Genomic DNA, 57671 nt, shown 5'->3' with positions numbered 1-57671 from the left:
CTGCAACTATCAATGGCGTTATGGCTAATGCAAGGAGGGCAAGGCGAACGTTGATGGTAAACAAAATTATTGCCACAATAAGAACCAACAATAGTTGGCTAATGAGGTTAAGCGTGAGCGTCACCACATTAGCGAATTCTTGAGTGTCTGAAGTCACACGACTGACGATACTGCCTGTCGGAAACTCATCGTAGAAAGAAAGGTCTCGGGTCATTACTGCGTCGAAAGCATCCTCGCGGAGGTTCAAGACGACAGAGCCAACAGTACGGGCGGTGAACCACTGGCGGAAAAAGTTAAAAGTCCAGGCCAGTACGCCCGCAACCAGGAAGGCTCCCACTATCAAAATTACTTTACTAAGATCCGGCCTCCCTCCCAGCGATGAGTCAATGAGACTATCAATTCCGCGACCAATCAGAACAGGAAGAGAAGCACTCATTCCAGCGTCCAGTACAACCATAAGGGCCACGAAAATCATGATCCCCCAAAAGGGTCTAAAGTAGCTCAGTATCCGTCTTACCAGTTGCCCATCGCTGTAGGTACGGTCGTACTTTTCCGCATCGACGCCCTTCATGATGAAACCCATTACTTGCTCCCCCTATTCCCGACTCGCAAAAATGCGTTGATAGATGTCGGAAGTACTAAGGAGTTGCCCATGATTACCTTGTGCCACGATTTTTCCTTGATGCATTACCAAGATAGTATCGGCTTTACGGATTTGGGATAGTCGATGAGTGATAATGAAGGTCGTGCGACCTTGTAAGACACGATTGATTGCTATTTGTATCTCGTCCTCCGTTGCACTGTCTATTGCGCTAGTAGAGTCGTCTAAGACAAGAATGCGTGGGTTGGTAAGTAATGCACGGGCGATAGCTAGGCGTTGACGTTGGCCACCTGAGAGAGTAGCTCCACGCTCCCCAATAATCGTGTCATAACCATCCTGAAAGTTCGAGATGAACTCGTGTGCCTGCGCCGATCGAGCAGCTTGCTTGATTTGCTCGATAGTAACCTCCTGGCCGAGCCCGAAACCAATGTTTTCGGCGATAGACCTGGAGAATAGGAATATATCCTGCTCGATTACCGATATTTGTGAGCGTAAAGATTCCAGGTTCCAATCGCGGACGTCGCGTTTATCAATCTGGAGGCTACCGTCGCTGACATCATAAATACGGTTAACAAGTCGCGTTAATGTGCTCTTTCCTGATCCAGTTTGACCGACAATAGCTACAGTCTCACCGGGCTCGATTCGGAACGACAAATTGCTTAATATTTCGCCACCACCTTTGTCGCCAAACCCGAAATTTACATTATTGAACTCCACCTCACCACGAATAGGACCTGTATGGCCACCAGAGTTCTCGTCTAGTTCAGTTTCCTCATCGATTAGCGTTAGGATGCGCTTTGCTCCAGCAACACCAAGCTGGACTAAGGAAAAAGTGAAAATTGAGATGAAGATCGGAAAGCGCAATACGCCCATGAGGCCCATGTAAGCAACAAGTTCTCCGACAGATAAGCTTCCCTGATAAAGTAGCCACAGGCCGTGGGCGAAACCCAGCGAGAATGCAATCCAGAATAATAGGATGGGAAGATAACGCGCTTGTACCTGTCCCTGCTTGACAAAGTGATCTTTATAGAGACTTGCATTCCGGTTAAACTTCTGTCTCTCAAGAGCTTCTTGGGCGGTAGCTTTTACAACTTCAATGCCCACAATAGTTTCGTTAAGTCCAGCGTTCATCATCCCGAATTGATATCTCATAGCTCCTGAAACAGGACCTAGCTGTCTAATGTAGGAACGCAATGCAAAGATAAATGTGACAAAGAAGATAATTGGTGCGATAAGTAGTTCGAGGTTGAGAAATCCAATAAAGATTAATGGTGTGACGATCCCAATCATCGACTCGGCGATTAGACCTATGCCTGGATTGATCATGGGATTCAGTTGGCGTACATCGTTTGCAGCGCGTGCCATTATGTCACCAACACGTTGCCTGTTATGGAAAGTTTGGCTTTTTCCAAGCAGGCTAGTGTAGAGTTCTTCGCGAGCGTCTCTTTCCAGCCGCTGGGCAAGGAATTGTGTTGCAAAGGCGCCCGCTAGGTCAACTATCCCACGTAACAGGACTATGCCTAGAATGAATAGAGAGATTGAGAGTAATCTGCGTACGTTTAGGTCGTTTCCGATCACTTGGTCAAAGGCTACCCCCGCAAGACGTGGGATGGCGCTGTTAAAGATATTGAGCAAAACCACACTGACGAGGAAGCCCAACAAAAAAGACTTATAACGTAATAGGTGCGAGATAACCCATCGCACAGGACTTGATCGGTCATAGGTGTACTCACCGTCGACTCTAAACTCCCGGTTGGGTTGAGTATTACGTACAGTAATGGGGATGGACAAGATATCTCCTCAAGGACCCGGGGTACTGGATAGAGTTTACCCGAAGGACTACCAAGATAGTGTGGTTCCTACATAAATCGTTGCTCTTGCAACGTATGTTGCGGTCTAAAACTTTGGTTACCATTTACAGAAATTGCCAGAAATAACAGCTCGTTTTTGGATCACTCAGCGCTTCGTCGCTGAAATATACCGGGAAATCCTGTTCGCTAAGGTGTGGCAGGTTTAGTGCAGTGCTTACTTAACGACGATGAATAGAGCCAAGAATAAGTAAGCGGTAGGCATTGCTACTATGACGCTATCGATCCGATCAAGAACTCCACCATGGCCAGGAAGTAGAACACCGGCATCTTTTACTCCTACCCACCGCTTAAACAGGGATTCTATAAGATCACCTATTTGGGCACCAGTTGCAGCTAAGAGTCCTAGTGCTATGCCATCACCCCACCCGATATCAGGGCCACTCACCTTATGTAATAGGGCAAGAATACAAACTACTCCGATAGTAGCTAGTACAAGTCCTCCAAGGGCGCCTTCTATGGTCTTTTTCGGGCTGATTCTTGGGATTAACTTTCGCCGCCCAAAGAGGGCACCGAAAAAGAGGCCTCCTGTATCAGCGCCAATTACGGCCAGTATTGGAATCGCTAGTGACCATAAGCCCAAAATATTGTCCGGATAGTAGCGGAGGGTGATGACGAAGGAAAATAACCAGGGAATGTATACATAACCAAGAACAGTCGCGACGACATTACTAAGGGAATATTTTTTTGGATTGATGAGCTTGAGAATAATGACGTAAATGACGAATAAGATTAGGAGCAAAATGCGCCAACTTAGGCCTTCGATTGGTGAATGACCGCCTAAAATTTGTGCTGGGAGTGACGCTGGAACTGTTAGGGCAGTAACTAACCAAAGGCTACGAAGTTGTATTGAGATACCACGGAGTTTGAGTAAACGGCTGTACTCGTATAGCCCTACACAGGAAAGCAATAGGTAAATAGGTGCAAGTAGAGGGAATCCAACCCAAATCGCTAGGAGGGCAATTAAGAACGCAGCTAATCCGAATAGTATCCGGTCTCGCCCAAAGGCATTGGGTGATATTCGGTCAGGTGGAGTAGCTGCGGGAACTCGCATCTATACGGCTGTTTCTCCCCTATAAACAGATGAGGTGGTGGAGGATCAGACCTCCATGATGTCGTTTTCTTTTCGGTTCAGGTGTTCGTCAATGTCACTCGTGAACTGGTTGGTTAGTTTCTGGATTTCAGTTTCGCCTAGACGTACGTCATCTTCAGTGAGGAGATTCTCTGCATGTAGTTCCTTTAGTTCAACGTTTGAGTCCCGTCGTATGTTACGGATGGCAACCTTCGCCTCTTCAGCCATATTTTTTGCCGTTCTAACTAATTCACGTCTGCGATCATCGTTAAGGGCAGGGACGGTAATGTAGATTGCCTCACCTTGATTACTTGGGTTGAATCCCAGATCACTCTCCTGTACAGCTTTTTCGATGTCCTGAATGACACTCTTGTCAAATGGTGTGATCAGCAAAGTTCGGGGGTCGGGGCTGGACACGGTGGCCAGTTGGTTGAGGGGGGTGTTAGTTCCATAATAGCTAACCCCTATTCGACTGAGGACATCGGGATTTGCTCGGCCGGTACGGATCGTGGCGATGTTAGAATCAAATGCGTCAAGAGACTTTTGCATTCGTTCGTTAGTTTCGGTTAGAACGCTTTCCATTTCTATCCTCCCCGTTGGTTGATTAACTAACGGTGGGTTAGTACGTTGGTTTCTTAGTGTACCCCTTCAAACGTCCTTTGGTCTTTGAAAGGCATTCGTTTGCTAACTCTGATTACTAATCCGAGTTCCAATTTGGTCACCTGCAAGGAGTCGTTCGAGATTACCCTCGACAAAAATATCAAAGACGGTAATAGGCAGATCACGACCCATACATAAACTAATAGCTGTCGCGTCCATTACTCGAAGATCTTGATTCAGAACTTCTAGGTAGGTTAGTTGTTTGTAAAGAATGGCATCAGGATTTTGATGTGGGTCTTCACTGTAGACCCCATCAACTTTATTCTTAGCCATCAATACCATGTCAGCATCGATTTCCAGTGCACGAAGTGTTGCTGCTGTGTCAGTTGTGAAGAACGGGTTGCCAGTTCCACCTGCAAAGATAACAATTCGATCCTTTTCAAGGTGCCTCAGGGCACGACGGCGGATATAAGGTTCAGCGAGCTCTTGCATGCTAATTGCTGACTGAACCCGGGTTTGAATAAAGTTCTGTTCTAGTGTGTCCTGAAGAGCTACTGCGTTCATGACTGTAGCAAGCATACCAACGTAATCAGCGGTTGCTGGATCCATGCTGCCACCATGTTGAGCCCCTCGCCAGAAGTTGCCTCCGCCCACGACAACCGCTAACTGGACACCCGATCCATGTGCAGTTGCAATTTCCTTAGAGATGACTTGTGTGGCTTCAAGATCAAGGCCGAAGCCTTTTTCTCCGGCAAGAAACTCACCTGAAATCTTGAGTAAAACTCGTTTTAAGGTCATTCTCCTATTGAAATTCGGCAGAAACTACCGATCTGAATGTTCTCCCCTAGGGTAGCAACTGCTTCTTTGACCAACTGTTCGACAGTTTTCTTGTCATCTTTAACGTAGGGCTGCTCCAGGAAAACAATTTCTTCGTAAAATTTCCCGAGCCTACCTTCAACTATTTTATCGATTACACTTTCCGGCTTTCCCTCTTCTAGTGCCTGGTTGCGGAGCGTTTCACGCTCAGAATTTTCGGTGTCTTGTGGTATATCTTCACGTTGTAAATAACTTGGGTTTGCCATCGCAACGTGAATGGCAAGGTTTTTGGCAAGTTCTTGAAAAACCTCGTTTCGAGAAACGAAATCTGTTTCGCTATTAAGTTCAACCAAGGTAGCAATCTTGCCATTGTGATGCACGTAGCTACCGACAAATCCCTCAGAGGCAGTCCGGCCAGCTTTCTTTGACGCCCCAGCTATTCCCCGCTCCCGGAGCAATTGGGCTGCCCGATCTACATCCCCATCAGTCTCCTCAAGGGCATTTTTTACGTCTAAGATTCCTGCTCCGGTAATAGCCCGAAGCTGTTTGATATCTTGCATAGATACAGCCATTGTTCTTCCTTTCTTAATAATGAGGTCGCGATTCAGGCCTCTTTAGCAGATTCTTCCTCGACAGTGTCATCGGTTTGTTCTACGCTTAAGGTCGAGTCAACTTCGTCATCCTTTTCAGCGTCAGGAGTTACTTCTGACGCTATTCCTAGCTCAGATTGCTCTTCGCTCGAAACATCAGGTGTAGTTGTATCTGTTGTGCTCTCTTCTTGTGCCAGTTGGGCAGCTGCTTGGATAGTTAATTCGGGAGAAGAAAGAGGGGTGGGTAAAGTTGGGCGGTCCTCAGTGTTCAGTTGGTCTGATGGGAGTTCCACAGGAACGTCAACTCCGCCACGTATTTCGACAATGAGGTCAGCCAGTCTTGCAGTTACTAGCTGGATCGATCTAATTGCATCATCGTTACCAGGAATAATGTGGTCCAGCACATCTGGGTCTGAGTCGGTGTCAGCAAGTGCAACGACAGGAATCCCCAGTTTGTTTGCTTCTCTTACCGCTATCTTTTCCTTAGTCGGGTCAACCACAAACAGCACGTCAGGTAGGCGATTCATATCCCGTATGCCACCAAGATATCTGCGTAAGCGGCGTAACTCTTTGCCTAGTTCGATTTGTTCCTTTTTACTATATTTGAGTGCTGACTCGTCTTCGAACATAGCCTCAAGATCTTTTAAGCGGTCAACGCGAGTTCCGATAGTTTTGAAATTAGTTAGTAATCCTCCCAACCAGCGTTCATTAACATATGGCATTCCGCAGCGCCGGGCTTCAGCAAGGAGGATCTCCTGTGCTTGCTTCTTTGTGCCGACAAAAAGTATGGTTCCGCCCCTACCAGCAGTATCCCGGAGGTAGTCAAGGGCTTTTTCGCTCTCAACCAGTGTTTTTTGTAGATCGATAATGAAAATACCGTTACGCTCAGCGAAAATATAACGTTTCATCTTCGGATTCCAGCGCTTTGTTTCGTGACCGAAGTGGACGCCGGCCTCCAACAGTTGTTTCATTCCAAGGTATGACATAAAACTTCCTCCAAGGCGGGACGTTGGGAATCTAGTGGGGTATCGGACAGGAGTTGAACGAAAGCATTAACGGTTGTCGTAAAGACTTGCCGATTAAGTTCTTCAATCCTAGCCCCGGTGTTGGTTTAAAAGCATGGACATCCCGCTGCCATACTTCTCCAAGCACCAGGATAATAGCAGACGGAAGCCGTTTGTGGGAAGCCCGGGATATATTCGCCTTAAGCTAGTTGCTTCCCAAGAGATAAAATTGTGCTGGAAAGATCAAATTTTTCCTGATTAGGCAATTAAATATGCTGTTCTAACAAATCAGCGTCCTCATTGTCGATTTGGATCCCTGGCTGCTTAACGTATTTTTAAAGGGTCCCCAAAGCGTCTTGGGCTTCCCTATACTCGGGATCGATCTCTAGGGCTTTTTCGAAAGCCCTTTTAGCTGCAGCGCTGTCATCACTTTCGCCACGAGAACTGTAAATTATTCCGAGGTAATAATAAGCTTCAGCACTGGCGGGCGGAAGTAAGGCACCCTGTTGGGCGCGTTTAATAGCTTCCGCAAAGTTTCCTTGCGCCAAATAAGCCCGGGCGAGATACGTATAGAGTGGTGGTGTTAAGACTGAACTGTCCATAGCTACAGCTGCTTCTAAGTGGTGTACAGAGGTATTGATACTTCCACATTCAAAAGTGACAATCCCTAGTTGGGAGATTGCTGAAAGGGAGTTGGGTGCAAGGGCAACTGCCTGAGCAAGTTCGTATTGCGCCTCACGACAATTACGTGGTTGGATTCGATAATAGACGTTACCTAGTGTGTTACGAGCTGTAGCGTTAGTGGGGTCGAAAACAATAGCCCGCCGTAGAGTGGATACGGCTAAGTCAAGATTATTCTTATCACGATATGTGCGTGCCAAGTTAACGAGCACTCGAGATTGCTCCGACTTTTTTAGTCCGGAGTTTGGGTTAGTAGCTCTTTCAGCTGCCTCCAACAAGGTGCTGTGGGCAATGGCGAGGTTACCTAGCTGATATAGCACCACGCCTTTAGTGTTGAGAACTTGAGCGCTCTTCGGTGCAAAACCCTCAGCTTTCTCGATTACGGTTAGGGCGTCTCTGAGACGATTTGGGAATCTTATTGAGTCAGCTACAAATTGGTTAACATATACCAGTGACAACTGGACATAGGCAGAAACGATATCTGGATTTCCCTCTATGGCCTGCCTAAAATCTTCAGCTGCCAATTGGTAATTACCCTGACAAGCAAGTGATCGGCCCCGACCGATTAACCCTTCAGGCAGGCTCTGATCTAACTTTAAGGCTTCTTGAAAGAAATACTGTGCTACCTGACAGTCGCCCTGTTGTAAGTAAAGATTACCATCGCTCACCAATGTCTCTAAATTGGTAGTGGTCTCTTGGGCACAGACAAACGGAATCCAAAATATTGCTATTAAGGTGAGCGTTAGATATCGAATTGCAGTGTTCAAAGTATCCTCCGGCGGCGCGGTGGATCGTTGACCCTAAGGTCAACGGCCATAAGCTCTGTACGAGCAAGCCTATCATTACCAGTAACTGTGAGAGGGACGTGTGTTTTTGTTTTAGTTATTTAGCAGTTCCCTCATATTTATCGGTTTGAGGCGGCCAGGAGTTTGCAATCACTAGGGGTGCATAGTGGGTTCTGGCCTGATATAACGGTTCTATGACAACTTTCGAAGGAAACTATCAGGGTAAGGGGTTACGTCTGGCCCTAATAGTGAGCCGCTTCAATGATTTCATAACTCGGCGGCTTCTAAAGGGGGCACAAGATACCTTGCGTCTTCACGGCGTAGCCACCGACGATATAGACATAGCCTGGGTACCTGGCGCGGTAGAGATTCCTCTTGTGGCCCGTTCTTTAGCGCAGAGCGATCGTTATCAGGCGATAATCACGTTAGGAGCGGTTATTCGTGGCGCTACTGATCATTACGAACACGTTTGTGGGATTGTGTCTAGTGGGGTTTCCCGAGCCAGTATTGATACTGGCGTCCCGGTGATTTTTGGGGTAATTACTACCGATACGATTGAACAGGCGGTTGAACGGGCTGGAACAAAAGCTGGGAACAAGGGTGCTGAGGCAGCTATGAGTGCGTTAGAGATGGCTACCTTGCTCGATAAGATTCGGAGTTAAAGAAAAATAAACAAGTATTATGCTTGTCTTATCCTGATATAATCCGTCGTCAAGTGAGTAGAGATGACAACCAGACTTACACAGCGAGGGAAATAGTGTTGGAGTTCTTTCCAGCTACTCCCGCAGAGTTGGTCCCCAAATCCTTAGGCGCAACCAATAGCTACCGAATCGTTGGTGACCAGGATGGCAGGCTTGTTATTTTTGATGCTAATGGTCATGAGGCCCATAGCTTGGCGCCCGTTCTTTCCTCTGGAAATCCCAATAATAAGCTGTGCTGTGATCTTTGTCATCGAACTGGTGGGAGGGATTTTCTGCAATTCTTACGCTCTGAAGTTCCTGGCTCAGGTGGCAGGCGCTTCCGGTACCTTTCAGCTTGCAAAGATATAGTGGGGTGTGAGGGCCGTCGTACCGACGATGGGCCAGTATTGGCATTGTTGGGTCGGGCGGAAACAGGCTAAAGTCGGCATAGCATTTTAGTCGTCTGAAGATCTATGTCTCTTTGGAATTGTGCAGAGGGTTTTTATTAGATATTTCCGTAATCGGCATGCCTAAATAAACTCCAGTCTTAATGGAATCGTGAAAGAATAAGTTACGATAATGGCTTTAAAAATGGCCTAGCAAACACCTTATCGTTAACAATTCTTGTTCTGTTCGGACAAAATTTTTGGGCTTAAATATACCGTAAGTGTTTGAATCTAGTCAGCATCATAAAATAGTCTGAGGGTAGTGTAACTCGTCGTTTGAGGAGTGAGGTAGACTCAACAACATGACTCGTAACCGTTGGGCTTCCCGTCGAGTTGAAGCAATGCCAGTTAATATGTTCGAGACGATGGAGCGTGCTAAAAAAGAGGCGCAACGTCGCGGGAATGAAGTAATCGACCTGTCGATTGGTTCGTCAGATCTGATTCCGCCCTTAGGTGCTTTGGAAGCTCTTAGGGTAGCTACGACTGATCCTTCAGCCAATGGTTACTGTCTCCATGCCGGCACTAGTGAGTTGAGGGAAGCTGCTAGCGCTTGGTATGCGGGTCGTTACGGATTCCAGGTTGATCCAGAATACAACGTTTTGACTCTTATTGGGTCCCAGGAAGGCCTTGCGAACTTGTTACTAGCTACTACAGATCCTGGTGATACCATTTTGCTTCCTGATCCAGGTTACCCATCGTATTTCGGAGCCGCCGCGGTGGCGGGTCTACGAGTCTCTCTGCTTCCTCTCGAGGCCCATAATAGATTTTTGCCTGACCTATCTGCCATACCCTCTGATATAGCGATTCGGTCACGAGCCATGGTGCTTAATTACCCAAATAATCCTACCGCTGCTGTTGCGGAAGAGGGATTCTTGCGTGAAGCTATAGCCTTTTGCTGTGATAACGAGATTTTGTTGATCCATGATTTTCCGTACATCGATATGGTGTACGGCGACTATGAGGCACCCTCGATTTTAGCTCTGCCAGGAGGATTAGAGGTCGGTGTCGAACTATTCTCGTGCAGTAAGAGTTTCCACATGGGCGGTTTTCGCATCGGTTGGGCAATAGGCAACGTTGACGTCATATCGGCTCTAGCGCGGGTTAAGGGTTCAATCGATTTTAATCAGTACTTGGGAATTCAGAGAGCAGCTGTTGTGGCTCTCAAACAGCCTCGAAAGAAATTGAGGCACGATGCATCGATTTTCCAAGATAGGCGTGACGCTTTGGTAACACACTTGAATCATCTAGGGTGGGATTTGCCCCTTCCAAGAGCAACAATGTATGTTTGGTCACGAATTCCTGATGGATATGACGACTCGTTCTCATTTACAGTACAGCTTGCTGAAGAGACCGGGGTGTGCCTTGCTCCGGGTAGAGGATTCGGAGAGCAGGGAGAAGGATTCGTGAGATTTGCCCTTGTACGTGAACCGAAAACACTCATTCGTGCTGTAGAAAAAATTAAAACCTTCACTGCTTAACCCAGACCTTGCAAGCATAGAGTTTTATTAACTGCATATCTTTTTGTTTTTCCACTAGGTTTTTTGAAATCTCTGAGAAACCGTCATATTGACCTAAATCATGTTGTAGGGGGTGACCAGGATGCGAAAGGGTTTATGTGACTCGCCATCATTTTTTTATCTGGCCATTCTGTTGCGAGGAAGCTTGCTTAATTTTATGAATATCTTACTGACACGCTGATTATGCCTGCTGAGAAGGGGCGAATTGCTACCCCTTGAGGCTATTTTAGCCTAAAGTGAAACAGTGAGCCTTCAAATTGGCCTTACTGGTAACATCGGGTCGGGTAAAACCACTGTTGCAGATCTCTTAGAAACGCACGGTGCTGCGGTGATCCAGGCTGATAAGCTAGCACGATTAGCTACCCAAGATTCGTCTGTTTTGATCCAGATAGAGCAGCAGCTCGGTCCTGGCCTAGTGGCTTTAGGTAAACTAAATCGCAGGCGTACAGCAGAGAAAATATTTCAAAACGAACCAGCACGGAAACTCCTTAATTCTATCATTCACCCTTGGGTTCGGAGGGTGCGGACGTTGATGATTAATGAACTGCTTGAGGGTCCAGAACCACCGGAACTGATAATCCACGACATTCCACTACTTTTTGAAACTGGAGTAGAGGTTGAATTCGACGCGGTGATTGTTGTTGCTGCTCCCCTTGGATTGCGAGCCACTCGTGTACAAGCTAGCGGGAGATTAGAAAGAGCTGAGGTGCAGATTCGTGATGCGACTCAAATGCCTCTGCAGGAAAAGGTTAAAAGAGCTGATTACGTAGTTAAAAATTGCGGTAGTTACGAAGATCTGGTTACCAAGGTTAACTGGTTGTGGCAGGAACTTATAACTTTAGCTCGCGATAAGTAAACCTAAGTAGTCAGGAGTCGTAGGACTATTAAGTTAGTCCAAGGGACTACCAACTAATCTCGTTCTTGCCAAAAGTAAGAATGATATTTTCTTTGACCTGACTAAATGTAACGTTGGTTCCAATGTGATTGCTTAGAAAATCCAGATAATCCCCGATTGTTTTCGTGGCTATCGTTACAGCATCAAAATCCAAGTTATCGGCACCGCCCAATCCTGACAGTAGTTTTAATTGATTAGGTACTTCACCAGAGATAAGTTCTAACATTGCACCCGTATCGATTACATTGATGCTTTGGACGTTGTTTGGGACTTCTGCTATCAGGTTTACAAATTCGGGTCGAATAGAGGAGTTGTGTTTTGCAAAAGCTTCTATCACAGCGTCCAAATTATTAGGATTAGTAGAAATCACCGCGAAATCTCCTGCGATTGCGAAACTAATTGTTGCACCAGGAAACGCTGTCATGCTGGTGACTTGGATGTTACCCACTTCGCGATTAGTTGTAATGGGATTACCATCCCCGCCAGAAGGATCAGCGAAAGTTGCGACCGCATTTGCCAGGGAAACGAAAGTGCTCTTTAGGCCTATTTGGGCTGCTTTTTGGCTGGAAGTTTCAACTAAATAGACGGTTTCCCCTAATAGGTCCAGATCAGTTGCTTCCGGTTCAATGACTTCTTCAGTAGGTAAGGTAACGGTTGCTATTTGAGGCCCAGCCCATTCTAGAAGGTCTGTCCTCAAGTCTAAACCTAGTAGCATAAACAGCATAGCGTCCAGATCGACACCAATATCTGGGGTGTTAGCAGCTAGATTGTGTAGCCAATTCCACCAGCCCGTAAGATTAACGTGCCTGAGAGACACCCCAATAGCAGTTTCAGGTATATAGGGTATTGCTTCACGAGGAACCGGCGTTGGATCAGATAGTAAACGCAAAAGTTCAGTGTCACCAGCGGTAGGGTTCAGGGCTTGTGCTCCGACAGTATGTAGGCCGTCGGGGGTAATTCTAAGGACGCTGGCAAATACGCCGCTCGTGTTAATTACTCCTGTGATACGTTTTACTAGGTGATCCATTCCGAAACCTGAACCAAACCGTGTTCCTAGCTTAGCCACAGCTGGTAGATTAATATATCCATAAAAATGACCATTTCCTAAACGACCTAAGGTGTTTTTGTAACTATCAGTGGTCATAAGGGACGGCTCTTCGTTGCCAGCTAACCTTCGGAGTGCCCCACGTATATTTTCCGGATTTGTGCCTATCAAAATTATGTCATCTACCTGGGCATAAACAACCGTATCAGGGAAGGAATTTGTTTCCACCTTGGTCTTGTAAAAAACAAAATTACCCTCAATTAGCCTCGTAGTGCCTTGGGTAGAAGATGCTTCCGCTATTTGTTGTTTTAATATTTCTGTGCCGGTTGGACTAGTCCGACTTAAGAAGGTTATTGCTGGAAGTGGATTAAATGAGCTAGCAGACAAGCCGATCCATGTTTCTTGGCCTATCAGGTCTAGTAACGTCAGATCAGAATAGTCCTGCGGGATGAGGTTATTGGGATTAATAGGTAAGGCTTTGGTCGCGTCAGGAAATAGAACTTTTAATGCTGAAAGGACGTCCTGACTTTGAAACTCGTCAATGAAGACTTTAAGTTTTGAGTTGTGGTCTTGAAGATTTTCAGCACCGAGCACAAAAAATGAATCCGATGAAAGTAGATGACTCAGTTTTTGTGCAGTCCCTAAACAAAGTGGCGAAAGTAACGTGATTAGGCTAAGGAGTTTCCAGAACACTTTAATCTCCATCTATATGGGTAGATTGTCAGAGCCGATCTCATGGAAGTAGTCGTTTGAACAAGACGTTGAACAACACCAAAATAAAATTTGGCACAGGTGACGCTTCAAATCCGTAGATTTTTAACCGACTAATTCCTTTACTCGGGCAGCGATACTTTCTGGTGCAAGGCCTTGACTCGGGATTTGGTCCCAGGTACCACCGTGGCCTGTAGAATTCACTCCCATGTGAGCGTAGCGCGGACTATACCCCCGCTCCAAAAGCCAGGTTCCGAAGCGGATCCCGAGTCCCGTGCGGACACTTAGGCCTTCAACGACGAGGACAAAAGGAGACGAGCCTAACTTAGCCAAGGTCGGCTCATCAATCGAATTTAGTGTTGGTTTATTAATCAGGCCAACATCAATGCCCTCTGCACGTAAGGTCTCGACAGCATCCAAAGAGCGGTAAAGCATTTCCCCAAAACTAACTACCCAGCCAGCACTACCTTCACGAACTACTTCATCTACGCCGGGTTGAAAAGTGTAGCCACCCTTTTCGTCGAATAGATGACTACCATTTTCTTCCTCAATATAGGGAACCTCAGAACGTGTACTGAATATGAAGCGGAGCCCTTCGTCCCACAACACCTTCTTCACTATTGCTCGGAGTTGGTGAGGATCGGCAGGGAAATAGAGTGGCGTGGGTGACTGGTCTGAAAATCCGTTATCAGCGAAGAAAAGATTAACCCCAAAGTGACAAGTATTGTCAGCGATAAGATCGATACCTGCGTGCGAAAAATGGCTTAGGACGTTCGCCTCATTAAGGCGAGCCATGGTGATCTCGGAAACTATCATTTCCAGGAAAGCCGAGAACGTGGAGAACACACCTACTTGACCTTTTTCAGAGCCAAAGCCAGCCGCCGCAGAAAAGTTAGTCCGTTCCATAATGCCACTGCTGATATAAACCTCTGGATGCCTCTGATGAATAGTATTAAGTCCCGTTGAGCCTTCCAAATCGCTGTCAATAACCCGTATTTTAGCCAAACGTTCGTCTAAGGAAAGGTCATCAAGTAAATCAGACAAGACTACGCCGAAGGTTTTACGATTAGATCCCACTTCTTCGCTACTCCCACGATAGATTCGCGAGGGGGGATCGTGTTTCGGTACTGACTTAAGATACTCTACTGCTTCGGTATGACCACGAACCTCAAGGTGCTCGATCGCAGCTGAGGTACCAATCACATCGTGCCCAGCAGTACTACCCTCGATTTCAGGAAGTCCGGGCGCCATCGGTCTAACATTCACTAGAGCTACTGGGCCTTCAGTTACCAGAGCTCTACAGAAGCGCTTGTAGAGAGAGTCGAGGTCCTCGCCTGGTCCACTATCAACCGTCAGGCCGTGACCTTCTAAAGTGGAGGTTACGTCAAAGCCAGGTAAATACTCTTTTGGGTGGCCCGCAATCGTGACGTTATTGTCATCGATCATTAGTTTTACTTTGAGGCCTTGAGCTACAGCCATTCGGGCTGCCTCAGCGTCGTTTCCCTCCATTTGTGATCCATCACTACCGAACATGAGTACAGAAGCATCCGGGTTGGCAATTGCAACACCATTGACATGGGGCCACATGTGGCCGAGCCTACCCGAAGCGAATAACACACCGAGGTCACGCTCGATTTCAGGGTGGCCGTGTAGCCCATGACCCTCTTCACGATAGTGTAATAGTTCTGAGAATGGAAGTGTTCCTTGGAAGGCAGCCATTGCATACTGAAGAGCAACTCGGTGACCTGCTTCGTCGAACAGGATCGGGTAAACACCACCACCTCGAATGAAGCCGTCAGCCAATAGCGCCTCAGGTACGATATCGTAGGCGCCCCCAGTATGACCAGATAGCCCGCGGGCCCCGGCTACCGCAGTAAAGAACACTATTACGTCGCGCACTAACCCGATATTTGTTTCCCACTGCAACTTTTCTTCCTCATTCAAACTCGAATTGCCAGTTGATAGTGTCAGGGGGCGGTAGGCGCTAGTATCGATAGGGAAAGCCATATGTGGACTCCTTCGGGCTTGGTTTCAGAATATCAATCGAGATATGCCGAACAGCCGACATTCTACCGCGTTTCTTGGTCATCCGCAGATGGTTCGGATCCAGGGATGTCCTGTCTGGACCCCTAAATTTCATTTCCGAGGTCAGGGAAAACGTCTTTCTTTGGTTTTACGCGCTTGTAGCAAGGCGTTCCTTTACCAATCCTGTTGCACCTGATCTTAGTTTTACTGCCGTTAATCGTTAGAATCCATGGTTTGGATGACTTAGTTCGCCGAGGGATTGGTTAGTCTCGCCGGGTGTTGGGTAATCTGTGTAGGTATACTGCCCTCAATATCATTGCCTTTTGGAGGTAAGAATGGCGATTAAATCTCTATCTACACCGCTGGTTCACCGTCTCGTGCCGATCCAGAACGGGCTCATACGTACCACGGTACAAGTGATTGCAGGAGTAGTTTTTCTAGCCCTCTTAGCCCAGGTCCGTTTCGATATTGGGCCTGTGCCTATAACTGGTCAAACTCTTGGAATCCTGCTCATTGGGGCTAGTTATGGCTTTTCCCTAGGCACCCTTACGGCTACTGCCTACCTTATCGTTGGTGGTCTTGGCCTTGGGGTGTTCTCAGGCGGCGCAGCGGGCTGGGCTACTTTCGCCGGAGCTACAGGCGGCTATCTCATTGGTTTCCCCATTGCAGCTGCGGTCATTGGATACCTCATGCAGCGTGGTTGGCATCGCTTCTTCTTCTTAACCGCTTTAGCTATGTTTATCGGAAACCTACTGATATACGTACCGGGTCTTTTATGGCTTAATCGATTTGCACCAGATGGTAGCTGGCCCACAACCCTGGCTTGGGGTTTAACCCCGTTCATTGCTGGTGATCTCATCAAACTAATTGCTGCTGCTGGCCTTTTTCCGGACGTTTGGCGTTTAGTTGGGCAGCCCAGGAAGTCTTAAACCGATTGGACAGGATGGTCCCATCACGTCCCGATAAGCACGGTAGTTAAGGGGAATAATGGATTCTTCTGACTCGATTAGGGAGAAGTCCCAGGTACAATTTGGTAAAACAGCAACTGATTATGTAACGAGCGTACATCATGCTAAAAGTGATGATCTAGAGGCTATGGTGCGTCTAGCTTCCGAACAATTCGAAGGCGGCCTGCACAAAAAACGGGTATTAGATGTTGCCACCGGGGGAGGACATACTGCCCTGGCTTTTTCTAGGGCAGGAGCCAATGTTGTTGCTTCTGACATCACCCCAGAGATGCTGGACGCCGCAAGTTCTTTCATCTCTAAAGAAGTAACCGCTAAAATTGATTTCCAGTTGGCAGCCGCTGAGAACCTCCCTTTCAAACAAGATAGCTTTGACGTAATTACGTGTCGTATCGCCCCCCACCACTTTGCTGATCCCAAGGCCTTTGTAAGTGAGGCTGCTAGGGTGTTAGCCCCCGGAGGCATACTCGTTGTTGTAGATATTGTGAGTCCTGAGGATTCCGAACTTAATCGCATTTTGAACTATATTGAAAAGAAGCGCGACCCCAGTCACGTAAAGGCCTATACCGTAAGGCGTTGGGTGAACTGGTTTGCGGAAGCCTGTTTAGAAGTTACACATATCGAGCGGTTTTTTCGAGAGAAGGGTTACCGAGATTGGGTAGAACGTTCGCAAACAGACAGTACCGTCACCGACAGATTAGAACGATACATTCTGGATCTTCCACAGAACGCTCGTGACTACCTAAGAGTAACGCAAGACGGAGATCGACTAGCAACATTAGCGAATCAGGCAGGACTATTTATTAGTACTAGTTACTCAAAGTGATTACGATTTGAAAAAAGCGAATCAGAATCAGTAACTGCTTAGTGCAATGGGTAAGGTGATGTAATCATTAAAATCAAAAAAGAACCCCCCCTTAATCAGTCGAGGGGGGGGTTGTGGTTACCCGCCTATATTGAGGGAACCTTAGGCTCTAACTCAATCGAGAGGCGTGCTGTAGTTACCCTCGGCGGGTACCTCCACTGGTCTGTTGACATTTATGAATTAGGACCACCTCCTTTCCGTGGTAATTACAGTTTATGTGATAGTTAAAATTAATTCTAGTCTTCTATGATACTGCCTCGGTTGCACCAAACATAAATTGGCTTAGAGTGGCGGTTCAATTGTTCTATTCGATTTAAAGGAGAACCGACTATTTCTCAAAATCAACCTATAATTTCCCTGTGAAGAGTACCTGGATATACATGCTAGGCGCCATTGGACTGATAGCTGCTGGGGTGGTGGCTTTGAGCCTAGGACACATGCTTGGAAGGGGAAACGAACTGTACGGTACCGAGGTGCAGAACCCCCCTGATCTGAATACACTCTTACTCCGGCACGTTGATCGAGGCACAGTAACTCTGGCAGACTTCGAGGCTTCGTTGTTGTTAGTATTTTTTGGTTACACCCAGTGTCCAGACATATGCCCATTAACCCTCGCGAAGTTGGTTAAGGCCTACGACGACTTCGGTAAGACTGAGGATATACAGGTGGTCATGATTACTATTGACCCGGCTCACGACACGCCTGAGGTTATCCAAAGATACGTCTCTAGTTTCCATCCTGAATTTATTGGATTGGGAGGTTCCAATACCGAGATAGCTCGAGCAGCTAGAACTTTCTTTATTGGGTATCAGAAGACCGTAAGCGACCAATTTAACCATACTGACGCAATCGCGATACTGGATTCCAGGAGGCGATTACGATACTTCTACAACCAGGAACACGTTACGCGATTGGTTGAGGATCTGCCTAAGCTGTTGTTACGCAGAGACTTCTAATTTAAATAAGGTTCTGACCAAAACCCTTAGATACAAGGAAAGCTTGGCTACGGTTAGCTGTTCGGACCGGGTCTAAAGGACTGTCATGCTCAACGACTAACCATTCAGTTCCTGCCTCTACTGTAGCTGGCAGTAGAATGTCCCAGTCAAGGATTCCATCACCAACATCAGCCCAGCCCTGTTCTTCAGGCCGGTCCGGGTTTAAGTCCTTAACATGTACGCGTGGGCAGCGGCCCCGGTAACGGTCAAGCAATTCCAGGGGGTCCCTGTTACCACGGACAGCCCACGCAATATCAAGTTCCAGAAATAAATCTTCGCTTGCAGCTGCACTAAGGATGATATCCAGTCCTGTTGCTCCTCCTACGCTAACCATCTCAAAATCGTGGTTGTGATAACCGAGATTTAGGCCTGCTTCTCTGCAGGTTTTTCCAAGCAAACCTAGGCGCCTCCCAATCATTTGCCAGCTCGCAGTGTCATTACCCCTTAGTTCAACCGGTAAGAATGGGACCACCAATAACTTCGTTCCTATCTCCCTGTGAAACCCAACCACCCTATCGGTATTACTTTCAAGTTCGTCAAGAGCCACGTGGCTTGATGTAGGTTCGAGGCCATATTTTTCTAGAAGCTCACTCATCGCTTCGCTTTCCAGGCCATGGTCACCGAGCAGTTCTACTCCCGTGTAACCTGCTTCGGCTGCACAAGCAAAATGTGTTTCTGGGCCATTAGGTAGGTTACGGACGGTATAAAGCTGAAGAGCGGTTTTGAGCACAATTAAAACGATTCTGCTAAAGGTCCAGGCAGAAGGGCTTCCGGCCTAGAAGGGGTCGTTGTGGTTCTCATAACGGTACCGGCTTTAGCCGATTCTAGTGAGAGCTCCATAATCTCTAGAACATGAAAGGAGAGTTCACCGCTGGCTCGTGGGGTTTTACCAGCTGCATGCGCACGAATCATCTCAGCCAGACCAAGTCCACGAGACTGGTCCTTGTAATAGTGAGTGAGAACAAGGTCTTCAATTGTATCTGTTGGAGCTGTAGCATTAGGATTTGCTGTTTTCCGGCCATGGTGAATTCTTACAGGGCCCCCAAACGTGTTCGGATCCGGCACAGCCAAGGTCGCGTCGGTACCATAAATTTCTATACGGGGAAGGATGGACGCTTGTACATCAAAGCTCGTTATCAGGGTACTAATAGCTCCACTTACGTGTTTGAGGTTAACTGAAACATGTGTAGGGGTGTTTACAGGGACCACTTCCCCAGTACCTGCAATTCGTTCCTCGAAACCGGTCCCGGTTATAGCGCTCACGTGTTCTACAGGGCCTAGCAAGTGTACAAGGGCAGTGAGGTAGTACGGTCCCATGTCGAATAATGGACCAGCACCTGGTTGGTAAAAGAAATGAGGAGTGGCATGCCAGCTCTCTGGGCCGGGGCTCATCATGAAGGCGGTTGCACCGAGCGGTTGGCCTATGCGTCCCTGGTCTATTACTGACCTACATGTTTGAAGACCGGCTCCTAAGAAGGTGTCAGGCGCACATCCTAGCGGTAGGTTCAGGGAGAGAGAATGTTCCAAGAGTTGCCGTCCGTCATTGGCATTGATTGATAACGGTTTCTCACTATAAACACCCTTGCCTTCTTTCAGCGCTGCAAGACTGACCTCGCTGTGTGCCGCTGGAATAGTCAGATTGAGGATCAAATCAATATCGGGATTAGTCAGGAGCGCATCCACAGTAAGCGACTCGATCCCGAATTCTTTAGCCTTTTCCTCGGACCTGTCAGTGTCGATATCGGCTATTGCACAGAAGTTAAGTTCCGGGAAAGTCTCTTGTGCCTCAAGATAGGTAGTGCTTATGACACCAGCTCCTACAAGCCCGACTCGACTGGAATCAATCATCGCGGGTCCTTGTATGTAGCATAGTGTTCCTCGGATGTTGTGTTGTTAGGCATGATTCCTCCCGATATTCACCATAATATGATGATTGGCCGAGTAGTGGGGTCCATGGCGAGGTATAGGTCAGCTGTCTGGATTTATTACTACACGGTGTATCCGTAACGAAAGACTCATCTCGTTCGGTAAAAGTTTGGTTTAGGGCCTTTAGGTGTCGCGGGAATAAGCCTGTTGACCCCTCACAAAGGTCATAAATGGCCACCCCATTAAGTTATCCCCATCCCATGGACTAAATTTTGCTCGACTTTTAAAGGCTTCAGGCTTCACCGCTCGTTTGTTGTCGAGATCTACCAAGGTGACGTCAGCTGGTGAGCCAGGTTGGAGATTAGGTTTTGGCCAGCCCATCACCTTGGCTGGGCCTGTAGTTAAGAGATGTACGAGTTGCGTTAATTTGAGAATGCCGGTTGTAACTAATCTAGTGTATAGAAGGGGAAAAGCCACTTCTATGTTGGCAATGCCAAAGGGTGCCTCTAAAAAATCACGCTGTTTCTCAGCCAGGGTGTGTGGAGCATGATCCGTACCAATACAGTCGACTTCTCCGGAGTTCAATATATTCTGGAGGTATTTCACATCCTCTTCTCGTCTAAGGGGAGGGGCGACTTTGTGAATTGGGTTGAAGTTCTCAGAAATTTTGTCGGTGAGCGTTAGATGATGAGGTGTTACTTCAGCTGTTACTTTAGTCCCCTCTGCTTTATAAGCCCTAATGACTTCCATTCCGCGTCGGCTACTTACATGGGCAATGTGGACGTGTCCCCCAGTGAAATGAGCAATTTCGCAGTCACGAGCAATCATTATTACTTCAGCTGATATTGGGTTACCAGGGAGACCAAGGCGTTGACTTACTTCGCCCTCGTTGATGACACCGTCCCCCCTTAAGCTAGGGTCTTCATAGTGGGTCTGAATGACCAGGTCTAATTCGGCAGCATATTCGCATGCTCGCCGCATCAGGTGACTATCTTCTACAGGTATGCCGTCATCTGTAATCATGACTGCCCCTGCCTGCTTTAGAGCTGCAAAGTCCGTTAGTTGGTTGCCAGCCATCCCCTTACTTAAACTTGCAGCTGGCCTTAGTCGTGCTTTACCCAGGCGTTTTGAACGGGTAATTAGTTCTGCCACTAACCCGGGTTCGTCTATAGGGGGTTCTGTGTTTGCCATTGAAATGACGGTGCCATATCCTCCAGCTGTAGCAGCTGCCAAGCCTGTCGACAGGTCTTCCTTAACAACTTGACCTGGTTCTCGTAAATGAGCGTGTAAATCAATAAAAGCTGGGAGTGCAAGGTTACCTTCGGCTTCAAAGAATTCGTCAGTTGATCCACCGAGATCTAGGCCTTCAATGAGACCATCTTTGAAATATAAGTCATGAGGTTCATCACCTTCTCCCAGGCGTGCATTACGGACAACAACCCGACTCATTTTTTGCCCACAAGCAGTGTGTACAGGACAGCCATGCGAATGGGTACCCCGTTCGCGACTTGGGCTTCGATTACGCTTCGTTCAGAATCAGCCAGTCCACCTGAGATCTCAACATCCCGATTAATTGGACCGGGATGGAAGACTAATGCGTTGGGATGGGCAAGCCTGAGTGCGTCCTCTGTTATTTGGTAGCGACTTGCGTACTCGGTTATTGACGGCATCAGACCCGAGGTCATGCGTTCGTGTTGGAGGCGGAGCGCCATTACCGCGCTAGCTTCTTCTAACGCTTCTTCGAGCCGATGATGGCGCGTCACTCCTGGGAGCTGAGCAAATTCTGGTGGGACCAAGGTGGCAGGTCCACACAATGCGATTCTTGCCCCTAGCTTAGTCCACAGTGCTATGTTACTTCTGGCAACCCGCGAGTGGGCGATGTCACCCACAATGGCAAGTTTCATACCGGGAAACCCTTGAAAATCTTTGTAACGTGTTTTGAAGGTATACGCATCTAGAAGAGCCTGAGTTGGGTGGGCTCTACGTCCATCACCAGCATTCACTATCGATGCCTGAGTCCATTGAGTAAGTTGGTGAGGTACACCTGCAACCTGGTGTCTAACTACGTAAAGATCTGCTTGCATGGCATCGATTGTTCGTAAAGTGTCTTTAAGGCTTTCTCCTTTGCTCATACTCGAATTGCCCGACGCGAAACTAACGACGTCGGCTGACTGTGCTCGAGCTGCACGTTCAAAGGAGATCCGCGTCCTAGTAGAGTTTTCAAAAAACAATGTTCCTATTGTGAAGCCCTGCAAAGCTGGTACCTTCTTGATAGTGCGTCCCATCACTTGTGCCATTACATCAGAGGTTTCGAAAAGAGTCTCTACGTCAGCTAATGACCAATCATTAAGGTCGAGTAAGTGGCGAGGAGTAATCGAGTTAAGCATTTCGGTTGGTTCCGGAATTTCTATGGCCACTGTCTCCATTACGGCACCTCCATTAGTTCTACGCCGTCGGTACCATCTATTTCTAATAGTTTGACCTTGATAATCTCCTGTTTACTAGTAGGTATGTTTTTGCCTACGTAGTCCGCCCGAATTGGAAGTTCTCGGTGTCCTCGGTCGACTAGTGCTGCTAGCTGGATTACAGCTGGTCTACCCAGGTCTATTAGGGCGTCTAGTGAAGCCCTAACTGTTCGGCCTGTGTATAACACGTCGTCGCACAACACAATTCGTAGGCCTTGTATATTAAAGGGAACATCTGTCTTCTTTACGATCGGTTGGAGAGCAATTTCTGTTAGGTCATCACGATAAAGGGTTATGTCGAGTTCGCCGACTTCAGGCATTACGCCCTCGAATCTCTCTATCAGGCCTGCTAATCGTTTAGCAATTGGCACGCCACGGGTATGTACGCCAATTAAAGCAAGTTGTTCTGCACCTCGATTTCGTTCAGTAATCTCATGAGCAATGCGCGTTAGAGCTCTTGATACCTCTTGGGAGTTCAGTAAAGTCGTTTTGCGGTCAGTCATGGTGACACCATGAAAGGCATGTAAAGGCTACTTTTGCCCATTTTATTAGAATGAGGACAAAAAAAGACCGGACCCGGATCACCCGGCCCGACATAAGACTTTCTTGTGGTGGTTCTCATTTCCCCCCCTTACCGGCCTCACTGGACCGAGTTAAAGGAACAATCGAGTCTACCAGGGCTAGCTTGTGTCTTGCAATGGGTTTTAAATTTATTCCGCGAATTTTACCAAAACTAGTGGGTTTCATTGCCATGGCAGTTAAGGCTTTGTACCAACTTGTGTCTCTTACATAATTATTGTAGGACTTATGTAGTTATGTAACCAATGCGTCGTTTATGATTTCCTTAATATCCTGCTCATGTTCTTTGTTCATTACCAGCACAGCATTACCTCGTTTGATCACGATAAGATCGTTGACGCCAAGGGTAACGATTACGTCATCAGGGTTCTCTGAGTAGATAACGCTTCTAGACGTCTCAAATCCAATATGGCGACCTAGAACTGTATTGTCTTCCGGGTCATTTTGTTTAAATAGGCGTTCCAGGGCTAGCCAGTCACCAATATCATCCCACTCGAATTCACTAGGAATGACGTAGGCTTTGTTGGTGTGCTCCATAACTGCGTGGTCAATACTGATTTTTTTGAGATTGGGGAATATCTCAGCTACACGTTTTTGTTTGAAAGCTCGTCTCAAGGGAGTCATCAATTCTGGGGCATGTCTGTCAAGTTCTTCGAGTATTGTATCCACTGGCCACACGAAAATGCCGGAGTTCCAAATGTAGCGATTAGTAGCGAGGTAGGTCTTAGCGTCGTTGAGATCAGGTTTTTCAAAAAACCCTTTTATTCTGAAGCCTGGTCCCGACGGTAATCCCTTTTCGATGTATCCATAGCCTGTCGCTGGGCGTGTCGGGTTTATACCAATGGTGATGAGAGAATTTTCTTTTTCAGATAAATTAATTGCATTTTGGAGTGTTCTTCTGAACTTATTAGGTTGGCCAATACTGTGGTCAGAAGGAAAGAAGCCAGTTGTAACATCCCCGTAGCGCTGACGAAGTTCGAGTGAGGTTAAGGCGATTGCCGGTGCTGAGTCTCGGCTAACAGGTTCTATGAGAAGGTTATTTTCCGGTAATTCAGGAAGTTGTGCACGGACTAGGGCCTCATACTCCCCAGCTGTCGCAACCAGAATCGTTTCTGGTCCACCGGTTAGGGAGAGGATCCGGTCAAAAGTGGCCTGAATTAGCGTACGTCCGCACTGGGTTAAATCGAGAAACTGTTTGGGTTTATCACTGGTTGACAATGGCCAAAAGCGTTGGCCTTTTCCGCCAGCTAGAATGACCGCGACAAATTTCCGCATGCTGGACATTGTAGACGATCTATGAGACAACTTCAGTACGAGGCTTTTGTCAAAGACTAAGCTACTGTCCGAACCGGCGTTCTCGCGCTTGGAAATGCCTTAGAGCTCGCAAGAAATCTATTTTTCTAAAGTTTGGCCAGAAAGCGTCACAAAAGTAAAATTCGCTGTAAGCTGTTTGCCAAAGTAGAAACCCAGAGAGTCGAATCTCGCCACTGGTCCGAATGACGAAGTCTGGGTCAGGTATGCCTGCGGTGTAGAGGTGGTGTCCAATGTCGTGCGCATCAAGACTTTGCGTTAATTGTTCTAGAGATATACCTTCCTCATTTTTCTGTTCAAGAAGCTTTTTCATGGCAGATACGATTTCTTCTCGGCCGCCGTATCCGAGAGCAACATTAAGGTTTAGGCCACGGTAGTTTTGAGTGGCTCGCTCCATTTCTCTTAGCGCTACCTTAGAGGCTTCAGGGAAATTGTTGATGTTCCCGATAATACGAATTCGCACACCCTTCTGGTGTAGTTCCTGATCTTCAAGCATCAATCTAGCCTGTTCTGCAAACAGGAGATGTAAATGATCAACTTCTTTTTGCGTCCGGTTTCGATTGTCGGTTGAGAACCCCCATAGAGTTACATGACGTATGCCAAGTTCAAGACACCAGTTGAGTACTTCTCTTGCTTTATCGGCTCCGTAATTATGACCGGCTCTCGCGTCGAGCCCGAAGTTGCGGGCAAATCGGCGGTTACCGTCCATAATGATTCCGATGTGGCTTGGCAAAACTATTTGTTTTTTTACGGTACGAAGTAGTTGGCGTTCGTAGAGCCAGTAAATTGGCCTACTTAGGTAATCGATGAAGTCTAAGACAAGCTTGCTGCGAGAAGTGTGGTGGGTCTTGACCTTCACAGAAGTTAGTTTATCGTACGGCGTCTCCCGGGTTGTAGCGGTTAAGTACTCTAAATTAATAGGCACCATCACGTCGAAGAACTACTTCAAAAGTTTTTACGATAATATGTATATCGAGCCAAATAGACCAATTTCGCACGTAAAACGTATCCAGTTCTACGCGTTGGTTATAGCTAGTTTCGCTCCGCCCTGAGACTTGCCAGTGACCGGTTATACCTGGTCGAACCATCTTATAAAACTTGAAAGCAGTACCGTACTTCTGGATTTCATCATTTACGATTGGCCGAGGACCCACGAGGCTCATTTCTCCAATTATTACGTTCCATAATTGGGGAAGTTCGTCGAAGCTGGTTTTACGTAAAATATGTCCGACGTTGGTGATGCGCGGATCTTCTTGCAGCTTCTGATTGGTTAGCCACTCTGCTCGGAGATCTTCATTTTCTCGTAACAATGTCGTAAGTCTATGGTCGGCTCCAGGGACCATAGTACGAAATTTCCAAACAGAGATCTTTTTTCCATTGCGGCCGATTCTTTTGCTTCGATAAAATATAGGACCAGGTGATTCAAAATATATGACTAACCCTACTAGGCAAGCTAATGGACTCAACAGTAGAATTCCAAGGGTCGACCCCACTAAATCGAGTAGCCTCTTAATAAACTGATTAATTGGAAAGTTTAGCGTGTTTGTCACTTCGAGAGTAAGGAGGTCTTTCAGGGATCCAGACTGGATCCCTGAAACAGGTAGATGAGGTAGGTCAGGTATAAATTGGACTTTCTCGAATATCGGACTCTTCAGCTTAGCGATATTAGAAGGAGAGTTCGCAGTTGGATTGTTTAAGGTGATGACAGCACGATGAATACCATGTTTAATAGCGAATTCCTCCGCTTCAATAATTTTGCCCTGAATAGGTAAACCACATAAAGAGGTGCTAGATTTTGCTATGTCGTCATCAAAAAAGCAAACTGGGTGTAGGCCGTCAAGTGGTGAGTCGCGGAGTGCTTGACCAATGCGCTGTCCTAGTGCGCTTGCACCTATGATTAGAACTGGCTCCCCCCAAAGGTGAGTTTTCAACAAAAATCGTTTGGTCAAAGCTCGGCTCATAGGTAATAGAATGAAGCTCAACAAAAGAACCAACAACATTACTGATCCAGGGAATTTCGATACCCCCAATAGGAAAACTGCTGCTAAGGAGAAAATTACACTGCTTACAGTTGTAGTTGAAATCTGTTTCTTTAGCTCCTGAGGAGCGGTGAGGCCATATCCCGGGTAGAGGCCTTCTCGCCAGGCCATAAGGGGCCATATCAAGAATAGATAAAGCGATGTTGTTGGTTTCTCGAGAATTGTTGAAAATACTTCTAGGTTGCCCCCCAACCACTTCTGGATTACCCAGATTGCAAGCATTGAGGTAATGATCACTAGGAGGTCTACTAAAGCAAGTATTAACCTGACGCTAAGTTGTTTCGAAGCTGTATCAATCCTGACCTCTTTGGGTGCAATATGTGTCCCCAGCCAACCAGCTACAGCTACGAGAGGATATAAAACTCCTCCGTAGAAAAGAGTGTAATCGTACATGTTAGCGAATAATATTGCTCCGAAGACTGCCAAAAAAATCAGATCGCCCCGCTTAAGTGCTTTCCAGCAGATGACTAGAAGCAAGGCAAGTAAACTTAGTAAACCCAGAATGCCACGTTCAAACATGACCTGAAGGAGAAGGTTGTGGGTATGGGTAGGGACTGGATGAAGTAAGTTTTGTTCAGGAAGTAGATCCTCAAAGAAGTCTGGGAATGAGTTTGCTCCCCACCCAAGCAGAGGCTGCTGAGAGATCCCCTTTAAGGCCGCTTTCCAGTACGGGACCCTAGCTAGTCGGAAATTAAGTCCCTCTGTATTTGGGCCGGGAACATAGGGTGTAGCCGATTCTCCTTGTTCTAGTTGGAATCCGGCGAATGTAGCTGAACCCCCCTTGCTCGGTCTACTTTCTGGGGCTAATCCTACATACCAGTAAAGCTTCTCTGCGTTCCCAAGGAACTCAAATGTCACAGCAAGTCGAGACCATTCTTCATAACGTTCGATGATTTGAGCATCAACGATCTGGCCGAGTTGATTCGCTGAGACTTGGATTTTGTTTGATGTGAGTGAGATAGTCAAGCCAAATGTTTCTGGAGACCCATTATCGTTGAATTTTCCCCATCCCTGTAAGCTTGGCCAGCTGCCATTTTCTGGTCGAACCCAAGCGCTTAGTGTATAGGGCTCATTGGGCTTTATTGGAACTATTTGTTGTAATCTTCGCCAGGATTCCGATCCTGATTTGGTTACGTGATAGCTCGTCAGTTCATGTTTTCCGATATTGACTTTGCTACTGGCGACAATGACTTGCGAATCGTCCCACCAATCTCCGTTGGGCACTTCTGTCCCCTGGAATAAATTGATTCGGTTTGGGTCAGGTTCTACATGCAATAAAAATCCGATGCGTCCCCAGCCTAGTAACGGGCCAAGTCCAGCTGTTATGGCTAGTACTATACTGATCAAGAAAATCTCTATCAGGCGTTTATAAATGGATCTTTTAGGTCCTAGGAATACGAGAATTACTGCTACAAAGATCCAGGCCAACGCGGCTTCTCTGCTTCCTGAAGTGAGGATTCCCAAGGAGGATAAGGTCAAACTTAAGAGTCGGAGCCGGTATGTTGGTGAGAGGATAGCGATGAGGCTACCCAGTACCAAAATTGTGTGTCCATAAAGCGCGGGAGTGTTTTCCCAAACTATTGCTTGGGCGAGGGTTTTCATTGCAAAGTTAACTTGGTCGATTTGCAACCAACCAAGAGCCACGATCGTTGCTAAGCCGGTAAGCAGTCCGTTGCCAATATTTTTTGAATTGATTATCCAGGTTTGGGTAGAACGTAGATTAGCAAAGGCTTTATATACGAGCCAAGCCCCCAATATTTGTAATGCTCCGAAAGCAGCACCCGATAACCCACCATGCCATCCCCAGCTTGTAGCAGACAGTAGTACCGCTATGGCCCAAAGGCCGTCAATCCGATTGAGTTGTTCTCGACGGGAAAAAAAGTAGAAAAGGGCTGCAAGGGGTGGGATGATAGTAGGAAAAAAGGTAATTCCAAAACCTAGAAGGAATGCTGTTCCCCTTATGATCATCGCGGTATCATCCCCAAATGGTGGTTGGCGCTAGCGGTATTATCTCAACAATAAGATATTATTTCTATACTTGTGTCTTTAACATCCACTGTTTTTTTCGGCCACACGTGTATCCCAAGTTGGAAAGTTTATGTTTAGCTTTCGAAGGCATAATGCAGATTTTTGTGTTCTTGACAGGCTCTCGCTCTGCTAATTCAAATCCAATACCAATAGTGAAAAGGTATTATTTAAGGACTTTCGTGTCTAATTGGTACTTTTAATAGTACGGATAAAACCAACATGAATGTATCAGATATCAAGACGCTACTGAACCGAATTAAGAACAGTACGATACCGGCTGTTACATCGACTTATTCTACTCGGATTTTATCGGGTGGCCTCCAATATCTTCTTATTGCGGTGGTTCTAGGGAGAACTATTGGGGCGTCTGGTGTTGGTATTTTCTTGCTCTACTTATCCTGGTTGCAGATCACAGCTACCTTCGGGGCGTTCGGTTACCCAACATTATCCCTTCGAGCAATAGCCACTGCTTTGGAGCGAAACGATCACTTTGAGGCCTACCGATATTGGAAGCGGTCTTTAGGGATTCCCTTTTTTGGGACATTAATTATTGCTATCTTGGCCTTCGCATGGCGCAACCCGATTGCTGGACTTATTTTTCGTGATTTAGAGTTGGGCTGGCTCGTCGTGGCGATTACAGCATCAGCAGTTCCTATGGCAGTGCTACTAATTGCTACTTCGGTCCTTAAGGGGCAAGGTAAGCCGGTCCTGGGTTTGTTCCTGCAATTCGGTGCCGCACCACTGTTGCTATTGCTGGGGTTAGTGACCCACCTGTTTTCTTTCGAAGGTCCGGTCTCAACAGGAGGCCTTATTGTTGGTTTTTCCATCGCGCTCTTCTCAGTAGCCATCATTGCAGTAGGGCTGGCCGATTATGGACTGCGCTTAACCCGACGTGAGGCAAAATCTTCAAAGCACTATCCTGTCGCTTCTTCGGAATTAGGGACTAATGCCGTGGCGGCTCGGTTTTGGTTGATAGATCTTTCTAATCAGGCAAACCTTCGTGTACCAATTATTCTCGTGTCATTTTTTGCTTCTCCGGAAGAAGTGGGTTACTTTGGCGTGTCCTACCAGTTGGTTGCTCAGGTCGGAATACTCTTTACCGCGTTACAAAGTGTTTACTCACCGATTTTCGTGCGAGATTTCACGCGTCGGAAAGCGACCTTACTTCGGCGTCATTTCTTGCAAACGCGGATTTATGCAGTGGCCTTGTATCTACCTATTTTCCTAGTTTTTATTGGAGCAGGTAAATTTTTCCTTGGTCTATCGGGTCCAGACTTTACCCAAGCATTCCCTCTCGTGGTTATTCTTGCTGTTGGGCAGTTGATAAAATCAAGTATGGGTTTGGGGGAATTCTTCAACTTGATGACTAACGCGGAAAGATTTGAAATATCTGCAAGCTTTATCACCCTGGTCCTTACTTTAACGCTAGGTATTTTCCTTGGCGGTAGATCGGAAACGATAGGAATTGCTATAGCTGTTTCTATTACCCTTGCTTTCAAGAACCTAATTTCAGTGGTAAGGGCAAATCGGACTATTCGACGTCTCGAAGTTCCAGTACCTTGAACACCAATAACCTTCCTGGCTGGTTGGCGCTTGCCCTGGGATGTATGCGATTCGTATTTACCTGGGTCTCAAATAATGCCAGCATAAGCCTAATTAGCTTAACTTCGTTCCTTCTCCTCTGGGGAGTTTTCTTTTTACGAATAAAGTTACCGGTTCTGATAGGATTAGTTCTTACTGTATTAGGCATTATTTTGGCCTTGTGTCTCTATAGAAGCCACATTAATCGAGTTTCTTTGATTGTCCTTTTAAATTTGTTTTACTGGCTTTTAATTGGTGTTACAGTTGGTGGGATCCACCCGGCAGACCTTCTTAATCTCGGATTTTTCGATGGTGATGGAAAGATTTTCGTTGCCTATCTACCGCTTTTGTTCTTTACTTTGATGCCTGTGAACATGCGATACGTTCACAGTGCTTTAAAGAGCGCGATGGTTATTGGGGGGTATGCAATTGGTTTGTTCGTAATTTGGTGGTTTTATCACCCAAAATTTCTTTCAGGTGGAACCGCGGATGATTTTGTTGGATTTCATGCTATGCACAATACGGCAGGGCTATTTTTCGGTGTGCTTGCTACACTTTTTTTGATCATTGGGTTAGAGACTCGTAGATGGGCCCTGGTGTTTCTTGCTGGAGGACTTGTGTTTGTTGTTTTCGGCACGGCTTCGCGTCAAGCTCTTGTGGCGTTTGCGGTTGCGCTCTTGTGGTATCTGGTGAGAAATTGGCGAATTCGTAGTCTAATTACGGGAGCCTTGATTATCTTAATCACCTTGGTTTCGTTACCGATTGTTGCACCTCAGACTTTTCAACGTACTAAAGATGTATTTACAGAGGAGGTTATTTCATCGGCGATTCTTACTGCTCAGCGTAGACAATGGATGCCTGGTAGAGAACGTCTTTATGTTGGGGAGAATCACAATCTTATGGTTCGCATGCTTTATTGGACTTATGCCAGTCGCCTCTTTATAGATAGTCCAATATTCGGCATTGGATTTGGTCGCTTTAATGATATGAACACGGGATTCATTGGCCATCGTGGGTTGGTCTACTTTGCTACTAAAGGGGATAGAGTAATTAGTGATCTCTCTGCCCATAATTCATATCTTCATTTATTAGCCGAGTTGGGTGTCACGGGTTTAACGTTACTTCTTTTGGTCTGGTTAATGATTTTTCGTAGCCTTGGTATAGCAAGAAAGCGATTGGTTGGGCCAGGCTTAACACATGCTTATCTTTTCGCTTGTCAGGGACTGATAGTCTTTGTTCTTGTTGGGGCTCTTTTTGATCACGGACTTGGAGCCCCAAGTTTGATTATTCCTGTTGGGATTTTTGTTGGATCTGCTTATGGATTAGTTCGCAAAGCTCGAATGCTATTTGAGGAGTGACAGGATGTGGCGCTTAATACTGGTATCACTGCTTCAGGGCAGATAAGGTTAAACAGGTGAGGTGAAGACAGTGTCGCCATTACCCAATTTCATCTATCTAGGTCCTAGCAAGGCCGGTTCGTCATGGCTTTTCCAGGTTCTTAAATGGCATCCCGAAACCTATATAACTCCAGCGAAGGATCTATATTTCTTTGACCGCTTTTTTCACAGGGGAGTTGACTGGTACAGTCGGCAATTTGAAGGGGCCAAAGGTTATAGGGTTGTTGGTGAGATTTCCCACGATTACCTTTTTTCTTTGAAAGCGGCTGAGAGGATGGTTAATTTAATTCCAGACGTTCGTTTGATGGTTTGTTTGAGGGAGCCCGTTGCACGGGCTTTTTCTGCATTTCTTTATCTTCGTAAACACGGACTTTGTAGTCCTTGTTTCGAGAGTGCATTGGAAGAACACTCGAGTTTCCTTGCTCATGGAATGTATTGGTCCCACTTACGTTCCTATTTGGAAATATTCAGTAAAAGCAAAATCCACATCTGTCTTTTTGATTCGTTGGAAGATAACCCGGTACAGTTTTCCCAAGATGTTTTTTCTTTTCTAGGAGTTCAGCCGTTAATCATTCCAAAATACCTACATAGTAAAACGCTCCCTGCTTCAACTTCACGCTCGTCACATCTTTCCCGTTTGATTAAGTCGGGGGCTAATTTGGCGAGGAAGTGGGGGTTTGCTCGGCAGGTCGGTCAAATCAAGGCATCACGTGGGATCCAAAGGTTGTTATATAGGTCCTTTCGGCCTGATGAGAGGCCACTCCTGTCAGAAGTTATGCGAGCAAGGCTCACGGAGATCTTTCGGCCAGACGTTACTGCAACGGCAGAGTTGATCGGCATCGATTTACCAGGTATCTGGGGTTATTCTGAAGGGCGAAAATCGTGAAGGTCGCTATAGTGCACGATTGGCTGGTAACTTATGCTGGTTCTGAACGAGTTCTTGAACAGTTGTTACTTGTTTTTCCTGACGCCGACTTATATAGCATCGTAGATTTTTTGCCTGGTCACGAACGAGAGTTCCTTCGAAGTAGGTTCGTTCACACCTCATTTATTCAACGACTTCCTTTTGCTAAACGAGGATTCCGATGGTATCTCAATCTTATGCCGCTAGCGGTGGAACAGTTAGATCTATCAGGTTATGATCTTGTTTTATCGAGTTCGCACGCTGTGGCAAAAGGTGTAATTACTGGACCTGACCAACTACATGTTAGTTATGTACATTCTCCTCTTCGTTATGCTTGGGACCAGCAGGTGCAATACTTACGTGAACATAGTCTAAGCCGGGGGCCTAGAAGTTGGGTATTGCGGTTACTTTTACACTGGCTCCGTATATGGGATGTCCGTACAGCCCCTGGGGTAGATCACTTTTTGGCAAATTCAAGGTTTGTTGCTCGGCGGATCCGAAAAGTTTACCGGAGGGAAGCACGGGTTATTCATCCCCCGGTTAATACTGATGCTTTCCAACTACAACCTGACAAGAAGCCCTATTTTTTGGCTGCATCTCGACTTGTTCCTTACAAAAGGGTAGATCTCATTGTTGAAGCTTTTTCGAAGATGCCGGAACGGAGACTTATTGTTATAGGCGATGGTCCTGAGCGGAAGAGAATTGAGTCACTGGCTGGACCAAATGTTTCTATTTTGGGTTACCAGCCGCCGGAAACCTTACAGCATCATATGCGGTTAGCTTCTGCTTTCATCTTTGCTGCCGAGGAGGACTTTGGCATTTTGCCAGTAGAGGCTCAGGCGTGTGGGACACCGGTCATTGCTTACGGTAGGGGAGGCATCTTGGATTCAGTAGTTAATCTTGGACAAAAGGATCCGACAGGCATTTTATTTACTGAACAATCGATTGATAGTTTGATCGATGCGATCTCGATTTTTGAAGATCACCGTGATGCGTTTTTGCCAAACGTCATAAGACAAAACGCTCTCCGCTTTGGCGAAGAACGTTTCCGTAAAGAGATTTCTGATTTTGTGTCCAAGCGTTATCACGAATTCAAAGCATCTTTTGATGATAATCGGTAGATGATACTTTGACTTATAAGCACTTAGCTGAATTGTTCCGTTCGATCATGCCGTGGACGATGTTATGGGGAGGATTTGCTTTCTGGGTTGTAGTCGCCTCTCTCATGTCCGGAGATATATCTCAGGCCGTAATGTGGTTTTTTCAGGCTCTTTTCGCGATATTTCTAGGACTAGCTTTTTCCTACTTTCGTAAAATCTGGTCCTATCTTGCATTTGCAATACTAGCTGTTTTAGTTACGACTCTGGCCATTCACTCGTGGTCACAAGCCCGACAATGGCAAAGTTTTTGGGGCGCTTCTAACAGTGTTATTGAACCAAGTGATTATGAGCAGAGTTGGATCGTTGTCGAGGCCGATTCTTTCCCTAGTGGAAACCGCGAGTTTATCTATCAGACCTTTCGAGATGGTAACCCTATTAAGGGTCGGAACTTCCGAGTCACAATTTCACTCAAGACTGGCTCGACAAGGGGTGGGTTTTTAAGCCTGTTAGCTGCCAATCCTTTTGGTGCTTATAGTTCACTGCCGGTTCAAGCAACAAATGAATGGAGTGAGCTTGAACTTGTATGGCGGGTTCCTGAAGGTGTTAATTCTAGGGAACTGCGTATCGGTTTATCGGGATTTATTGGTTCAGAAATCTGGATTAATTATTTAACGGTTGAAGAGGAAGTTATGGGCGGGTGGCAGTTAGTAAAAGATTTTAAATCGGTTGGGATTAGTGTGCAGAAATTGGAAGGCTCCTCTGTAAACTCCCGGCAGCCGGTGGCACCTAAAGAGCAATTGGTATTCAGGCTGGGGAAAAGTGATTTAGTCGCAAATCAGGGGTTTTTACCCTGGAGCAAAAAACGTCAACATGTTATTACTAACCATCCCAATCTTGACGGTCATACTATTGGCTTGCTCGGCGCCACTACACTCTTGTTACCCGCACCATTTTCAGTTGTTGGGGCTTTGGTTACTATGGTTGGTATTGGTTTGACAGGTAGTCGCATTTCTTGGATCATGATCAATTTTGTTTTAGTCATGTGGGCGTTGTTGCGTTTGTCCCGCCGTTGGATGTTTCTTGCAATTGGTGCAGTGATTTTTGTTAACGCTGGATTGTACTTTGTTGCTACAAGTGGTTCTGAGCGACTTAGCCTTGTACCCATAATTTCTGAGCGACTTAGTCTTGTACCAGCATCTAAAGAAGATTCCTCAAGTCAAATGTCAAGACCAGAAATTTGGCGTTATGCTTTGGCTTCAGCTTTCAAGAATCCTATTACCGGGACTTCGCAATCGTTTGATTCCATGCTTGAAGACAACTTCATTGGAAAACACCGTCCATTCTTTCCAAAGCATGCTCATAATTTTGTGTTACAAATGGCTTTTCAGCACGGTATTTTCGGTGCGATAGCGGCATTGTGGGTCACTGTAGGAATTTTGCTAATTGGATTCCGTTGGGGTGGGATTTGGGGTCTCACGTACGGTTTGTTACCAATTATACTTAACCTTCCAGATTTTACCTTTTTCTTCGTTGGAGTTTTGGCACCAATGACACTTGGGCTTAATCTTATTCGTTCGGAATCGTATTCAGCTATCCGTAATGGTGAGTCTTAGCTAGGAATTTGTGAAAGACAAAAGAGGTTCGTGGAAAAGCAGTTTATTGAATTTATCGCACCTTGTTTATTTATGAGTTTCGTGTTTTCGTAACTATAAATTGGCTTGCCGTATCATCTATCCGCTAAATGTTGTGATGTCAAACATTGCTGTCATTATTTGGCTTTAGTGAAGGCACCTACGGATTCTAGATAATCCATAAGGGTTTTCACGCTGTCTTCGATAGAGAGTTTAGAAGTATCGATGAACACTTCGGGGTTTTCAGGGTTTTCGTAAGGTGAGTCTATACCGGTAAAGTTAGAAATCTCTCCGGATCTTGCTTTCTTATAGAGACCCTTAGGATCTCTTTTTTCAAGGATGTTAAGGGGTGCATGAACGAATACTTCGATAAATTCGCCGTCACCAACAAGTCCTCTAACAAGATCGCGATCAGCTCGAAATGGACTAATAAAAGCAGTCATTACAATGAGTCCAGAGTCCAAGAACAATTTCGATACTTCACCAATACGGCGAATGTTCTCTACTCTGTCCTCGTCGGAGAATCCCAAATCTTTGTTGAGGCCGTGTCGAACATTATCACCATCAAGAATATAGGTGTGGTGTCCTAATTTGTGCAAGTGGCTCTCGAGAGCATTAGCGAGTGTGGACTTTCCAGCACCGGACATTCCTGTTAGCCATAAGATCGCAGGGCGCTGGTGTTTAGTGCCGGCTCGGTCATTTTGGGTTATACGGTGGCTATGCCAAACAATGTTGTCTGTTGGTATAGACATTAAGAAGCCCTCTGGGTTTCGATTAGGATCTCAGCAATTTCAGGCCGTGTAAATTGACTTGGTGGTTTCTTACCAGTCGCAAGAAGTTCTCGGACCTTTGTACCAGAAAGAAAAACATGATTGTCTCCACCATGGGGGCAGCTTTTTTGGGAAGCCATTTGACCACAAACTTTACAAAAGAAGGCATGCTCGAACTTTAGTGGTTCGATATGCAATTCCTTTCGACTAAATCGCTCAAAAATTTGTTGAGCCTCATATGTCCCGTAGTAATCACCTACTCCAGCATGGTCTCTACCAACAATAAAATGGGTACAGCCGTAATTCTGGCGTGATATTGCATGCAAAATAGCTTCCCGTGGACCTGCGTAACGCATAGCAGCAGGGTAAGTCCCTAAAAATACGCGGTTTTCAGGATAGTAATTCTTCAGCAGTGTTTGATAACAGCGCATACGAACATCAGCTGGAATGTCGTCGGATTTCGTGCTTCCTACAAGAGGATTAATAAAAAGCCCGTCGACATTTTCGAGTGCAACTTTGGTTAAGTATTCGTGAGCTCGATGAATAGGATTACGTGTTTGGAAGGCAACTACAGTGCTCCACCCCCTGTTAGCAAATTCAGTACGAGTTTTCTCGGGTGTAAAGCTTTGGTTGGGGAACGGACTGCTCGAGAAGCTGTTAATAAGATGAACTGGTCCACCTAGGTAGACAGTTCCAGCAGAAATCATCGCAGCAACCCCAGGGTGGTTTCCGTCGGTTGTGCCATAGACTTTTTTGGCTTCGACAGACTGGTTAGGGCGATAGACATCCGTGACTCTGATGAGTGCAAGTACAGTACCGTTTGGGTGTCGAAGGGCAACTTCTGCTTCGGGTTCTATGCCTATCGCTTCTTGCTCAGAGATTTGTAGAGTGATAGGAATGCTCCAAACTACACCGGTCGGTAGTCTGAGCTTATCGAGGATAGTGTAATATGCCTCCTCGGTTACAAAACCGTCAAGGGGGCTATACACTCCAGTAGCTAGACACTCGAGATCATGCAGGCCGCGTTCTGATAGCACTACTGAAATTGCTTTCGAGCCAATCTCAATTGCCTTCTTACGATCGTTACCGGTTAGCGTTCGTTGTATGAGGGCCCCACCGTGCGGTGGAATAATTGCATCACTCATTTATACTCCAAGGATTAGAAAGTTCTATTCAACACCAGATGAAATATTATAGTAGTTTACAAGAAGAGTCAAGTAGTGTGTGAGAGGAAAGGGGTTATCTTGAAACATCTACACTACACCCTACATTTAGGTTATAGCGCTTTTAGTTGAGTTATTAGGTAATCACAATGACGGAAGTGTGTGTCGTTAACACAGGCTATTGTTGACTAATACTATCTATAATCTTTTTTGTTAACAGACTTGATGTCGGTGTCCATAATGACCACTAGTTGAAGTTTTTCAAAATAACTATTGCGTTTACAAGCAAGTTTAGTCATTTACGGGCAGGCCGGGTGCATTAAGGCCACAGGCTACGAGGAATTCGGGGTTAAACAAGTCCTCTTTATTATAGAGCAAGGGGTCCCCGTTCTCTAAGCTAACTATTAAGCCACCCGCTTCCTCAACAATGGCCTGTGCTGCTGCTGTATCCCACTCCATTGTCGGACCGGTCCGGGGATATAGATGGGCGCCGCCGCTTGCGACTTCGCAGATCTTCAGGGCGCTACCTTTGGCTACCAGGACCACTTCACGGTTCTTTTTTAGAGATTCGAGAAAGCGGTGAGTAGCCTCGTCGGTGTGAGAACGACTGATCATCACAGTAACACTCTCCGGTTCGGGGTCGATTGTAGAGATTTTCTTAGAAGGGGATGTTCCTTTACGACAACTAGCGCCTTTACCTAATGCTGCCTCGAAAGTCAGATCTAAATCCGGAGCGTGGACGACACCAAGGACTGGCTTTCCCCATTCTATCAGCGCTATGTTTACTGTGAATTCCCCGTTTCGCTTCACGAACTCTTTTGTGCCATCGAGCGGGTCAACAAGCCAAAAGTGTTGCCAATTGCGTCGAACGGCATAGGGGACCTCAGCTGATTCCTCACCTAGGATAGGGACGCCAGGAGTAACTTTACTTAGTTCCTTGGTGATTAGACGCTGTGAAGCTAGATCAGCTTTGGTTAGAGGGGATTTATCAGTCTTCGTCATCACATCGAAGTTAGTCTGATATATTTCAAGGATCTTTTTTCCAGCCCTACGGGCTATTTCCGATACCTCTGTTAGCAGAGAATATGGGTCGGGGAAAGCCTGTAATTTTTGCGCACTATCGCCCGTAAAAGGTTGTTCATTTTCCATTGCAGGAGCAATAATATCCTAGATTAGTGAGAGAAAGTGTAAAAACCCGTCTGTGACGGGATTTTCCTTTTGACTTTACTTGGGACATAAAGCAACTCTTCGCGTCATTATTGGTCCAGAATCGTCTTTTTATACTGGGTCGTCGGTTCGGGTTTGGGTTTGAAGGTACCAGTTTATAGTTTCTTTGAGTCCTTCAGTAAGTCCAATGGNTGCTTGCCAATTCAGGAGCTGTTTTGCCTTAGAAGTGTCGGAAAAATTCCGCCTGATTTCGCCGGCTAATGGATTAGTGTGTTGTACTTGCACCCCTTGAACGCCTGCTTGGCTTAGTAGGGAACTTATTAGTTTCGCTATTTCGGAAATAGTAGTTTCTCGATTACTAGCAATTTGGAAGACCTCGCCGCCTATATTTGGTGTGTAAGCAGCCTTAACTATTGCTCCGATCAAGTCGTCTATATAGACAAAATCACGAGTTTGAGATCCATCCCCATAGATCTCTAGAGGTTCACTAGCTAGGCCCTGTCGAATGAATTTTGCCACCACGCTTCCCTTGTGATCTGAGCCAGGCCCGTAAACATTACCGAACCTAAGGGCAATCGTTTCGATACCGAAAGTACCGTGATAGGCACATAGATAACCTTCGCAGGCAGACTTGCTTGCACCGTACGGACTCTTGGGTTTCGGTACCATATCCTCATTTATGGGTGGCGTCACGTCACCGATGACTGTACCTCCGCTAGAGGCAAACACAAATTTGGTGATGCCGTGTTCACGTGCGGCTTCGAGGTAGTTTAGCGTGCCCAAAACGTTAGCGCTACAGTCAAGAAGGGGGTCTTCGATGGAGGGTTGCACTCCAGTGTTGCCAGCGAGGTGAACTATTGCTTCAATGCCTTGAGTCGCACGAAGTGCAAGATCAGCATCGCGGATGTCTCCTACTACAAGCTCTACCCCATCAGGCGGCCCTACAAGATTTTCCGCTGTGATCTCCCTATAACTGCCGGTCTCAGCTAGGTTTTTTCGTGAGCCCACCGAGAGGTTATCGATAATACGAATAGCACCTTTGTTCGATTTATATAGATGGTTGACAAGGCGACTGCCGATGAAGCCTGTTCCACCAGTGATGAGCCAGTTCACGATTTCCTCCGGAACGTAATGTTACCAGTTGATTAGGTGTTTCTAAGCAAGCTGAGCAGGTAATGTCGGTATGGGTTGTCCGGCGACATTTCATGGGCGAGATCGAATACCTCTGCTTCTGAGATCCAACTCCTACAAAAGGCAATTTCCTCTGGGCAGGCAATCTTTAAGCCCTGACGAGCTTCAACGGTTTCAACAAAATTAGCAGCTTGCAAAAGACTTTTGTGGGTTCCAGTGTCGAACCAAGCGCTACCTCTTCCTAGGAGCTCTACTTGCAGTTCATCATTCGCAAGGTAGCGCTTGTTGACGTCCGTAATCTCAAGCTCACCTCTGGCTGATGGTTGAAGTTCTCGTGCGAAAGAGGCAGCGCGAGCGTCAAAAAAATAGAGGCCGGTAACTGCATAATTACTTTTGGGGCGCTCAGGTTTCTCTTCAAGACTCTTTATCTTGCCTGCACTGTTAAATTCTATGACACCGTACCGGTGGGATTCATCAACGTAGTAACCGAATACCAGAGCCCCGTGCTCTAATTGTGCTGCTTTTTCTAGTCGGGCGGAGAGGCCCTGGCCAAAGAATATGTTGTCACCAAGTACCAGGCATGAGGGACCCCCGTCGGTGAAAGTCTCACCAATTAGGAGGGCCTGGGCAAGACCCTCAGGTCGAGGTTGTACAGCATATTCGAAAGCCAAGCCCCACTGATTTCCGTCACCAAGTAAACTCTGGAACAGGGGTAGATCGCGAGGGGTAGAGATGATAAGTATCTCTCTTATGCCAGCCAACATTAGAACCGTGAGTGGGTAATAGATCAGGGGTTTATCGTATACCGGTAGAAGTTGCTTGCTGATCCCTCGCGTGGTTGGGTGAAGACGGGTGCCGGAACCGCCCGCTAGAATGATTCCTTTCACACTACACCTGAGGTCCCACTTGGTTCATGTCCTCGCCAGAAACCAGCTCGTTAGCCCAATCAAGATGTTCAAGGTACCAATGAACTGTCTTAAGTAAGCCGCTCTTAAAGCTTTCGGTCGGCTTCCAACCAAGATCTAGACGGAGCTTAGAGGAGTCGATTGCATATCGAAAATCGTGGCCGGGTCGGTCTTCTACAAAGATGATCTGATCAGCGTAAGCTCGGGTTTTCGGTTGAAGTTCGTCAAGGATTGCACAAAGGGATTGAGTCATTTCGAGGTTAGTGTGCTCTTCGTTCGTCCCAATATTGTAACTGTTTCCTATTGCCCCTCGATCAAGTACTGTAAGCAGACCCCGAATGTGATCTTCAACGAACAACCAATCACGGATATTGTCTCCCCGTCCATACAATGGTATGGGTTCTCCCGCAAGGGCTTTGAGAATAACGGTTGGTACCAGTTTCTCCGGGTGCTGGTAAGGCCCATAATTGTTAGAGCAGTTAGTGTTTAGTACGGGGAGGCCGTAGGTGTGGTGGTAGGACCGTACGAAATGATCCGCAGAGGCTTTACTTGCTGCATAGGGCGAGTTCGGGTCGTAAGGACTGTTTTCGCGGAAAAACCCCTTTTGCCCTAGACTGCCAAACACCTCGTCAGTCGATACGTTGAGGAAACGAAATTGGTTCTNGAGTACTTCAGANAGGCTGTTGAAATATGACCGGACTACTTCGAGTAGCGTAAAGGTACCCACGACGTTCGTCTGTACAAATATGTCTGGGGAGTCTATGGACCGGTCCACATGAGTTTCAGATGCAAGGTGCAAAACTGCGTTTGGAGCGTAGATTTCGAACAGGCGACTCATTGCCTGGGCGTCACAAATGTTGACGTGCTCAAAGTGGTACCGAGGGTTCCCAGTGATGGACTGGAGGGAGGACTGATTACTGGCATAGGTTAGAAAATCAGCGTTAACGATTTGGTGATCGGTTTGTTCGACTAAGTGTCGAACCAGTGCCGATCCGATAAAACCGGCTCCTCCAGTGACCAAAATAGTGNTATCAGGCATTTTNNGNTTCTCCGANAAGACTTTCGCCATCCTTGTACTTGAANGGAATTTCGATGTTAGCTAGTTTTGGTAAACTCTTATCCCGTTTGGAGATATTGGGATTAACTAATCCCCAATCTATACATAGATCAGGATCATTCCAAATTATTCCCAGTTCGCTATCACGATTGTATTCAGCAGTTACTTTGTACGTAATGTAAGCTTCTTCGCTTAGCACTAAGAATCCGTGCGCGAATCCAACAGGTAGGTACAGTTGATGATGGTTTTCCTCGGATAGATTGGCCGCAACCCAAGAGCCGAATGTCGGTGAGCCTTGCCTGATATCAACTGCGATATCAAGGATTTCCCCGTGAACTACGGAGATCAATTTCCCCTGTGAATAGGGTGGGGTTTGAAAGTGTAGCCCCCTGAGCGTACTTCGGGTGGATCGAGAGCAATTATCCTGGACAAAAGTTTCAGGAATACCCCCCTTCCGGTAAACGGAGCTCTTGTAAGTTTCGAGGAAAAATCCCCTAGAATCGGGGTAGACCGTTGGTTTAACCAGGATTACTTCAGCGATAGAGAGTGGGTGAAAAGTAGTCACGAAATTAGTTTCTCCCGTAGGGCCTGCCAGCGTGAAATGTCGAGCGATATATCCTCAGGAAGATCAACGCCAGCACTCGCGCGCGATCCCCGTACCACATCAGGCTTCCTACGTTGGGCCAACTCGAACACACTTTTTCGTTCAGTAGCTATATGGAGGGTGTTGAATGGGACAGAGTCGAAGTATCTAATCGCCAGAGCTATGTCAGGGCCAATCACGTCTACATAGTCCTGCGAAGTGTAGACATCATCGAAGGCTATCGGGTAAGTCCATTGGCGGGGCCGGAAGCTGGTGCGTATAACTAGGGCATTCTGGTGGACCCTTACGACTTCCTCAGCAACGAGTTTAGAAAGACCGTAGTGGTTTCTAGCAGGACCAGGCTGGTCGTTCTCGAGATAGTGACCCCGGTCGCCGTAGAATACGTAATCGGAAGAAATGTGCACAAGGGGAATTTTTCGTGGAACAAGCTCGCGGACTAGGGAAGTCGTTCCGGCAACGTTGACAGCCCAGCAGGCTTGTCGTTCCCTTTCTGCCCCACGGACATCAGTATAGGCTGCTGCATGAACAACAAGATCAGGTTTATATCGTTCTATGGATTTTACTATCGTGTCCGATTTGGTGAGATCCAATTCAGAGCGAGGTGGTGTGGTCATTTCAAGATGTCGTGATAGTTCTCGCCCTAGGCGTCCACTCCCCCCTGTTAATAGAACGCGCCCTGCGGATTCCGCTTGCATAGTTGCAATCTAGCATGACATTAGTTGGTTTAGGTCGTTGGGTAAAGATTGGACGGCTCGATAAGTCAGCAGCGGGAGGAGGGGGTTGACCTACAGCTATTTTGCAGGACTATCTTTTATTGATATTGGCGGCTGGAAGGTTTCGCGAAGAAAAAAGGGAAGAGTTGCTACCATACTGGCGATCACCGCAGCTAGAGCAGCAGCATGCCAAGGGTCATTTTCCCTTAGCGGATTAATTGGCGGTTTTGCTAAGGAAAGAGTGTTGGCGCTAGCTAAGGTGAGGCCCCGAACAGTTTGTATCGCCGTAGAGGTTGCCGAAAGATCCCTGTAGGAAGTTCGGGAATCGCTTAGGCGCCTTGAAATCTCTTCTCGTTTTTGAGCAAGTTCGCTTAATCTAGTAAGTAGACCGCTCGTTGTGTCAACGAGGTCCTGAAGTTGTTCTTGCAGGACACTCCTCTCAGCTATAGAAAGTTCGAGTTTAAGCTTACTGGCGCGTAGTTTCCGTTCTAGTTCCAGCTTTTCTGATTGAGTGTCAAGAAGGCCCTCATGTATATCTGGCATCGGGTCATCGAAACCACTAATCTCTAGGAGTTGCGACTCAAGCACCATTTGCTCCCGCTCTGCCACTCTTGTAAGACTATCTAGTTCTTCTAAGCGATTCGTCCCTTTGACGATTTTCTGGTTAATATTAACCAGATTTGATTCTAAGAGCTTGAAGTTGTCAATGGATCTAAACTTTTGCCATTCCGTCTCAATAGTCTTCAGTTCTTCGCTTATGTTCTGGAGCCTTAAGACAATCGAGCTGTTGCTGGGAGCGAGTGGTGCTAAGAGCGATTCCCGGACTGCAGTGAGAGTTACTTCAACCCACGTATTAGTGAGATCAGCTGCGGTGCCCGGGTCGGTATGAACTAACTGGTGGTCGACAACTAGAGGAAACCCTTTTTCTACACCATTGGTTACTTGCTCAGCAGATCGTATAATTGAACTAGCTGCTTTCAAGTCACTGACTGTCAGGTTAGTTTCAGGGTAAACTTCGAGGGTTTCCGCCATAACTCTGGCGCTTAGTGCCAAAGCCTTGTATTGGTTTAAAGTCGCGTAAACGAGCGGTTGGAAGCGGAGAACGCCTTCANCTACAAATTCTACTGAGGGTGGTGCTAGGATGACTGTGCTCGAGACCCGAAACAACTCAGGTTTGCGAGTTACTGAAAAGTAGCCTACGGTTCCAGCGACCAAGGCGACGATTACTATAAAAGGAAGTCCTCGCCTAATAATCAAGTACAGACTGCGAAAAGATATTTCATCGGTATTGACAGTCATGAAGGTCTCTCCTTCCAATCGCAATAATGCAGTCTATTTGAGTAGACGGATGAAGCCCTCATCCTCAAGTTTAGTAACCCACGGTTTTAGGTCCTCGAGGGTTAAGTCGAGACTTCTTCCTGCCTCTTCAATAGTTTCACCGTTACTAAGCGTTTTAAGGACATTACCTCCCAGTGTGCCAAAGGTTTCACGAAAATACATCGAAAGGTCAGTCATCGGGTTAAGTGCATCCTTCCCTCGCAAAGTTAGTACGAAACTCTGGCCTTCCCATCCTGGTGGCTCCTCAGGAAGTTGTAGGTCTTCGATGGAGTTGACAGTCGGATAACGACGATTGGTTCCTACGCGATTTGCACTTATACGCAGGAAGGCCCTCCCGTCTTTATGAAACGTATAGCCTTGATTATCAGTGCTCAGGCCACTGTACTTTTTTGGATTTGCTCTGGACTTATATCTGTTAGTTGCAATGCCAAGAAGGCTTTGGACCAAGAGCGGATCAAGGGGGTGGGCGACTAGGGGGCTATGGCTTAGGGAAAGGCTATAACGAAAAATTGCACGGAGAGCGTCAATGCGTTCGGATATGTTCCTGGCTTTTTCATGCTGAGCAGCACCAATGCTGCCGTTTAAGAAAAGCGCAAGACCGTATTCGTTATTGTGAGCAAAGGTCAGGCTTCCGGTGAATTCTTTGTGTCGCAGCTCATTTATTAGGAGTCGCACATCCGTTAACCCAGTGGAATACGAGACTCCTGGTGAAAATTGGGGAAGTGCCTGCATTACTGTGAGCTGACTGTCCGCGAAACCGCTTTGAAGTTGTGGAATTGTCAGTGCAGGGTGTCTCTCGAAATAGAANTCTATCCCCTTCTTTGTTAGGGAACCGAAATCTCCAAGACAGAACCTAGATAACAACTCGCCATCCTCTATTTTAANGATCATGTTTCCTGCATTCTGAGACAGTACCAAGGTGCCGTTTAACTTTGCCTTCTTAATGCCGACTAATAAGTCGTGCCCGGAGAGCGAACTACTACTGCCCGAGAGGCTCTTCATTTTAGTTCTCTTAGTAGATCACGGTCTTCAGTAAACGATAATTTTCCTAGGGCCTGATTCACGGGTAAAAAATTCCCCTTAGGGAAAGTTGATTCTCGCAATACTGGCTGGATGGCTTCGGTTGTCATTCGATAGTAGGTGATCATACGCCGTTTTCCATTGTTATTGACATACCGGGTGACTCCAAACCTTGCTGGGTTTGGACAGATGGCTGTCACGCCTGCTTCTTCTTTAACCTCACGGAGGGCTGCTGCGAGAAGTGATTCACCAGATTCAAGGTGACCCTTGGGGAAGACCCAGGTGCCGTCCAGGTGTCCGAGGACAAGAACCATACCCTTCGCGTCAAAAACCACACCACCTGCCCCTTGGACTATGAAATTGTTCGAATAGGGAGATTCAGGATTAGCCACTGGCGTTAATGCTATCAAACGTGCGGCAGGAATAACCAAAAACCCGCTTGTGGTGGTTAGCTTAAGGCGGTGAAAAGGTCGTACGATAGAACGGTGCATATCGATGAGAAGTGTTTTCAACAAAGGGTTCAAACTAAGTGAAGTTGGGTTTTCTGTGACTCGCTTACGTTGGATATCTCTTATGGGCGGAACGGGTTATCTCTCTCTGACTTTATATCTTGTTTTTGGGCTCAAAATGTTGTGCCCAGGAAGTGCTGTTGCCACTAATAGTATGCAGAATCTTGGAATTATNCTTGGTTACGCAAGCGTCTTCACAGGCGTTTGGTTTTGGGCTCCGAAAAACCCCTTAATCAAGATCTTTTCTGAAGTTGGGGCAGTGTTCATGTTTCTCCTATTAATTACCATTGTTGTGATAATTACTGCAATTGTGACTCTGTTGGATGGCACGCTCCGGCCCTTTGGGTGTTGATTACCTGCCTACTACTGTGCCGGCGTTCTCCAAGAATTCAACTATTCCTTCGGCTAGCGCTAGAGCCAGGGTGTTTTGGTAGCCGTAAGTTCTTAGTTTGGGACCCTCTAGCGAATTATTCAAGAATCCTACCTCTACCAGGATTGCAGGAATTCTTGCAGTGCTAATCACGTAAAACACGTTCTGTTTGACACCACGGTCTTTAGCCCCGGTTGCTGTAACCATACGGTCTTGGACAATTTTGGCGAGAGTTAAGCTGTAGTTAAGTTGAGCCTCTTTAAGAATGTCACCAGCAATGCCATTCGCGTTGGATAGCGCTTCTTGTGTCAGGGCTTCGCCTGCCGCACCACCCCCATTTTCTCTTATCGCCTGATTTATGAGGCTAGGGTTAAGAGGTTGCCCGAAGACCCAAGTCTCGATGCCTTCAGCATTAGGGTTGGGAGCTGAATTAGCATGTATGGAGATGAACAAGTTGCGATTTGGTGTGGCAAAATTAGAACGCTCCTTAAGAGAAAGGAACGTATCATTGTCGCGTGTAAGGACGGCCTCGATTCCTTTTTCTTTGAGTCGCTTTCTGAGACTCAGGGCAATGCTAAGTACTACCTCTTCCTCAACTGCAAATTCGGTACTTGCGCCAGGGTCGTGGCCGCCATGACCTGCGTCTATCACAACAATTCTACTATTTATTGCGATGTCGGCTACACTAGGTTCTGTACTAAGAATATCGACAACATCGCCGTTTAGGTTGGGCGCGAAATCTATATACAAGACCTCGTGGTTAGCGTGAGATACCTTTCCGAATTCATAACCAGTTCCGTCCGAGTCAATGTTGTGCCGTGGTTGGATGACTAGTATTAGGTCGGGACCGAATTGTTCAAAGGAAAGTTTAACTATGTTGGTTTCAGGGGTATTTAGTGTGAAGCTATCGCTTTGTGCATTCGGGAATGAGATCACCATGATTTCGTTCGTAACAGCGAAGCTAGTGGTTTGCCCAATTGGTATATCTATAGCGACACGTGTTACTAACCCGTCTGGGGAGCCTATNCGGGGTTTAGCGATATTATTTGGAAGTTCGTCACTTGTAATAATAGTGATGAGGTTGTCTTCAGGAAGCCAGTTGCTCTCACCAGCAAAAGCAGAAACGATTGGGCTAATGGCCACATATGCAACGCCGTCAACCAAAATCCCCATGGGACTTTCCATGTCCACGCCATTAAGCTTAAGTGTTCCTAAATCTTTCACTAGGCCTTTTGCGATGTCAGATGTTGTCGTAAGAGTTACCGTGATCGTGTTTTGGTGAAAGGTCAGTTCCTTGGTGGTGTTATCGAAATCGAGAGTTAAACCAAGCGCCTCCGCTAAGGGCAGGGCTTTAGCATAAGCATTTCTGCTATCGCCGTGGCTAATAAAATAGTATGGACCAGCCTCATCCCAAAGCACCCCGTTGACGCCAAGGGAGTTGTGACGTTCTTGTGCTACCCCAAAGCTGAAAAGAGGGAGGAGGAAAATCCCTACAAGGTGTATATGGAACCACCTTTTCACTCTGTGTAGATTCTAGCATGAGAGGCTTACAGCAAAGCGGAATTTCATAGTGTTAAGCGCCCACCTTAATGATCACGGTCAGTTATTTCGATGAACCGTAATCTCAATCGTTATGAGATTAGGGTGCTTGCCGCCAAAAAACTTGGGCGCTAGAGGAGTTTTCCACCCAATTGGTTTTGAATTTAAGAAAATAATGATTGCCGCTTATGCCTAACGTCCACATAGAGTGAAAGGATTACGAATACCTTTGGTTTGATGGTTGATGGTTGATGGTTGATGGAGGATGACCGGTGCTTCTAGGATATGGAAGATTAGAAAGAATGCAAGAAGAGGGCTTTAATTATTTGGCCACAGGGCACTGAGTGAGGACTATTTGATGTTCGTATAATATGACTACCCAAATGACCACCAAAGTATTGCGTTCCTGCCTATGTAAGGAATCCAGGAGTGGATTGCTTTTATTCCGTAAGCCACCTTTCCTTATAAGGCCTGTTGGGGGAGAAAATGCGGTTAAGTAGACTATTATTTAAGTGTTATTGTGGGGTATTTTTCGAATTTTATCCAATGTAATGCTTATTACACGAAATACCTTAAAAAATAAGGTAGAATTCTGTTATGAAATCTCGACTACTAATTACAGGTACCGGTTTCGCAAGAAAAATTTGCGGAGGACTCTTATGACAGATCCGATATTCAGCGCTCTCCTAATATTTATCACCGTAATCGTTGTCGGCTGTGTATCAGTTTTTGTTTATGACAACGTTCAGCGTATTTTCACAGTCTTGATAACTCGAAAACCAGCGGTTTGGACAAGATCTCGACGACGTCTTGGGAAGGTGACTCTTTTTCCTCCTTTAGTGGTCCGGACCTACGCTACCAGGAGGCCGATCCCAGTAGTTTCTTATGCTAGATCCAATCACCTTAATCCTCGTGCTGGGAATAACTGAGGGAGCAAGGTCTTTTGTGCGGACGTTTTGCGCTTTATCACTCGATCGATGTTTTTAACTCTATACTTCATTTGAAACCTGGTGAATTTCTACCGTTTACTTCCAGTTACAATATTGCGCCGAGCCAGGTGGTCCCGATTCTTTCGAAAGGCGAAGATGTTGGGCGTAAGTGGTACTTATCCAGNTGGGGTTTCATTCCTCATTGGGCTGAACCAACAAGGTTCAAAGCCAAATTATTTAATGCTCGGTCTGAGACTGCTAGTGAGAAGCCCGCATTTCGTTATGCCATGCGCATGAACCGATGCTTAGTTCCTGCAAGCGGCTATTTTGAATGGAAGAGTGAGGGCAAATCAAAAGCTCCCTATTTTGTTCGGCGAAATAATGGGCAACCTATGGTTTTCGCTGGTTTACAAAGCCTAAATTCGAGAAGAAGTACGATTGGATTAACACACACTATACTTACAACGGAGTCGAACAAGCAGATGAGGTCTTTGCACCATCGGATGCCCGTAATACTTAATCCCGAACAGTTTGGGACTTGGTTGGACCCCTTGATTTACAACACTCAAGTATTTCATAAACTTTTTGCACCTTATCCCCTTGACGAACTCGAGGTTTTCCNTGTTCCTCATAGGGTTGGAGACCCAAAACTAGATGATGTGTCGTTGATCAAGGATATTTCGGCCAAGGATACCAACCTAACTTTTCGTTAATTGGCGCCACCTATATCTCGTATAGTTTTTACAGCACCTTGATGACAGTAACGGTCAATTAAGAATCTATTGACGGTTACGGCAAGTAGGATATGAGTTGGTAAAAATGAATAGCTTATTAACTTATACAGGCAAGAGATCCCTGTGCGCTGTGTTTGCGAGTGACAGGTTTCGCTGTTTTTTGGGCGCGTTCGAGGAATGTTATTTAGTTGACGGGCAGAACGATTTACTGGGAGGGTTATGTAGGTTTAGCACTAGGTTATAAGCATTAATTCGGTGATATTGAAGGTGCTAACAATCCGAGTTCCTTGACGGGATCTACAAAGGCGCTACCGTGTTGAGGGTCCTCGAGCCTGACGAACAGCTTAAGGAGATCATTAGGCTGTAAGGAGCTTCCGCCTAAAAAACCAAGCCTCTGGCCTTGTGTTATTCGTTGGCCAGGGGTTACTTCGGGTTCGCGGAGGTTGGTATAAACCGTAAAGAAAATTGGCGAATGACGGACAATAACCATGTGGCCGTCATTNACACCCATAAAACTTGCATCTGCAATTACGCCTGCGCCGGCACTCCAAACAGCTGCGTTCGGGATCGGCGATTGGATAGCGATAAAGGAATTATTATTTTGGCCGTAGTCAGTAATAATACGCCCCCCATTTAGTGGCATTACAAAGCCTGCTGTATTTGGTGGAGCTGCGGTGAGATTATATATGAGCCCCTGTATCCTATCGGCCTCTGTAGTCAAGTTTTCACGTTCTATGTCATCGAGTCGTTCTTGGGCTGCTTGGCGCCTAAGTTCGTCTTCAAGGGCTACTAAACGTGCGATTTCATCTTGGAGTTGTTGATCGAGATTACCAAGATTTTTCTCAAGGTCGTTCTGAGCCTCTAAGAGAGCTTGTTGTTGAGCAAGTTGACCTTCGCGGGTAGTTTCAAGACTAGTTATTACTTGATTCAACTCTGTCTGGGTTTTGCCTAACGCAATTTGATTATTGGCTAACTGGTCATTCTTTTCTTTCAGAGAAACAAGGTGTTGGCGGAGATCGGCCTGAGCTTCGTCTAATTGCAAAAGGGTGGCTGCAAGTTGATTAACAACTTTTACATCTTGCTTGGCTAGAAGGGACAGATAGTAGTTTCGGACTTGTAGTTCGTGGAACGAATTTACTTGCGCTAGAACATGGCCAAAACGAGTCGCTCGTTGTCGGTGCAAGTTAATTAGAAGTGCCTGTATTCGGATGTTAAGTATCTGAAGGTCACTTTCAAAGCCTGCAATCTCGATGGTTGTAAGGTCGCGTTCTTTTTCTGTCGTTTNGATTTCGCGGTTTAGTCGGTCACTCTGAATTTGTAGTTGTACTAATCTCGCAGCAACACCATCTCGCTCAGCTATTCGGGTTTCAATGAGTTGAGCGGTGTCGCCAAGTTCAGTTGAAAGCTCACCAATCTGTTGTTGGCGTCGGGCCAAGCGANTACGATTTTCCTCGATGGCTTGTTCGAGCTCAATTTGTCTACTTCGATCCAATTCTGGTTGGGATGCAACAAACGTTAATAGTGCGAGTAAAGAGACAATGGGCCAACGCCACATACAGTGGGTGAAATTAGGGAGCGAGTTACAGATGCGAAGCATGGTACTTAACTTTAGGTACGTTCTCGCAGGTATTGTGAAACAGCGATTGTACTACCAACCAGTCCTATCAGCAGTGCTAGAGCCGTGATTAACGCAGCAACCTGACTGAGCTGAAGGGAATCTCTTACTAATGGTACGAAGGGGAAAGTGACAGTTAGGCGGTCAATTACAAAAAGATAGCTCGGAACAATAAGAGACAAGGTAACAACTGAGCTAAACAGGCCGAGAAGGAACCCTTCAACTAAAAAGGGTGCGCGAATAAAACGACGAGTGGCACCAACGAGGCGCATTACTTCTATTTCTTCACCGCGAGCAGCTATTGCTGCTCTTATTGAATTTACAATAGCAAAGAGTGCGCTAGCTAGGAGTACCACAATAAGAATTGACCCGGATATACGTAGGGCATAGTTAATTGCAATAAACGTCTCGACAGTTTCTGAACCGTCTTAAACATCTGTGACACCAGGCAGGAGTCTTAACCGATGGCTGATAAGGAGTGTTTGAGTTGGGTTATATAGTTTCAGTGCTAGGGTATCAGGAAGGGGATTGTCTACCAAAGCGGCACCTTGTTGCAGAGAAGGCAGGTCCTGGATCATTTCCATAAGAGCCACCTCCTTATTGATGTAGAAGACCTCGTTAATTTCGGGCCATTGGTTAATCTGGTCGAGGAGGAGTGTTATATCTGCATCGTTTTCTAAATATACAGCCATTTCGAGCTCACCTTGCAGGGCAACCAAGGCAGAATTCAGATTTAAGCTAACCAGACTAAACCCAGATAGGATGGTGAGGGAGAGAGTTGTGGTGGTTATGGTAGCTACACTAGCTATCCAGTTGCTACGTATAGCGCGCATGGCTTGGGAAAACACGTACATACCCGTTACCTTACCGTCATGTGTCGGTACAGTACGAAGAAGCTTAGGGCTGACAGGTATTTGAATTTGTCTTTTTTTGGAGGACTCACAGTCGCATTGCGCCTATCACAGCGTCAGTAAATTCCCTTGTAGTAGCTGTTCCCCCTAAATCAGATGTTACTGGTCCGGCTTCGAGGACTTGGTCTACTGATTGCTCTATCAGCTTGGCGTGATTATTTTCGCCCAAATGTTCTAGCATCATTGCTGCGGAAAGGATTGCACCTGTGGGGTTCGCTGTTCCCTGTCCTGCAATATCTGGTGCTGTCCCGTGCACCGGCTCAAAAATGGCATTTTCTGAACCTACGTTAGCGCTTGGAGTGAGTCCTAAGCCACCTACTAATCCCGCTATTAGATCGGAAAGGATATCACCAAATAGATTAGTAGCAACAAGTACGTCAAAGCTTCCTGGATCTAGAACTAACTTTGTGGCGGCAGCGTCAACCATCAGATCAGAGGTATTAATCTCCGGATAGTTCTTTGCTGTCTCTAAAGCCGTCTCAAGGAACAGACCTGAGGTGATTGGTAACACGTTAGCTTTGTGGATAATGACAAGTTTGTTGTCGCGACGTTTAGCTTGCTCGAAGGCTATTCGAGTGATACGGCTACTAGCAGATTTTGTTATTACTGCATCAGCTATAGCTAAATCCCCATAACGTCTTTCTTGAGCAACGTATATTCCTTCAGTGTTTTCACGGACCATCAGCATGTCGATGCCTTGGGTACTTCCTGGAACTGGTCTGGTTTTGGCGGGTCTTAAGTTGGCATACAAATCCAACTCGCGTCGAAGGTAACGTATAGCACTAAAAAAGCCTTTCACTTTGTGTTTTGGGCTGGCGAAGGCACCTGCTAGGGTCGCGTCGGTATCGACGATCGTGTTCAACGTCTCCTTGGGTACGGATCTTCCTTGCGTTTCGAAAGTGGCCCAACCAGCTTCAGCATCAACGAAACGTAATGGGAGCTCGGTATTCTCGAGCACCCTGCGAGCTTCGGGAATGATTTCCTGGCCAACACCGTCACCAGGAAGGAGACAGATTTCGTACATACCGCTCCTTTTCGTAATATCAGGCCGAGTCTTAAAACTGGAAATTAATTCGGCCGAGGCTTATACGCTAACACGATCAGCTTCAAAATGAGACTAGGTATTGGGGCTGAAGTCTTGCTTTTAGGGGTCGGGGTAGGAGACTAATAATTAGTACGTTAAAAAGCTACCTAACCAAACTACCGTTCCTAGGCTGGGCGGGTTTTTGAGCCCAAACATTCTGGGGTATTAAGCGGTCTTTAATGAGATTACTCGTAAGTAGCCGATTATTCCATTAAATCACGGCATAGGGTATTTACGAGCTAAGTCTATAACTTCATGTCGCACCGATTCTTTTTCGTTTGTTGTGAGCGACTTATTAATTAGGTGGGCAACAGTATCCATGTTAGATGGTGTTAAGCCACGGGTTGTGATTGCTGGCGTTCCAATCCGTATGCCCGAGGTTACCCATGGTTTTTCAGGGTCATTCGGGATCATGCTCTTGCTAACTGTGATGTTGGCTTCTTCGAGTCGGTCATTCGCGGTTTTTCCTGTAATCTCTTGTGGGCGTAGGTCGATTACGAACATGTGATTATCTGTGCCGCCTGATACAATGCGATAGCCCCTCTTAACCAAGGCGTTAGATAGCGCCTTGGCGTTATCAATTACTGTCTGAGCATAAGTTGTGAACTTGGGCTGCAAAGCTTCGAAGAAGGCTACTGCTTTAGCAGCTATGACGTGCTCTAGTGGGCCTCCCTGGATACCTGGGAAGATTGTCCGATCGATGCGTTTTCCAAGTTCAATATCGTTTCCAAATATGATTCCACTGCGTGGGCCCCGGAGTGTTTTATGGGTTGTGCTGGTTACTACGTGTGCATATGGCAGTGGATCAGGGTGTAGTTTTGCAGCTACAAGGCCGGCAACATGGGCAATATCAGCCAATAATAGTGCGCCAACTTCGTCAGCTATCTCCCGAAAGGTAGAGAAGTTTATAAACCGGCTGTAAGCAGATGCTCCTGCGATGATTAGTTTTGGGCGATGCTTAAGTGCAAGCGTGCGAACCTGGTCGTAGTCAATCGTTTCATTTGCTTCAGATAGTTGGTATCCAACAACTTTGTAGTTTCGGCCTGAGAAGTTAACTGGGGATCCATGAGTTAAGTGGCCTCCGTGAGCCAGATCCATGCCGAGAATTGTGTCTCCTGGTTCAAGTAGAGCGAAGTACACCGCCAAATTGGCTGAGGAGCCTGAGTGTGGCTGTACATTTGCCCATGAAGCGCCAAATAGTTTTTTAAGTCGATTCAGCGCAAGGTTTTCAATTTGGTCGACGACATGGCAACCACCGTAATAACGGCGCCCAGGGTAGCCTTCTGCATACTTGTTGGTTAGCACGCTACCCGTAGCTTCCATGACAGCTCGAGAAGTGAAGTTTTCTGAGGCAATAAGTTCTAGGCCGTCACGTTGGCGATCGTATTCACCTTGTATTAAGGAAAAGAGTTGTTCGTCATGAGGCTCATTAGAGTAAGGGCTTTTGGCTGCTCGTTCGTTGGGCAAACTCATTCTAAAAGTATAAGCTGCTTCGAATGGGGTTTTGTCGGGATATCATGAAGACGGTATATGGTTGTTTAGAAATTCTGTGTTATTGAAACAGAATTTCTAAATGCTATAGGATCTTCAACCTTTTCTTTTTGCGTTATGACATTCAATCAACAAAGACAGGGTTTAGTTGATTTAGCCAAGTTTTACCAGATGAGTTGAAGCTGGGAGTTAACGGAAGTTCAGTTAAGCCCTTGTCTGAGCCATTCAATAATAAGGCGTACGCCATAACCGGTCGCACCGGCTGGGGTATAAGGCCCTGCAGTAGAGTTGCGTGCCATACCTGCGATGTCGAGGTGTGCCCATGGGTAATTAGTAAAGTGTTCTAGAAAAACTGCTGAAGTACCAATACCACCTGCTGGGCCACCACTGTTCTTTATATCAGCAACTGGCGACTTGATTGTGTGGCGATATTCGTCAAATAGTGGCATTCTCCAAGCCTTCTCATTGGTTGTTGTCCCCGCATTAAGAATCGTCCGTGCTAGGGAATCGCTGTTGCTGAAGAGGCTAGCTGCAACCCCTCGTCCTAAAGCTGAGGCTGCCGTGCCAGTTAGTGTTGCGAGGTCGATTACCGCTTTTGGGTGGTAACGTTTTGCGAAATGAAGGGCATCGGCAAGGACCATCCGACCCTCGGCATCAGTACTAACGATTTCAATCAACGTGTCATCGCTAGCTTTGATGACGTCACCAGGTCGATAAGAGTTACCATCAGGCATATTCTCGGTGCATGGAGCAAGAGCTATCACCCGAACAGGGAGCTGAAGTTGGCCAATAGCGTCCATGACACCAAGAACCGCCCCGGCTCCAGCCATGTCTGTTTTCATGGGCAACATGCCGGTAGGTGTTTTTAGAGAGAGTCCCCCACTATCAAACGTGATGCCTTTTCCCACCAGTACTATTGGGGCTTCTTTAGTACCTAATGGGTTGTGTTCGAGGTTAATAAATGCTGGTTCCCGCCTAGCTCCTTGAGTTACGGCCAGCATAGCTCCCAGATTTTGTTCTGTGATCCATGCCCTGTCGCCGACCAGTATGTTCATTCCATGTAACTTAGCTACAGCATGGGCTATTTCTGCCAAGTACGTCGGGGTGGCGATGTTTGGTGGAGCATTAACGAGGTCCCGAGTCAGCTTTACTCCCTCACCAATCGCTTGTGCGGCTCGGGCCCCGATTTTTATATCTGCAATTTGGTTTCCTTTACTTTCAACGATAGTGAAAGATTCTGGCTTCGCAGCTTTACGGGGGCCATATTGGTAAAGGGCTAGCAGCGATCCCTCGATAATTGCTTGGGCAATCTCTTTTATTTCAAAACCAGCAATGTCAGCGCCATTTACAATTCCTGCTAGTCTCCGGCTCCCAAGTTCTTGAGCTCGCCTGGCAGCCGCTGCAGCTGCATGCCTGATGATTTCTAGTCCGAAGTCTTCTTTTGGGCCCAGCCCGACAAGGATAACCCGCCGCGCCGCGATGACTCCTTGTGGATAAAGAACGGCTATTTCTCCAAGTTTGCCCGTAAAGTCATTTCCGGTAGTGAGGTGTTTGATGCTACCGCTCAAGGCATCATCTATTTCTTTGGCGGGTCCATTACAAAGGATCCCATCCTCGAATAGGCTGATGATAAGGGTATCGGCGTCGAATTCTTTTATGGTTCCTTTGCTTACTAATGCGTCCATACAAATGACTCCCCATTTCGATTTTGACCATAACCCTTCCGAGACAACTATACTTGTCAAAATTTGTTTGGTGCCGTTTGGTACTAAGACCTACATCAATATGCTTAAACAGTACGAATGTCTGCTACTCAATATGGTTTGATGCATACTCGGTTTTAACTAACGGTTAAAAAGTGACCTGTAGATAAATAGGTAAACTAGGCCGATGAAGATCAAACGACTTGGTGAGTCTGATTTGCGTGTTACTGAGATTGGTCTTGGGTGCATGTCGCTCGGCACTAATCGCAGAAAGGCAACCGACATTATTCACCGTGCTTTTGATTTAGGAGTAACGTTTTTTGACACTGCTGATTTGTATGATTATGGGTTGAACGAGGAAATGGTAGGTAAGGCACTTCGGGGGTTAGGGGATCGTGTGGTTATTGCTTCAAAAGTTGGCAACCGTTGGCGGGACGATGGCAGTGGTTGGGATTGGGATCCAAGCAAAGCGTACATTCGCAAGGCTGCTGAATTAAGCTTAAAGCGATTAGGAGTAGATGCGATTGACCTGTATCAGCTTCATGGTGGTACCGTCTTAGACCCGATTGATGAAACTATTGAGGCCTTCGAAGAACTTAAATCTGAAGGATTAATTAGATTCTACGGCATTTCCTCTATCCGTCCTAATGTGATTCGAGAGTACCTCAAGCGTTCAAACATCGTTACAGTCATGATGCAATACAGTTTGCTAGACCGACGGCCTGAAGAGCAGGTGTTCGATATGCTAGCCAAACATGGAGTTAGTGCAATCATACGTGGGCCGGTAGCTAAAGGGTTGTTGGCCTATAAAAAGCCGACGGCTTATCTTACGCATGAACATCAAAGTATTGTTACTGCCCAAACGGCTCTAGACAAGGAAGCGATCCTGGGGCAGAGTCGACCCCAAGTGGCTTTACGATTTGTTGCAGCTCACCCTGCAGTTACGACAATCGTTCCAGGAGCAAGCAGTATCAACCAGCTTGAGGAAAACGTGTTTGCAGCTGCGACCACAGATCTTACTAAGGCAGCCCTGGATCGGCTTATGACGGCAGTCCCAGCATCAATGTACAAGGAACATAGATAGTTAAATCGAATTAATACTGCTTGTCGGACAGCATAAGCCGACACTAAAGATTGAATAGATAGCCGTTGGGGCTAGTTGTCAGCTTCAGCAGCTACCTACATACCCTTCGCCATCGGGTCTATTCTAAGGATTTCCATCATCTAGCGTTAGTTATCATCCTCAGTTTACGGGGTTGGCTCAGCGGAGGCTATCTTGCGTAATTGCCAGTAAAGTACTATTGGCAACGTAAACTGAGGATGATGAGACGTATTTGCTCTGCCCAACTCAAGTGTCGAGGCCTAGGGCCCGCTTTCCGAGCAAATTGCACCTAAAGGGAGAGGGAACAATGAGCCAACTAAAATTTAAATTTGTGCTTCGGATTAACAATTACAATGGATGAGTTAGCATTGGGCCTTGATCTAGGAACCACAGGGGTGCGAGTAGTTGCTGTAGATGCAGCAGGTAAGCTCATTGCAGAGGTGACACACGACTACCCTCTCCTGACGCCACGTCCTGGTTGGACGGAGCAAGATCCAGCCGCCTGGAAAACTGCTACTTTACAAGCTATTAGGGATTTAAATGAGAGCCTGCCACCTAATAAAGTGGTAGTGCTCGGCCTCTCAGGACAAATGCATGGGATGGTACCTCTGGACTCAGCTGGCAATGTTATTCGCCCTGCCATTCTCTGGAATGACCAGCGTACTGAGGAGGCAGTGATTGAGCTCGAACGAGCAGTACCGCGCCCCGAGCTTATTGCTAGAACAGGAAATCCAGCTATAACCGGTTTCCATCT

General features: G+C 46.5%; 53 protein-coding genes and 1 pseudogene (2 of these 54 running past the window's edge). 18 read left to right on the top strand and 36 right to left on the bottom strand.

The genetic code is table 11. The features are described 5' to 3' along the window. The 8 genes and pseudogenes from CMO31_03725 to CMO31_03690 form a co-directional block, all read right to left on the bottom strand. Nucleotides 1-583: the 5' end (the start) of an ABC transporter gene (locus tag CMO31_03725; GenBank protein MAZ53108.1), read on the bottom strand. The gene continues 1244 nt to the left of window position 1, outside the view; 583 of the gene's 1827 nt are visible here — the first part of the coding sequence; it begins with the start codon at nucleotides 581-583; its stop codon lies beyond the left edge, outside the window. Nucleotides 584-595: 12 nt separating this feature from the next. Continuing rightward, complete coding sequence (locus CMO31_03720; protein ID MAZ53107.1) at nucleotides 596-2380, bottom strand: ABC transporter; 1785 nt, start codon at nucleotides 2378-2380, stop codon at nucleotides 596-598. 246 nt (nucleotides 2381-2626) lie between these two features. Next, the gene (locus CMO31_03715) at nucleotides 2627-3523 is read right to left on the bottom strand and encodes a phosphatidate cytidylyltransferase (GenBank protein ID MAZ53106.1); all 897 of its coding nucleotides are present in this window, start codon (nucleotides 3521-3523) and stop codon (nucleotides 2627-2629) included. A gap of 45 nt (nucleotides 3524-3568) precedes the next feature. Next, on the bottom strand, nucleotides 3569-4123 hold the full coding sequence (locus CMO31_03710; GenBank protein ID MAZ53105.1) for a ribosome recycling factor: 555 nt from the start codon (nucleotides 4121-4123) through the stop codon (nucleotides 3569-3571). 102 nt (nucleotides 4124-4225) lie between these two features. Next, a complete protein-coding gene (locus CMO31_03705; protein ID MAZ53104.1) occupies nucleotides 4226-4939 on the bottom strand; it encodes a UMP kinase in 714 nt (237 codons plus the stop codon). Continuing rightward, entirely contained in the window at nucleotides 4936-5529 is a 594-nt protein-coding gene (tsf, locus tag CMO31_03700) for an elongation factor Ts (GenBank protein MAZ53103.1), read from the bottom strand. The genes CMO31_03705 and tsf overlap by 4 nt, the downstream gene beginning before the upstream one ends. 314 nt (nucleotides 5530-5843) lie before the next feature. After that, a pseudogene (gene rpsB, locus CMO31_03695) lies at nucleotides 5844-6533 on the bottom strand (30S ribosomal protein S2). Between the two features lie 353 nt (nucleotides 6534-6886). Then, complete coding sequence (locus tag CMO31_03690; protein MAZ53102.1) at nucleotides 6887-7999, bottom strand: hypothetical protein; 1113 nt, start codon at nucleotides 7997-7999, stop codon at nucleotides 6887-6889. A 212-nt stretch (nucleotides 8000-8211) separates the two neighbouring features. On the opposite strand from CMO31_03690, the gene CMO31_03685 reads away from it, so the two are divergent. The 4 genes from CMO31_03685 (at nucleotide 8212) to CMO31_03670 (ending at nucleotide 11516) form a co-directional block, all read left to right on the top strand. Then, nucleotides 8212-8679 carry a 6,7-dimethyl-8-ribityllumazine synthase gene (locus tag CMO31_03685; GenBank protein MAZ53101.1) on the top strand — a complete coding sequence of 156 codons (468 nt, stop codon included), beginning with the start codon at nucleotides 8212-8214 and terminating at the stop codon, nucleotides 8677-8679. A 95-nt stretch (nucleotides 8680-8774) separates the two neighbouring features. After that, nucleotides 8775-9137, top strand: coding sequence for a hypothetical protein (locus tag CMO31_03680; GenBank protein ID MAZ53100.1), 363 nt, complete (start codon nucleotides 8775-8777; stop codon nucleotides 9135-9137). A 308-nt stretch (nucleotides 9138-9445) separates the two neighbouring features. After that, nucleotides 9446-10621, top strand: coding sequence for a succinyldiaminopimelate aminotransferase (locus CMO31_03675; GenBank protein ID MAZ53099.1), 1176 nt, complete (start codon nucleotides 9446-9448; stop codon nucleotides 10619-10621). Between the two features lie 283 nt (nucleotides 10622-10904). Then, nucleotides 10905-11516: a dephospho-CoA kinase gene (locus CMO31_03670; GenBank protein MAZ53098.1), complete on the top strand. Its 612-nt coding sequence runs from the start codon at nucleotides 10905-10907 to the stop codon at nucleotides 11514-11516. 46 nt (nucleotides 11517-11562) lie between these two features. Here the strand turns inward: CMO31_03670 and CMO31_03665 are convergent, their stop codons facing one another. Continuing rightward, entirely contained in the window at nucleotides 11563-13293 is a 1731-nt protein-coding gene (locus CMO31_03665; GenBank protein ID MAZ53097.1) for a hypothetical protein, read from the bottom strand. A 123-nt stretch (nucleotides 13294-13416) separates the two neighbouring features. After that, on the bottom strand, nucleotides 13417-15318 hold the full coding sequence (locus CMO31_03660) for a transketolase (protein MAZ53096.1): 1902 nt from the start codon (nucleotides 15316-15318) through the stop codon (nucleotides 13417-13419). Between the two features lie 2 nt (nucleotides 15319-15320). Between CMO31_03660 and CMO31_03655 the strand changes: the two genes are divergently transcribed. From CMO31_03655 to CMO31_03640, 4 genes are all read left to right on the top strand, one after another. Further along, nucleotides 15321-15560, top strand: a complete 240-nt coding sequence (locus CMO31_03655) for a hypothetical protein (protein ID MAZ53095.1) — start codon at nucleotides 15321-15323, stop codon at nucleotides 15558-15560. A 111-nt stretch (nucleotides 15561-15671) separates the two neighbouring features. Beyond that, complete coding sequence (locus tag CMO31_03650; protein ID MAZ53094.1) at nucleotides 15672-16265, top strand: biotin transporter BioY; 594 nt, start codon at nucleotides 15672-15674, stop codon at nucleotides 16263-16265. 58 nt (nucleotides 16266-16323) lie between these two features. Beyond that, complete coding sequence (locus CMO31_03645) at nucleotides 16324-17127, top strand: hypothetical protein (protein ID MAZ53093.1); 804 nt, start codon at nucleotides 16324-16326, stop codon at nucleotides 17125-17127. Between the two features lie 419 nt (nucleotides 17128-17546). After that, nucleotides 17547-18122, top strand: a complete 576-nt coding sequence (locus CMO31_03640; GenBank protein ID MAZ53092.1) for a hypothetical protein — start codon at nucleotides 17547-17549, stop codon at nucleotides 18120-18122. A gap of 1 nt (nucleotide 18123) precedes the next feature. On the opposite strand, the gene CMO31_03635 is transcribed toward CMO31_03640, so the two are convergent. The 8 genes from CMO31_03635 to CMO31_03600 all read right to left on the bottom strand — a co-directional run bounded on the left by CMO31_03635 (nucleotide 18124) and on the right by CMO31_03600 (nucleotide 28389). Further along, nucleotides 18124-18903, bottom strand: coding sequence for a xylose isomerase (locus tag CMO31_03635; GenBank protein MAZ53091.1), 780 nt, complete (start codon nucleotides 18901-18903; stop codon nucleotides 18124-18126). Next, complete coding sequence (locus CMO31_03630) at nucleotides 18894-20009, bottom strand: oxidoreductase (protein ID MAZ53090.1); 1116 nt, start codon at nucleotides 20007-20009, stop codon at nucleotides 18894-18896. The genes CMO31_03635 and CMO31_03630 overlap by 10 nt, the downstream gene beginning before the upstream one ends. A 201-nt stretch (nucleotides 20010-20210) precedes the next feature. After that, a complete protein-coding gene (locus CMO31_03625) occupies nucleotides 20211-21476 on the bottom strand; it encodes a dihydroorotase (protein ID MAZ53089.1) in 1266 nt (421 codons plus the stop codon). Beyond that, nucleotides 21473-22414, bottom strand: a complete 942-nt coding sequence (locus tag CMO31_03620) for an aspartate carbamoyltransferase (GenBank protein ID MAZ53088.1) — start codon at nucleotides 22412-22414, stop codon at nucleotides 21473-21475. Before CMO31_03620 ends, CMO31_03625 begins: the two co-directional genes overlap by 4 nt. A 38-nt stretch (nucleotides 22415-22452) precedes the next feature. After that, entirely contained in the window at nucleotides 22453-22995 is a 543-nt protein-coding gene (locus CMO31_03615) for a bifunctional pyr operon transcriptional regulator/uracil phosphoribosyltransferase (protein MAZ53087.1), read from the bottom strand. Between the two features lie 310 nt (nucleotides 22996-23305). Next, complete coding sequence (locus tag CMO31_03610; protein MAZ53086.1) at nucleotides 23306-24355, bottom strand: mannose-1-phosphate guanylyltransferase; 1050 nt, start codon at nucleotides 24353-24355, stop codon at nucleotides 23306-23308. A 52-nt stretch (nucleotides 24356-24407) separates the two neighbouring features. Continuing rightward, on the bottom strand, nucleotides 24408-25310 hold the full coding sequence (gene uppS / locus CMO31_03605) for a di-trans,poly-cis-decaprenylcistransferase (GenBank protein ID MAZ53085.1): 903 nt from the start codon (nucleotides 25308-25310) through the stop codon (nucleotides 24408-24410). After that, entirely contained in the window at nucleotides 25297-28389 is a 3093-nt protein-coding gene (locus CMO31_03600; GenBank protein ID MAZ53084.1) for a hypothetical protein, read from the bottom strand. Before CMO31_03600 ends, uppS begins: the two co-directional genes overlap by 14 nt. A 279-nt stretch (nucleotides 28390-28668) precedes the next feature. On the opposite strand from CMO31_03600, the gene CMO31_03595 reads away from it, so the two are divergent. From CMO31_03595 to CMO31_03575, 5 genes are all read left to right on the top strand, one after another. Further along, the gene (locus CMO31_03595) at nucleotides 28669-30012 is read left to right on the top strand and encodes a hypothetical protein (protein ID MAZ53083.1); all 1344 of its coding nucleotides are present in this window, start codon (nucleotides 28669-28671) and stop codon (nucleotides 30010-30012) included. Nucleotides 30013-30056: 44 nt separating this feature from the next. After that, entirely contained in the window at nucleotides 30057-31388 is a 1332-nt protein-coding gene (locus CMO31_03590; GenBank protein ID MAZ53082.1) for a hypothetical protein, read from the top strand. 61 nt (nucleotides 31389-31449) lie between these two features. Next, nucleotides 31450-32313: a hypothetical protein gene (locus tag CMO31_03585; protein ID MAZ53081.1), complete on the top strand. Its 864-nt coding sequence runs from the start codon at nucleotides 31450-31452 to the stop codon at nucleotides 32311-32313. Next, on the top strand, nucleotides 32310-33452 hold the full coding sequence (locus CMO31_03580) for a glycosyl transferase family 1 (GenBank protein ID MAZ53080.1): 1143 nt from the start codon (nucleotides 32310-32312) through the stop codon (nucleotides 33450-33452). Before CMO31_03585 ends, CMO31_03580 begins: the two co-directional genes overlap by 4 nt. 8 nt (nucleotides 33453-33460) lie before the next feature. Next, complete coding sequence (locus CMO31_03575) at nucleotides 33461-35044, top strand: hypothetical protein (protein MAZ53079.1); 1584 nt, start codon at nucleotides 33461-33463, stop codon at nucleotides 35042-35044. 155 nt (nucleotides 35045-35199) lie between these two features. Here the strand turns inward: CMO31_03575 and cysC are convergent, their stop codons facing one another. The 11 genes from cysC to CMO31_03520 form a co-directional block, all read right to left on the bottom strand. Then, the gene (cysC, locus tag CMO31_03570; GenBank protein ID MAZ53078.1) at nucleotides 35200-35814 is read right to left on the bottom strand and encodes an adenylyl-sulfate kinase; all 615 of its coding nucleotides are present in this window, start codon (nucleotides 35812-35814) and stop codon (nucleotides 35200-35202) included. After that, nucleotides 35814-36977, bottom strand: a complete 1164-nt coding sequence (gene sat, locus CMO31_03565; GenBank protein ID MAZ53077.1) for a sulfate adenylyltransferase — start codon at nucleotides 36975-36977, stop codon at nucleotides 35814-35816. The genes cysC and sat overlap by 1 nt, the downstream gene beginning before the upstream one ends. A gap of 309 nt (nucleotides 36978-37286) precedes the next feature. Continuing rightward, entirely contained in the window at nucleotides 37287-38144 is an 858-nt protein-coding gene (gene cysQ / locus CMO31_03560; GenBank protein MAZ53076.1) for a 3'(2'),5'-bisphosphate nucleotidase, read from the bottom strand. A gap of 129 nt (nucleotides 38145-38273) precedes the next feature. Then, nucleotides 38274-39275, bottom strand: a complete 1002-nt coding sequence (locus tag CMO31_03555) for an epimerase (GenBank protein MAZ53075.1) — start codon at nucleotides 39273-39275, stop codon at nucleotides 38274-38276. A 32-nt stretch (nucleotides 39276-39307) separates the two neighbouring features. Then, nucleotides 39308-40180, bottom strand: coding sequence for a glucose-1-phosphate thymidylyltransferase (rfbA, locus tag CMO31_03550; GenBank protein MAZ53074.1), 873 nt, complete (start codon nucleotides 40178-40180; stop codon nucleotides 39308-39310). 1 nt (nucleotide 40181) lies between these two features. Further along, the gene (gene rfbB, locus CMO31_03545) at nucleotides 40182-41237 is read right to left on the bottom strand and encodes a dTDP-glucose 4,6-dehydratase (GenBank protein MAZ53073.1); all 1056 of its coding nucleotides are present in this window, start codon (nucleotides 41235-41237) and stop codon (nucleotides 40182-40184) included. Then, the gene (gene rfbC, locus CMO31_03540) at nucleotides 41230-41820 is read right to left on the bottom strand and encodes a dTDP-4-dehydrorhamnose 3,5-epimerase (protein ID MAZ53072.1); all 591 of its coding nucleotides are present in this window, start codon (nucleotides 41818-41820) and stop codon (nucleotides 41230-41232) included. The genes rfbB and rfbC overlap by 8 nt, the downstream gene beginning before the upstream one ends. Further along, entirely contained in the window at nucleotides 41817-42554 is a 738-nt protein-coding gene (locus CMO31_03535) for a dTDP-4-rhamnose reductase (GenBank protein MAZ53071.1), read from the bottom strand. Before CMO31_03535 ends, rfbC begins: the two co-directional genes overlap by 4 nt. A 96-nt stretch (nucleotides 42555-42650) precedes the next feature. Next, on the bottom strand, nucleotides 42651-43871 hold the full coding sequence (locus CMO31_03530; GenBank protein ID MAZ53070.1) for a hypothetical protein: 1221 nt from the start codon (nucleotides 43869-43871) through the stop codon (nucleotides 42651-42653). Nucleotides 43872-43904: 33 nt separating this feature from the next. After that, nucleotides 43905-44912, bottom strand: coding sequence for a hypothetical protein (locus tag CMO31_03525; GenBank protein ID MAZ53069.1), 1008 nt, complete (start codon nucleotides 44910-44912; stop codon nucleotides 43905-43907). After that, nucleotides 44909-45286, bottom strand: coding sequence for a DNA mismatch repair protein MutT (locus CMO31_03520; protein MAZ53068.1), 378 nt, complete (start codon nucleotides 45284-45286; stop codon nucleotides 44909-44911). Before CMO31_03520 ends, CMO31_03525 begins: the two co-directional genes overlap by 4 nt. Nucleotides 45287-45425: 139 nt before the next feature. Here CMO31_03520 and CMO31_03515 point away from each other — a divergent pair, with 139 nt between their 5' ends. Beyond that, entirely contained in the window at nucleotides 45426-45791 is a 366-nt protein-coding gene (locus CMO31_03515) for a hypothetical protein (GenBank protein MAZ53067.1), read from the top strand. On the opposite strand, the gene CMO31_03510 is transcribed toward CMO31_03515, so the two are convergent. Continuing rightward, nucleotides 45792-47330, bottom strand: a complete 1539-nt coding sequence (locus CMO31_03510) for a hypothetical protein (GenBank protein ID MAZ53066.1) — start codon at nucleotides 47328-47330, stop codon at nucleotides 45792-45794. It lies immediately after the preceding gene. A 677-nt stretch (nucleotides 47331-48007) separates the two neighbouring features. Between CMO31_03510 and CMO31_03505 the strand changes: the two genes are divergently transcribed. Then, nucleotides 48008-48277 carry a hypothetical protein gene (locus CMO31_03505; protein MAZ53065.1) on the top strand — a complete coding sequence of 90 codons (270 nt, stop codon included), beginning with the start codon at nucleotides 48008-48010 and terminating at the stop codon, nucleotides 48275-48277. Beyond that, nucleotides 48274-48990, top strand: coding sequence for a hypothetical protein (locus tag CMO31_03500; protein ID MAZ53064.1), 717 nt, complete (start codon nucleotides 48274-48276; stop codon nucleotides 48988-48990). The genes CMO31_03505 and CMO31_03500 overlap by 4 nt, the downstream gene beginning before the upstream one ends. Nucleotides 48991-49258: 268 nt before the next feature. Here the strand turns inward: CMO31_03500 and CMO31_03495 are convergent, their stop codons facing one another. The 6 genes from CMO31_03495 to CMO31_03470 form a co-directional block, all read right to left on the bottom strand. Beyond that, entirely contained in the window at nucleotides 49259-50608 is a 1350-nt protein-coding gene (locus tag CMO31_03495) for a hypothetical protein (protein ID MAZ53063.1), read from the bottom strand. Nucleotides 50609-50619: 11 nt separating this feature from the next. Next, nucleotides 50620-51027: a hypothetical protein gene (locus CMO31_03490; GenBank protein ID MAZ53062.1), complete on the bottom strand. Its 408-nt coding sequence runs from the start codon at nucleotides 51025-51027 to the stop codon at nucleotides 50620-50622. A gap of 27 nt (nucleotides 51028-51054) precedes the next feature. Continuing rightward, nucleotides 51055-51480, bottom strand: a complete 426-nt coding sequence (locus CMO31_03485; protein MAZ53061.1) for a hypothetical protein — start codon at nucleotides 51478-51480, stop codon at nucleotides 51055-51057. An 85-nt stretch (nucleotides 51481-51565) separates the two neighbouring features. Next, entirely contained in the window at nucleotides 51566-52561 is a 996-nt protein-coding gene (locus CMO31_03480) for an isocitrate dehydrogenase (protein MAZ53060.1), read from the bottom strand. A gap of 276 nt (nucleotides 52562-52837) precedes the next feature. Further along, a complete protein-coding gene (glyA, locus tag CMO31_03475; GenBank protein MAZ53059.1) occupies nucleotides 52838-54094 on the bottom strand; it encodes a serine hydroxymethyltransferase in 1257 nt (418 codons plus the stop codon). Nucleotides 54095-54312: 218 nt separating this feature from the next. Further along, nucleotides 54313-55797: a leucyl aminopeptidase gene (locus CMO31_03470; protein ID MAZ53058.1), complete on the bottom strand. Its 1485-nt coding sequence runs from the start codon at nucleotides 55795-55797 to the stop codon at nucleotides 54313-54315. A 205-nt stretch (nucleotides 55798-56002) separates the two neighbouring features. Here CMO31_03470 and CMO31_03465 point away from each other — a divergent pair, with 205 nt between their 5' ends. Both CMO31_03465 and xylB read left to right on the top strand, forming a co-directional pair. Then, on the top strand, nucleotides 56003-56899 hold the full coding sequence (locus CMO31_03465; GenBank protein MAZ53057.1) for an oxidoreductase: 897 nt from the start codon (nucleotides 56003-56005) through the stop codon (nucleotides 56897-56899). 371 nt (nucleotides 56900-57270) lie between these two features. Next, nucleotides 57271-57671 carry the beginning of a xylulokinase gene (xylB, locus tag CMO31_03460; protein ID MAZ53056.1) on the top strand. The gene runs 1039 nt beyond the window's last position, so only the first 401 of its 1440 coding nucleotides appear in the window; the start codon lies at nucleotides 57271-57273; the stop codon falls past the right edge of the window.

The organism is Trueperaceae bacterium (assembly GCA_002707365.1).
Taxonomy (GTDB): domain Bacteria; phylum Deinococcota; class Deinococci; order Deinococcales; family Trueperaceae; genus UBA6957.
The sequence above is the reverse complement of the archived record's forward strand: the minus strand, read 5'-3'. Positions and strand labels throughout refer to the sequence as shown.

Excerpts from the sequence above, each read along its gene's own strand:
- CMO31_03465 (MAZ53057.1), top strand. The coding sequence starts at position 56,003 with ATGAAGATCAAACGACTTGGTGAGTCTGATTTGCGTGTTACTGAGATT.
- CMO31_03620 (MAZ53088.1), bottom strand. The coding sequence starts at position 22,414 with ATGCTTAACTCGATTACTCCTCGCCACTTACTCGACCTTAATGATTGG.
- CMO31_03595 (MAZ53083.1), top strand. The coding sequence starts at position 28,669 with ATGAATGTATCAGATATCAAGACGCTACTGAACCGAATTAAGAACAGT.
- CMO31_03535 (MAZ53071.1), bottom strand. The coding sequence starts at position 42,554 with ATGCAAGCGGAATCCGCAGGGCGCGTTCTATTAACAGGGGGGAGTGGA.
- CMO31_03600 (MAZ53084.1), bottom strand. The coding sequence starts at position 28,389 with ATGATCATAAGGGGAACAGCATTCCTTCTAGGTTTTGGAATTACCTTT.
- glyA (MAZ53059.1), bottom strand. The coding sequence starts at position 54,094 with ATGAGTTTGCCCAACGAACGAGCAGCCAAAAGCCCTTACTCTAATGAG.
- CMO31_03610 (MAZ53086.1), bottom strand. The coding sequence starts at position 24,355 with ATGTCCAGCATGCGGAAATTTGTCGCGGTCATTCTAGCTGGCGGAAAA.
- CMO31_03625 (MAZ53089.1), bottom strand. The coding sequence starts at position 21,476 with ATGAGTCGGGTTGTTGTCCGTAATGCACGCCTGGGAGAAGGTGATGAA.
- CMO31_03485 (MAZ53061.1), bottom strand. The coding sequence starts at position 51,480 with ATGTACGTGTTTTCCCAAGCCATGCGCGCTATACGTAGCAACTGGATA.
- CMO31_03660 (MAZ53096.1), bottom strand. The coding sequence starts at position 15,318 with ATGGCTTTCCCTATCGATACTAGCGCCTACCGCCCCCTGACACTATCA.
- CMO31_03705 (MAZ53104.1), bottom strand. The coding sequence starts at position 4,939 with ATGACCTTAAAACGAGTTTTACTCAAGATTTCAGGTGAGTTTCTTGCC.
- CMO31_03675 (MAZ53099.1), top strand. The coding sequence starts at position 9,446 with ATGACTCGTAACCGTTGGGCTTCCCGTCGAGTTGAAGCAATGCCAGTT.
- CMO31_03640 (MAZ53092.1), top strand. The coding sequence starts at position 17,547 with ATGCTAGGCGCCATTGGACTGATAGCTGCTGGGGTGGTGGCTTTGAGC.
- CMO31_03480 (MAZ53060.1), bottom strand. The coding sequence starts at position 52,561 with ATGTACGAAATCTGTCTCCTTCCTGGTGACGGTGTTGGCCAGGAAATC.
- CMO31_03505 (MAZ53065.1), top strand. The coding sequence starts at position 48,008 with ATGACAGATCCGATATTCAGCGCTCTCCTAATATTTATCACCGTAATC.
- CMO31_03715 (MAZ53106.1), bottom strand. The coding sequence starts at position 3,523 with ATGCGAGTTCCCGCAGCTACTCCACCTGACCGAATATCACCCAATGCC.
- sat (MAZ53077.1), bottom strand. The coding sequence starts at position 36,977 with ATGAGTGATGCAATTATTCCACCGCACGGTGGGGCCCTCATACAACGA.
- CMO31_03630 (MAZ53090.1), bottom strand. The coding sequence starts at position 20,009 with ATGATTGATTCCAGTCGAGTCGGGCTTGTAGGAGCTGGTGTCATAAGC.
- tsf (MAZ53103.1), bottom strand. The coding sequence starts at position 5,529 with ATGGCTGTATCTATGCAAGATATCAAACAGCTTCGGGCTATTACCGGA.
- cysQ (MAZ53076.1), bottom strand. The coding sequence starts at position 38,144 with ATGGAAAATGAACAACCTTTTACGGGCGATAGTGCGCAAAAATTACAG.
- CMO31_03645 (MAZ53093.1), top strand. The coding sequence starts at position 16,324 with ATGGATTCTTCTGACTCGATTAGGGAGAAGTCCCAGGTACAATTTGGT.
- CMO31_03685 (MAZ53101.1), top strand. The coding sequence starts at position 8,212 with ATGACAACTTTCGAAGGAAACTATCAGGGTAAGGGGTTACGTCTGGCC.
- CMO31_03470 (MAZ53058.1), bottom strand. The coding sequence starts at position 55,797 with ATGGACGCATTAGTAAGCAAAGGAACCATAAAAGAATTCGACGCCGAT.
- CMO31_03590 (MAZ53082.1), top strand. The coding sequence starts at position 30,057 with ATGCGATTCGTATTTACCTGGGTCTCAAATAATGCCAGCATAAGCCTA.
- CMO31_03615 (MAZ53087.1), bottom strand. The coding sequence starts at position 22,995 with ATGACTGACCGCAAAACGACTTTACTGAACTCCCAAGAGGTATCAAGA.
- CMO31_03710 (MAZ53105.1), bottom strand. The coding sequence starts at position 4,123 with ATGGAAAGCGTTCTAACCGAAACTAACGAACGAATGCAAAAGTCTCTT.
- cysC (MAZ53078.1), bottom strand. The coding sequence starts at position 35,814 with ATGTCTATACCAACAGACAACATTGTTTGGCATAGCCACCGTATAACC.
- CMO31_03650 (MAZ53094.1), top strand. The coding sequence starts at position 15,672 with ATGGCGATTAAATCTCTATCTACACCGCTGGTTCACCGTCTCGTGCCG.
- uppS (MAZ53085.1), bottom strand. The coding sequence starts at position 25,310 with ATGGTGCCTATTAATTTAGAGTACTTAACCGCTACAACCCGGGAGACG.